We start from the raw sequence: 57671 nt of genomic DNA on the forward strand, positions 1-57671 counted from the left end.
CAGATGGCGGCCCGCGCCTCAGCGCTCTTTATCGACGAGGCGCATCATATCGGGGCACGGACGTGGAAGTCCTTCCGCGGGCTCTTCGTCGAGCACGAGCCACCGATCCCGGTGATCCAGTTCACCGCTACGCCGTTTCGCGAGGACGGAGGCCGCGTCGATGGCGAGTTCATCTACACCTACCCGCTGAAAAAAGCGCAGCAGGAGGGCTATTTCAAGCCGATCCGCTTCGAAGCCGTCTTCGGTCTGGACCAGCCTGACGCGGACCAGGCCATCATCGACAAGCTCGGCGAAGTGCTCGCCACCGACCTGGACGCCGGCCTCAATCATCTGGCGATGGCCCGTTGCAACACGATCGAACGCGCCAAGCACCTGCACAGCCTCTATGCAGCGATCTATCCGGACTTTCGGCCAGTCATCGTCCACAGCCAGCAATCGCTGAAGGAACGGCGCGAAAATCTGGCCGCGCTACGCCGTTTTGAGAGCCGGATCATCGTTTGCGTCGATATGCTCGGCGAGGGCTTCGACCTGCCCGAGCTGAAGATCGCTGCATTGCACGATCATCACAAGAGCGTCGCGGTGACGATCCAGTTCGTCGGCCGCTTCACCCGCCAGGACCCGACGCTGGGTGATGCCACGGTGATCGCCAATACCGGCATCGACGATGTCGATCGCGCGCTGGCCAAGCTCTACGCCGAAGACGCCGACTGGAATGCGTTGGTGGAGGCGCTCAGTTCCGCAAAAATCGAACGCCAAGTTCGCCGCGCGGAGATGTTCAAGGGCTTTTCGGGGGATCTGAGCGACATTCCGCTCCAGACCCTCGAACCGAAAATGAACGCGGTCCTGTACCGGACCTCTTGCGACGCTTGGGATCCCTTTCGCGCAGAGGAACTCTACGACCCCGGCGTCTATCTCGGCATGAAGCTCAACCCGCATCAGCGGGTCGCGATCTTCGTGACTCGGGCGGAGGAGCAGGCACGCTGGACCTCCGCGCAGCAGGCGGTGAACGTCACCTGGGACCTGCACATGCTTCACTGGGATCAGGCAAGCGGCGTGCTCTATATCAGCAGTTCTGCCAAGGGGCCGTTTGACCGGCTCGCAAAGGCGGTTTGTGGCGATACGACGCGCCGCGTGGAAGGCGAGGAAGTGTTCCGCAGCCTCCACGGGTTCAAGCGGCTCATCCTGCGCAATCTCGGCCTCACCCACCATCAGGGACGAGGCGTCCGCTATTCGATGTATATGGGCGTGGATGTCGCCGATGGGCTCGACAGCGCGAAGTCCCAGTCGAGGATCAAGAACAACATCTTCGCCACCGGCTTCCTCGACGGCCTTCCTGCCTCACGTGGATGCTCGGCCAAGGGCAAGTTCTGGTCCAGCGCCAAAGTCCATGACCTGACCGACTGGGTGGACTGGTGCCAGGATGTCGGCCGCACCGTGAACGATCCCAGCATCACGACCGACGGCGTCTTCAAGAGCGCGATGCGCCCCCACCAGATCAGCCAACGACCGGCTGTTCCGCCCGTCGCGATCCATTGGCCTGAATCTCTGATCACACAGTTCGAGGAGCGGATTGAGATCTCGTTTGGCGATGTGCCGGTAACCTTCGCCGAATGCGATATCGAGTTGCTCGATAACGCGCGCACCGGGCCGCTGCGCTTCGCCGTGCGAAGCGACGACCACGCGGCCGAGTTCGAGATCGTCTTCAGCGACGGCCACGCCCGTTACCCCCAACGCGCCGGCCCCAAGGCGACGATCAAGATCGGCGGCAAGGTCCAGACGCTCTCGGAATCCTTCGGCGAGGACTCGCCTCAGATCGACTTCGGTGATGGCTCGCTTCTCATCTACAGCCATCTCTACACCCTGCCCGAGGGCGAAACGATCGAGCCGTACCCGTCAGACAAGATCGAGGCATGGGATTGGTCGAAGGCCAATATTCGCGTCGAATCGCAGGGCACGGACAAGCGCGCCGACTCTGTCCAGCGTCTGGTCATCGACACCCTGCTGGCCGACCCAGATCCCTATGACGTGATCTTCGACGATGATGGCAAAGGCGAAATCGCCGATGTCGTGGCGCTGCGCATAACCGACAGCGTCGTTTCCGTGACCCTGTACCACTGCAAATATTCAGGGGCGGATACGCCAGGTGCGCGCCTCGGAGACCTTTATGAGGTTTGCGGACAGGCTCAGAAATCCGCTCGGTGGCGCGACCGGCCAAACCGCATGCTTCAACACATGCTGCGACGCGAAAAGATGCGCCGCGACCGTGGTCTCAGTTCGCGGATCGAGCAGGGCTCAGCCGCCGCGATCAAGAAGCTCAAGGTCGGGTGGCAAGATCACCGCTTCGAGTTCGACGTCCGCATTGTGCAGCCGGGGCTATCCCGACAAGCCATCGGCGAAGAAGGCCTGCATCTGCTCGCCGGTGTCGAAACCTACCTACTCGAAACCCGCGCTATGAGGCTGAAAGTTATTGGAAATGAATGATGCCTAGGGGCATCGAAAATCTTCTTATGCTGTGAATTTTCTCAAGCCTTGGGGGCAGGCTTCGTGTCAACTTTTGGGTTCACTTTTTTATCGCGCAAAGCGCTGGGCCAGGCCGAACAGATGATGTTCGGCGGCGCGGCGGGAGTGCGCGATGAGGTTGGTTTCCTCATCGTCCACCAGCGCTATGCCGATCACTTCTTCCCCGGCACATCGGTTCTGCACACACGGCTGCGCTACGCGCTTCTCATCCCCTGGCTTTACCAAAGCCTGCGGACGAAACGCCCTGTTCCCAAGGATTTTGGCCAAGCCTTTTCTGATCTCGAACATGAGCTGACCGGCCGGCTCAAATATGTCGAGGGCGTGGGCGGCGAGAAGGATGGCGTGATCGGAGGAGAGGTCTTCCCCCGCACGATCAGTCAGCCGCCAGCCTATGTCTATTGGACGGCGCTCACCAAATGGGGACTGATCGGCGCCCGCCCCGATGGCCGGCCGTGGAGCCGCCCGGACATGGCGAAGCTCCTGGCAGCGTCCAGCAAGCGCGCGCACCATGACGATGACGGAAAGCCCCTAGAAACAGTCGCCTGGCCCATCTCGGGGCTGATCGATGCACCCAAGGACTGGGATTCTTGGGGTGACTGGAATGACCGGTATTCCCAGGATGACCAAGGAAAACTAGCGCTCGACCTTTCACCCCCAGAGCAGATCTATCTCGCGACCAAACTTCGCGCCGTTCGCTCGCCGACCGATCCAAGTGAGCCGTCGCTCTTGTCGAAATTGGTTGGAAAACCACTAGGCGGGGCAGATCACTGCTGGGACAACGAAATCCTAACCCTCGCCGGCAGGGAAGCCGCCATGCTGAAGCGGGCCGGCCAGGCTGCCGCGCTTTCGGCCATCGGCAGGGCGATCTATGCGGCTCAGGTCGAGACGCTCAAGGAAACCCGCGACAAGCGACCACAGCCAAATTTGCACCGCGCCGAACTGAACGACGCGATCGAGCAATGGGGCAAGCAGGCCGCTCGGCTGGATATGGACCTGTTTCTCGCCGAAATCGGCCACCTCCCGCCTGCGGTGGAGGGTGTGTTGAAAGAAACTTCGGCCTGGGTCAGGGCGAATGGCAAGGACCCCATGCAGCTTCTCGAGGTGTACGCGCGGGCGGAAGTCAGCAGGAAAGACAATCGCGCGCGTCTCGCCAGCAATCAGTTCGGCGTCGACCGGCGTATGGAATGGCAAGGCGAGCACCATGGCCGCGCCGAGCCGCTCCATTATCGCTGGGGGAATGTGAAGCGGCTCCTGCGCGATCTGGAAGACGTCGCATGAGCGATCCTCAGGCATGGTCCGGTCAACCCTATCTCGACGAGATGCGGCCTGGGCGACTGGAGACGGTCAAGCTCGCATTGTTTGCGACCTACTCAGTCGATCTGTCGGCGGTCGCGGCGGCGTTGCTCGCCCTGATTGCTCGCAACAATGACAAGGGCAGCGGCACGGCGGTCGATTTTGCCGAGGCGATAGACAAGCTGCGCGATCGCGTCAGGATCATAATCCAGCGCGGTCGGATAGCGCGGCCGATAGCGCTTCCCCGTATCGCGGGCATCCTCGATCAGTTCATCGTCGAGCAGCCTTACGATGAACGAGAGCGCAGCTGGCATCCAAAGATTGCTTTGGTCGCCTACAACGGTCCCAAAGGGGAAACCCGCTGGAAGCTCTGGATTGGCAGCCGGAACCTCACCCGATCGCAGGATCTCGACGCGGGCGTTTTGCTGGACGGCAGCGAAAAGCGCGCGAAAGGACGAGTTCGGCTCCCAGGCATCGGAGCACTCGGGGCCACTCTCGCGCGCTCCGCGTCGCGCAAGGATGCCGATGGCATCGCGGAGCAACTGGAGGCGGTCTGGTGGGATGCCCCAGACGGGTTTCAGCTGCGCAGCCTGCTCAATGGACTGGATGGAGGCGTTGCCCTGCCATCGGAACCACCAGCCGGCGCGGTCGATGGCATAACGATCATCAGTCCGTTCTTGTCGCCCGATTTTCTGAAGAAGGCAGGCAACTGGGGGACGGCTGCTTCCAGAACGCTGATTTCGTCGATGCCGGCCCTCACAGACATGGCGAGGCGGCCCGGCAAGCCGCTGGCCGGATTCTCCAAAATCCTCGCCTATGCTGCGCCAGACGTGCTCGCTGACGAAGCTCCGCTCGCGCTGCCAGGCGTCGAGCCCGCGCCCGAGGATGATGCGGAGCCGGTCCCCCTTGCTCTGCATGCCAAGATTTTTTGCTTCCACTCGGGCGAGAAGACCATCTTGAGGGTCGGGAGCGCCAATGCGACCGAGAGGGCCTGGTCGGGGCGCAACGCGGAAATCATGGTCGAACTCGAGGCCGGCGAAGCGTTCGCCTCCGGCCTGGCATTCCTGATCGGTAAAGCGACGCCGGTCACCATCGAGGAGCTCGCCGTCGCCGATCCGCCCAGCACGAGCGCGGCCGATGCCCTGGAAGAGTCGCGCAAAGTGCTGATGGCATCCTGGAACCCGGTTCTGCGACGCGACGGGGAACGCTTCTCGATCGATGCGGGGGCAGTTCCCTCGCTTGCCTATCACGAGCACGTGCTGCACGCCGGACCTGCAAATGGCGACCTGCTGGCTTGGCCGACCGACGCCATCCGCCTCGATCTTGGCACGATCCCCTTGTCACTCCAGTCCGCCTTCATTCAGGCTCGGATCAGCGGCCCGGACGGCGCTTTGCGATGGATGCAGCGTGTCACCGTCGATCCGCCTCTCGAAGAGCAGCGTGATCTGGCCGCGCTGGCCAGCCACATGGGGCTTCGTGCATTTCATGACTGGATGCGCGCGATGCTCAGCGGCGACACACTGCCCATCGGCGGTGGCGCATGGGATGAAGACGCCGGGGTGCAGAGCAACCGCCCCCAGAGCCTGGGATACGACCGCCTCACGCTCGAGGATATCCTCACGGCTTGGGCACGCGACCGCAAAGCGTTCGGTCGGGCCGATCGTCATTTTGCGCCCTATGTCGACGCCCTTCTCGCCCACGGTGAGAATCTGAGCGAAAGGGAGAAAGCTGACTTGAACGAACTCGCGCAGATCTGGGCCATCGCGCGGACCCAGCTTGCCTCATGAGCGCCAGATCGAAACCCTTCCAGGCCGCAACGGTCAGGGCTGCAACGGCCGCGCTGTCAGGAGGCAACCCGCTACGCCGGTTCCTGGTCGCGGACGAGGTCGGCCTCGGCAAAACCGTCGTCGCCCGTGACACGCTGGCAGCCCTGGCGAGCAAAGCGCGCAAGTTCACGGTCTATTATATTACGAGCGGGCTCAAGGTCGCGGACCAGAACAAGGTCGAGCTGCTCCGGTTCCTCGACAAGAACGAAGCCAAGGACGCACTCTCCACCATCGACCGCGTCGGCCTCATTCCGTTTGAGGAACGGCGCAAGGGGAAGATACGGCTCTACGCCTTTACGCCCACCACATCATTCTCCAGTTCGCAGCGCCTCTACGGCGGAAAGGCTGTCGAGCGTGCGTTCATCAAGCTCCTGTTGGATGAGCTATACCCCGGCCTGACCGATGCCTTTCCTGAAGGCTATATCGAATATGGCGCGACCTCCGGCTGGCCATGGGCGTGCGAGGAAGCTCAGGGCAAATTCGACAACGTCTCCGCCCTCTTCAAGACGGCCTATGGCCGAGCGCTACGCACGGAATTTGGCAAGCCGGCCCGCGAGAACATTCTGCGTGCGATCGCGACGAGCAAATATGGTCAGAGCTTGGGCCGGATGCGAAAGGCGCTAGCTCAAGCCGCTTTGGATTCCGCCCCGCCCGACCTCGTGATTTTCGACGAGTTCCAATGCTATCGCGAGTTGCTCGACGCAGGCACGGATAACCCTTTAGCGCGCCAACTGCTGGCGGGTAACGATGGAGAGGCGCCGCCGCCGATCCTCCTCCTGTCCGCCACGCCCTACCGCTTCTATGCGGAGCGCTGGGAAAGCGGCGTTGGAGCCGCTCCCCATGTCGAATTTTTCAAGATTATCGAGTTTCTGGGCGGGTCGGCTGCACGCGCTGAGGCCGAAACCCAATTTCGTCGGTTTGGTGATCTCTTGCATTTGATCGGTCATCTGCCGCCCGACAGTCGGCAGGCGGCGATCGAAGAGGCCCAAGCCCTCAAGCATCATCTGGAGACGCTCCTCACACCGCTCATGTCGCGGACCGAGCGCCCGGTTTCCGACCATGCCGGAGAGCCTGCGCCGCCCTCCGTAAGGATCGAGCCGCACGATCTCGACGTCTATCGCCATTTTACCGACCACGTATCGCCGAAGCTCGCAGGCAGCGCGGTCAGCTATTGGCTTTCAGTGCCGCTCCCTGCGCAGGCGCTGGGGGACCGTTATCAGATTTCTCGCGATATAGACTTTCCCGCCACGCGCAGCGTTCCCCGCCTCGGGGTCACCAATTGCTTCAAGCCGCCAAAGGATGGCTGGGGAAGCGCCAAGCTCCGAGCCCTCAATAGCCTTGTACCGACAGAGGTGCTTGCGCTCCCTTGGGTGTTGCCATCGCTGACCTGGTGGACGCCTTCAGGCCCATGGGCGAAGATGACGCAATCGCCCAAGATGCTGATCTTCAGCAGGTTCAGAGCAACACCACAAAGTCTGGCAGCCCTCGTCAGCCTCGAGGTCGAGCGCAAATGCGTTGGAAAGAGCAATCTTCCCTACACCGCCGCGTGGAAGAAGCGGCACCTTAACCCGAAGCCTAACCAAGGCCCCACGCTCGCCCTGTTTCACCCAAGTCCTTTCCTAATCCGAGCTGTCGATCCCCTCAATGTGAAGGGGAAGACGACCGTGAAGCAGATCAGAGCCAGGACGCGGCAGCAGATTATTAGGGCGCTGCCCGCGTCAATCGCGCCCGAGGCGCCGAATGCGCGCAGCAACCGGCGGCGCAAACCGGCCTGGGCGATCCTCGCGGCCATAGAACGCGCGCAGAAGGCGCCGCTGGCGCGGGAGTTCGCAGCGGTCCAGAAGAGCTGGGGCCGGGTCGCGCCGAAGGACGCAACGCTTCAAACCTTGCTCAAACAGCGCCAAGAGGCCGACCCGATTACCTGGCTGAGCCGATGGGAACTCGACGCCCTGGTCGATATGGCTCTCGGCGCTCCCGGGGTCGTGACGGGCCGAGCACTCTATCGCCACCTTCCAGAGCTTTTCGATTTCCAGGAGCAGCATTTCGCGCGGCTTGTGAACTTCTGCTGGACGCGGCTGCGCACCTATCTGGACCGCCCTGTTTTCTGGTCTGTTTTGCCCGGCGAAGACGCGACGCAGAAATATCAGAATGCGTGCGTTGATGGCTGCTTGGAAGCCGTCCTGGATGAACATTTCTGGCTACGCAAATCCAAGGTCAACCCCGATGGGCTGATTGAGGACTTGTCGGCCGCGCTCGCAGCAAACGTCGGCACCTTCGGGTTCAAGGGCGCGAAGAAAAAGGACAAGATCCGTATCCGCTGTCACGCCGCGGTGCCGTTTGGCGGCACCGAGACGGAGACGCATCGACAGGACCATGATGTCGATGAACCGCCACCAGCGCGCTCTGAGGAAATCCGCAGCGCGTTCAATACACCGTTCTGGCCCCACGTCCTGGCGACGACCTCCGTCGGACAGGAAGGTCTCGACTTTCATAGCTGGTGCGACAGGCTCGGCCACTGGGATCTTTGTTCCAGCCCGGTTGACCTGGAGCAACGAGAAGGCCGCGTTCAGCGCTTCGGTGGGCTGACTGTGCGGCAACCACTCGCCCGAAAGCTAGGCGAACAAGCCTTGGCGCAGGCACGAGGCCAAGCATCGTCACCATGGGACATCATCGCACGCCACGCCGACAAGGCGTTCGCGGATGACAAAACCGGCCTCAGCCCGTGGTGGACGATGGAAGGCGCAGATCTAAAGCGGCATTTGTTCGCGCTTCCCCAAAGTCGCGACATTGATCGGTTCGCGAAGTTGCGGACGCAAAGGCTGCTCTATCGCCTTGCTTTGGGACAGCCGGACCAGGAGGACCTGGTCGAGCTGTTGACGCATCACGATGTGGAAACGACGCGGTCGCTGCAGGCGTTGACCCTCGATCTGTCCGCATTCTCAAGAGAGAAGCGCCTCGATGAATAGCGGGCGTGCCGGCCGGCGCTCCCGGCACGCCCGTCCTGTTCATGCGGGGCAAGCAGCCCCTCACGCGGCCGGATCATATGACGACCGGCCTAGTGGGCTTCATGCGGGTTCGCCGCCATTCCCACCACCATGCTTGATCCGCCCCACCGTGCGGCTTCTCCCATGGTCCCCGCGCTTATCGGGTCCGGGTCCCCATTCTGTTCAGGCGCCCGGCGCTTCCCCGATCGGGCCGAGCGTGTCGATCTCGGCGATCTTCTGAAACTCGCTGAGATAGTCCTGCTGGTAGGTGGCCAGCCAGCGAACCACTCGGTTGTTCGCGAGGAGCTTAGCGATGTATCCGCGCGCAACGGTCAGATGCAGGTTGTCGATGCCGTAGGTTTCCTCGACCGATTTCACCTGAGTTTGAAGCGTCGCCAGCTCGCGCTCCATTCGGGCAATCTGTTGACCCGAAGGCGTCGGCTTCCCGGCGCCCTTGCCTTTCTTGGTCGTAGCGAGCTGGTTCTCGGAGGTGGCTGCGCGCAGAGCGCGGGCAAACATGACCGTAAAATTGTTCTGACCGATCATCAGATCGGCGGCTTCGATCTGCCTGACCGCCGTCATTTGACGCAGAATGTCGAACACCTTCATCGAGCAAGGCGTGTCCTTCAGCATCTCTGCGGCCTCCGGGCTGATCCCCTCCAGAAGCCGGAAACGCCGCAGCACGGACTCGACCTGAAGGTTCAGGGCGGCGGCGATGTCGGCGGATGACACGCCCCGATCCATCGCGCGCGCGATCATCCGATGTTCCTGGATCGGGGGGATGCGGTTGACGCGCTTGTTATAGGTATAGGTGTCGTCGTCAGCGGCAAGCAGGCATTCGACCTCGGCGATGCCGAGTTCTTTCAGTGCCTCCAGCCGCAGATGGCCGTCCAGAAGGAACCAGGTTCCGGCGTTCTTTGCGTCCGCCATGACGACGGGCGCTTCGATCAGGCCGATCGCCTTGATCGAACTCAGCACCTGCGAATAGGACCGGCTTGCCCGGGCGCCATCCGGCAACGCCTTGAGCGGAATGATCGCCGCGACGGGAATCGTCAGAAAATCCCGGTCGAAGGCGAGGTGAATACGACCGTCCTCCCGGTCTTTCGGTTCATCAGCCATGATCGTCGCCCGATACGCGGGCTTTGAGCGCCCGCGGCATGGTCGCCAACCCCTCCGCCCTCAGCAGATTGATGAAGCCATCATTGGCGAGCAGATCCTTCAGCGCCTCGACAACGAACAGCAGCCGGATCTGGGTGAAATCCGACTTCTTGACGAGGAGACGCTGCTTTTCGGCTTCGCGTTGATAGACCTGCATGAGATCGGCGGCCGTCATTCGTCGACTGCTCGTCTTCCGGCCCAAACGTCCGACAGGCAATCCTCCCTTGCGCTGACTCCGCATACGCATGTCGAGCAGGCGGCGGACGGCGGCGAGCTTCTTGCCCCTGAGTTTCCCGGTCTCATAGGCGTCGAGAAGCAGATTCTGCGCCTCTTCCGTCTCGGCCTTGGAAATCTCCATCGCCAAGGTGATCGGAATGAGTCCGGTTTCGACCGCGGCCACCAGCCGCTCCTCGCCGCGCTCAAGGAGCGAAGCGATCATGTTTACCCAAGATGCCCCGACGCCGATCTTCTCGGCGATGGTCGCATCGCTATAGCCGCGGGCCCGTAGAGCACCGATTTCACGCATAAGGTCGATGGGGCGCGGCGTGCGTCGTGCGATATTCTCGACCAGGCTCATCACGAGGCATTCGCTCTCGCTGGCCTCGATCACCACGGCCGGAATCTCAGTCTGGCCCAGCATCTGGAAGGCTTCCAGCCGGCCTTCACCGCAGACCAGATCATATCTTGGGCCGCCAGCCCCATCACGGCGGCTCACCGTGATCGGCCGCTTGAGGCCGATGGCCTCGATGTTGTTCACGATCTCCCGATGCTGGCGCTTGTTTCGCGCGCGTGGGTTCAGAACCGTGATCCGGGAGATGGGGATCATTTCGATCCGGTTCGGTCGAACGGCAGGCATCAGGCAGCCTCCGCAAGAGGAATGGGCGTAGCGATGTCGTAGAGAAGGTCGAGGCCGTCGAAGCGGTAGGCATCGAGCCCGAGCGCATTGTCCTCTCCCAGCCGCAGCTTTTCGGAGAGCATGTCGATGCGCGGGAACAGGTAGTAATCGAGCGGCGCGCGATTGGCGCTGTCCATCCGAACGACGATCGTGATGTCGGGCGCGAGCGAGGTATCGAAGCGCAACTGCCAGCGCAAAAGCCCGGTCGGCGTCTCGATGCACCGGGCCACCACCACGGAAAGGCTGAACTCGCCGTTGACGATCACCCGGTCGGTCTCAAGATCCTGCCAGGCAGCGCTGCCCGTAGCCTGCAATCCGTCGAGCACGCCACGGAGAATGCCGGGATGGAGCTTACGCAGCTCGCGGTTGATTTCGACGTAGCGGTAATCGCGATCCGGCGTAAAACCGACGAGGCTGTAGGCGCGAAGTAGGCTGCCAAAGCGGGAGCTGTAGGCGCTGCTGGATGGCATCCCATCGAATTCGTCGATGACGATGCCGGATAGCAAACCCCTTTTTTGGTACAGCTTCCTCAGAGATTGCAGCATCTCCTCGTCGCTCAAACGAAAGGAGCGCGCGCCGATGATGGTCCTTGCCGCCTCGAACAGTTCGCGCTCGACGACGGCCGCGAAAGCATCCTGCGCCCTGATCCACATCTCCGGATCGTTCTGGACGCGCTTTTTCTTCAGCTTGAAGGACCGGCGATTCCATACGTTGTCGCCGACGTATTTCTCATTGATCAGAATCTGGTGGACGGTCCCCCTGGTCCAGGGGCGTCCGAGATCGGTCGGAATGCCCCGTTCATTGAGATCAGCCGCAATTTCCCGCTCGCTGTATCCCTGATGGACGAAGGCCCGGTAGATGCCGCGCACCAGATCGACTTCTTCCGCCGGGCCAAGCGTTAGGATCACCCGATCGGTCTGGATGCTCTTTTGCTCACCCCGTTCGAGGAGGCCCTTGGTGGCGCCATGCTCGTCGATCAGGGTCCGTCGCAGGCCGAATCCTGCCGGCCCACCCTGACGATAGCCCTTCTCGATCAGCCGGCCCTGACCCGCGAACACCTTGGTTGAGAGTTCACGGCTGTTGACCTGAGACCCTAATCTCCTCCGGTCTATGGTAGAGTCCTGGGTTTCGTTTGTGGCCTCATGCGGCCTGTTTTTCCAGCGTGGATTTCATTGCGAACTCGACCGGCGCCATGTTGCCGAGTGCCTGATCGCGATCACCAGCGCGCCCGGCTTCGCCCCCTTCAGCGCCGCCGCCGAAGGCCGCCGCACCGCCAGCACCACGTCCGCGTCCTTCACCGCCGCCGCGCCGTCCCCGACAACGCTCGCCCCCGCTCCCTCATACTCCCCGTCGCCAATCCCGGACGCCAGGCCAGCACCCGAAGCCACAACAACCTCAGCTCCAAGGCCAATATAACGCCGTACCGTGTCGGGCGTGCCCCCGACGCGCAGTTCGACCGACGGATCTTCCTTCACTATCGCCAAGCGCATCGCCTTCCTCCCACGAAGGTCATTAGCCGGTTATTCTTCGCCAGGTTGTTTTCTGGAGGCGTCTTCCCGGGTCATGGCGGCCGGCGGTTCGCCGGCAGGCCGGATGACCGCCGGAAGCGGGGAAAAATCCACCGGCTCCGCGACGAGGACGCGCCTTCCTGATCCTGTGCGTTTCCATATTGGTATACAGAATTCCGCATGCCAGCAAGCCGAATTCCACGACTCCGGCACGCCCGGCGCACCGAAAATCGACCCGCCAATCGATCCCGTATTATTTCCTCCGGAACGCGCTTGTGATCCCCCGCGTCGCGAAAGAGACACGCTGCGGTGCAAGATAACATCCGGAAGACACAGCCATTCTTTTCGTTCATATGAGGACGCGCCGGTGCCTGCATCGGCTGGGGCCACGACGGAGGAAATCATGGTAAGCAAGCGGGAACGCGCAACGAAGATCGTGGCGACGCTGGGACCGGCATCTTCGAGCCCGGAGATGATCAAGGCCCTCTACGAGGCCGGGGTCGACGTCTTCCGGCTCAACTTCAGCCACGGCACGCAGGAGAACCATGGCCGCGTGCTCGGCGCCGTCCGCGCGCTGGAGAAGGAGGTCGGCCGGCCGATCGGCGTGCTCGCCGACCTGCAGGGCCCGAAGCTGCGTCTTGGCCGCTTCGTCGACGGCTTCATCAATCTCACCGCCGGCACCACCATCCGCTTCGACACCGACACGGCGCCGGGCGACGAGAAGCGCGTGCCGATCCCGCACCCGGAAATCCTCGAGGCCCTGCACGAGGGCTCGACCGTGCTGCTGGACGACGGCAAGGTGCGTGTGCGCGTCGTCAAGAAAGGCAACGGCTATATCGAGGCCGAGGTCATCGCCGGCAACAAGCTTTCCAACAACAAGGGTTTCAACGTCCCCGACGTGCTGCTGCCGGTCTCGGCTCTCACCGACAAGGACCGCTCCGACCTGTTCTTCGCGCTCGACCTCGGCGTGGAATGGATCGCCCTCTCCTTCGTGCAGCGCCCCGAAGACGTGATCGAGGCCAAGGAGCTGATCCAGGGCCGCGCGCAGGTGAACCTCAAGCTGGAGAAGCCGCAGGCGGTCGAGCACCTCACCCGCCTCACCGAGCTCTCCGACAGCATCATGGTGGCGCGCGGCGACCTCGGCGTGGAGCTGTCGCTTCCCGAGATTCCGGCGCTGCAGAAGCGCGTGATCCGCGAATCCCGCCGCCTCGGCAAGCCGGTGATCGTGGCGACGCAGATGCTGGAATCGATGATCAGCGCCCCGGTGCCGACCCGCGCCGAGGTATCCGACGTCGCCACCGCCGTCTATGACGGTGCCGATGCGGTAATGCTCTCGGCCGAGAGCGCCGCCGGCCAGTATCCGGTCGAGGCGGTGGCGATGATGGACCAGATCATCAAGCAGGTGGAGCGCGATCCCGGCTACCGCGCCATCATCGAATCGCAGCGTCCGGACGCCGGCCATTCGGTCGCCGACGCGGTGACGCAGGCCGCCTATCAGGCCGCCCTGTCGATCGATGCCGCCGCCATCGTCACCTATACGCTTTCCGGCACGACGACGCTGCACGCGGCGCGCGAGCGCCCGCGCATCCCGATCGTCGGCATCGCCAGCCAGCTCTCCACCGCCCGCCGGCTGGTGATGTCCTACGGCGTGCATGTCGTGCACGCGCCGGAAGAGATTCACACCTTCGGCGAAATGGCGACCAAGGCGACGCAGGTCACGGTGGAGCATGGCTTCGCCAAGGAAGGCGACAAGATCGCCATCACCGCCGGCGTGCCCTTCGCCACTCCCGGCACGACCAACGTGCTGCGCCTCGTCACGGTCGACAAGTCGATGGCGACGCGCAAGCCGCGCCCCGAGGACAAGACCGACACGCTGCGCCCGCGCGCGGCGGCCAAGAGCGCCGGTGGGGCAGCGGTCCGCTCCATGCCGGTGGCCGACAAGGCCGACTAGCCTCGCCACGATTCGCCCCCACCATGCGCGGGGCGCCTCGCCGATGCAGAAAAGGCCCGCCGGAGAGCGGGCCTTTTTCATATCTCGGTCGCGGTGGATGGAGCCACGCAGGCGAAGCCTCAGGGCAGCATCACCACCGGTGTGCCGACGCCGACGCGGCCGTAGAGATCGATGATGTCGTCATTGTGCATGCGCACGCAGCCATAGGAGGCGAAGGTGCCGATCGAGCGCGGCCGGTTGGTGCCGTGGATCGCATACTGCCCGCCGCCGGTGAGCGTCATGGCGCGCGCGCCCATCGGGTTGTCCGGCGCTCCGCCGGCGATGACGGCCGGCAGCTTCGGGTTGTCGCGCTTGATCTCGTCGGGCGGCGACCAGGCCGGCTCGACATATTTGCGTTCGATTCGCGCCTGCCCCTGCCACTGCTTGCCGCGCTTGCCCACCGCGACAGGATAGCGAAGCGCCTGCCCCTGGCCGAGAACGAGGTAGAGCCGACGCTCCTTCGTGCTGACGACGATGGTGCCCGGCCGGTATTCCGGCTTGTCGAACGGCACCGTCTCACGCGCCTGAAGGCTCGCGGGCACAAGAAGCTGCGCAGCCATCACGGCCAGGCAGAAAGACTTCCAACGCAACATGGTCCAGCCCCTGCGAACGATGATGGTCGGGTGATACCAGAATTGCGGAGGCCTCGCCGCATCGGCGGGCATGACGTACCGCACCGACAGAGTTTTCGCGCCATTTTTGCAACAGTACCCGAAAAGTCGAGATACAACCGGCGCGGCGAACCGCGTTCAATTGCACGTGTGCTCAGGAACGGCTATTTTCAGTCTTGAAGACCTCGGTTCCGCCGACGGCCCGCTCTTCGTCTCGCAATAGAAGGTAATTGCGCATGCTCAAGTCTCTGCTCGTCGCTTCCGCGTCGCTCCTCATGGTGGGCGCTGCGCTGGCCGCCGACCTCCCCCGTCCGGAGCCGGTTCAGGAAACCGCTGCCCCCATCGGCAAGGCCCCGATCGGCAAGGCGCCGGTTGGCAAGGCTCCCGAGCCGATCTACACCAAGGGCTGATTGGGCATCGAGCCCGCACCTCGATGTCGCGTCGTGCTTGACATGACCGCGGCGGGCTCGTTCCTGCACGCGTTCGGATCGAGAAGCGACAAGGTGTTGGCATGAAAATGCTCCCGATAAATGCAAAGCGCCACTGCGCCGCAGTGGCGCTTTGTGCGTTCACGGCGTTTTTCGCCGGCCTCGGCCCGGCGGCTGCCATTATCGACAGCGCCAACGCCACGCCGGCGGAAAGCACGACCGGCCAGAAGCCGGCTGCCAAGCCGAAGCCCGCCGCCACGGCGAAGAACTCCGCCCAGGGCGCCACAACGGCCGCAACCGCCACGCCGGCGGCTCCGGGTCCCTATTATGTGGATTTCCGCGCGCGCACCGCGGCTTCCTACGGCCATGCCTTCATCTGGTTCGGCAAGTCGACCCAGCGTGAGGTGGAGGTCGCCGGCCTGCATCCCGCCACCGACAGCCCGGTTCCCTATGTGCTCGGGCACATGATGCCGGTGCCGTCCGAAACCGGGGCCAGCTATGGCGATCTCGACGAGCAGTATCTGACGGCGAATTACCGCGTCTATCTCTCCGAGGAGGACGCGCCGAAGGTCTTCGCCTATATCCAGAAGCTGCAGAAGAACACGCCGTTCTGGAACGCGACGACCACCAACTGCACCTGGTTCATCGGCCAGATCGCCAGCTTCATGGGCCTCAAGACGCCCTGGCACCTGCTGGTGCCGGAGGATTACGTCAACGAGCTCAAGAAGATGAATGGCGGGCGTGAAGTCGCGACCCTTTCCGCCGACAAGTGACCCGACTATCCGGCCACGCGCCGTCCTGAGGCGATTCGTGGCCGGATAATTCCGGGCCCGGCAATGCCGGCTGCCCCTTCCCCAATCTCCACCCTATTCCGCATCGAGAGCACCGATGCCGCAGCCCGCCGCCCTCCTTCCGCAGGCTCCGGCGGCGCCCGGCCGCGTGACGTGCCTCGACGGGCTGCGCGGCGTCGCCGCCTGCGCGGTGGTGGCGTTCCATTTCTTCTACGCTTTCACGCCCGGCCGCTTCGCCGACAAGGCACGGACCAGCTTCTCGCTTTTCGACACGCCGCTCGCCGTGTTCTGGAACGGCCATTTCGCGGTCGCGGTGTTCTTCGTTCTCTCCGGCTTCGTGCTGGCCGCCTCGGCGCCGACGGGCCCGCGCGCCGCGCCGCTGGCGATCGGTCTGCGCTATCTGCGCCTCGGCGTGCCCGCGCTGGCCTCCTCCATCCTCGCCTGGGCATGGCTCACCGGCTTCCCTGATGCCGCGCGCGACGCGCAGGCGATCAGCGCCAGCCCCTGGTTCCGCTGGACCTACCAGCCGCCGATTCCCCCGCTCGGACAGGCGATCTGGGAGGGCGCCGTCGGTGTCTTCCTGAACGGCACGACCCGCTTCAACAACCCACTCTGGACGATGCAGGCGGAGTTCCTGGGCTCCATCCTCATCTACGGTTCCTATGCCGTGCTGAAGGGCCGCGCCCGGCCGCTCGCCATGGCGGCCGGCCTCGTCGGCTTCGCAGCACTGGGGCTGTTCTACCTCTCCGCCTTCTGCGGCGGCGCGCTGGTGCATGAAGCGCGCGGTCGGCTGCGCGACCATGCGACGGGCGGCACGGCCGCCGGCATCGCGGGGCTCGTTCTCGGTGCCACGATGCCCGGCCATGCCGGCGGCGACGGCCTGTTGCCGACGCTGGCCTCCTGGCTTGGCGCCGATGGCGCGCGGCAGGCCGGCGCGATCCTCACGCTCATAGCGGTGCTGATCACCCCTCCGGTGCGCCGCTTCTTCGAGACGGCACCGCTGCAGCGGCTCGGGGAATTGTCCTTCCCGATCTATCTCGTGCACGTGCCGCTGATCGTGGCGCCGGCCTCCGCGATCTTCGCCGCCTTCGCGCCGCTGTCGCCGGTCGCCCTCGCCGGGCTGTTCATCGCCACTGGGCTCGCCACGCTGGCGCTCGGCCAGCTCTTTCTGGTGACGGTGGAAAGGCCGCTGCTGGCTGCCCTCAGGGCGGTCCGCAAGCGTGGACGCGCACGCCGCCTCGCCGCCTCCTGAGCCGCCGACCTGACGCTTCCTATTGCGCCGGCGAGGGATAGCTGCCCGCACCCGGCACCAGCCGGACGGGATCTCCGACCGAACCGGAACCGCTCGTCGACGGGGTCGACACCGGCGGTACGCCGGGCAGGATCGGCGGCGTGGAGAAGGGAGAATTCTGCGTCGCCGACTGGACCGGCCGCGCCGGCGCCTGATCGACCACGGCGCCGGGCGGCGGCGAACCCTGAATCACCGTCGCACGTGAGGAGGGGGCGAGTTGCGCAGAGCCGGCGGGACCGGGCACCTGCGGATACCCCTCATAGGGATCGACGAGATTGCCCTGCGGCTGCCCCGACTGATAAACCGGCTCGGGCTGCGGCACGGCGCTGCCATAGCGCGGGCGCGAGCGGCGGCGCGGCGCGGGAGCGGCCGAAACCGGCGCACTCGCCTCTTCGGGCCCCATCCAGCCGTCCAGCACCGTACCGTCGCCCTGCAGGCCGGACGGATAGGCGAGCGGCCCGCCAATGCGGCCGAGGCCTTCCGGCTCGCCCATCGGGCGGCCATAGGGCTGCCAGATATAGGGAAGGAAGTAGCCGTTGATCGAATAGCGGTACATCACGCGCAGGAGGTCCTGCTCGCTGGCGCCGATCTGGCACAGGCGCAGCCGGATGGAGAGCACGCCACGGTCGCGCAGGAAGAAATTCATCGGCACCTGCGACTGGATGCGCTGCCAGCCATAGATGCACAGCTCGCCACCGCCGGCATTGCCGATCGCGTAGTTGAACGGCCCATAACGGTTCTGGACGAAGTAATTCGAGACGTACATCGATACGCCGGGCATGCGATCAAGCATTTCCTGCTCGACGACTTCTTCGTTGAGAAAATCGTCCGCCCGCAGGTTCTCCCAGCCGGTGCGTTCCTTCACCGGCCCGAAGAAGACGGTGTAGATCGCGTTCTGCCCGCGCGAATGGGAGTTGGTCCCGAGGATGATCTCCTGCTCGATGGCGTTGAGGTAGGTGGTCTGCACCACCGCCACCACAGGCGGGGTCGAACCGGGCTCCGGCAGCACCAGAGCGTCGGCGACCTCCACCTCCTTGGCAAGGTTTGCCACCTTCGGATCCTGTCCGCGCCAAGGATAAACGCCGCAGCCCGCCGCCAGAAGGGCAACGGACGCGACCAGGCACACGGAGAGAGATTTGCGCGTGGTCCGTCCCGTCATGGCCCCTTCAAACACTCGCGCTGGCGGATAAGCGCGCCCAGACCACGACAGCCCTCAATCGCAGTCTGAACAACGCCGAATCACTTGTATAAAATGACTTTACCCTGCACAGCTGGCGCTTGGAATCGAACAAATCACCCCTTAATTCGATTTTAGATAGGTTTTTTCAACTTCTGCCCATTATCAGAATCCCGACGTCACCGGGATTGGACGAGACAGGAAAGTCGATGCGCAAAGCATGGATCGCCGTTCTGTGGGCTATCGCGTCCCTGGTCGTGGTGTTCTTGATCACACTACCGATCAGCCTGCAGGCTCATCTTATCGCCGGTTGCATCGTGGTCGTCGCGATGATCCTGCTCAAGATGTTCGGCCCGCCCGTCGGCCCGCTACGCACCGTCGCCCTGGCGCTCGGCACCGCCATCGTGCTGCGCTACGTCTACTGGCGCACCACCAGCACCATTCCGCCGATAACGCAGATCGAAGATTTCATCCCGGGTTTCCTGCTGTATCTCGCCGAGATGTACAGCGTCTTCATGCTGTTCCTCAGTCTGTTCGTCGTCTCCGCGCCGATGCCGGAGCGCAGCGCACCGCCGATTCCGGCCGATCAGGTTCCCTCCGTCGACGTCTTCATCCCGACCTATAACGAAGACCCGCACCTGCTCGCCTCGACCATCTCGGCGGCGCTGAGCATGGATTACCCCGCGGACAAGTTCACCGTCTGGCTGCTCGACGACGGCGGCACCGACCAGAAATGCGAGCAGGACGACCACGTCCAGGCCGCGGCGGCCGTAAAGCGCCGAGCCGAACTCCAGGAACTCTGCGCCGGCCTCGGCGCCCGCTACCTCACCCGTGCGAAGAATGAGCACGCCAAGGCCGGCAACCTGAACAACGGCCTCCAGCATTCGCAGGCGGAACTGGTCGCGGTGTTCGACGCCGACCACGCGCCGACGCGCGACTTCCTCACCAATACGGTCGGCTATTTCCTCCAGGACGAGAACCTGTTCCTGGTGCAGACGCCGCACTTCTTCATCAATCCCGATCCGCTGGAACGCAACCTCGGCACCTTCGACACGATGCCGTCCGAGAACGAGATGTTCTACGGCATCATCCAGCGCGGGCTCGACAAGTGGGATGCCGCCTTCTTCTGCGGCTCGGCCGCGGTGCTGAGCCGGCGCGCGCTCAACGAAACCAACGGCTTCAGCGGCGTCACCATCACCGAGGACTGCGAGACCGCGCTCGAGCTGCATTCGCGCGGCTGGCACTCGATCTATGTCGAGAAGCCGATGATCGCCGGCCTGCAGCCGGAGAGCTACGCCAGCTTCATCGGCCAGCGCTCGCGCTGGGCGCAGGGCATGATGCAGATCCTGCGCTTCCACTTCCCGCCCGGCAAGCGCGGCCTCACCCTCGCCCAGCGGCTCAGCTACTGTTCCAGCACGCTGTTCTGGCTGTTTCCCTATTCGCGGCTGATGTTCCTCATCTCGCCGCTGTTCTACCTGTTCTTCTCGCTGGAGATCTTCAACGCCTCCGGTGCCGAGTTCCTCGCCTACACCACCACCTACATGCTGGTGAACCTGCTGATGCAGAACTACCTCTACGGCCGCTACCGCTGGCCGTGGATCTCGGAACTCTACGAATACATACAGGCGATCTACCTGTTCCCGGCACTGATCGCCGTGCTCGCCAACCCGCGCAAGCCCACCTTCAAGGTGACGGCCAAGCACGAGACCATGGAGGAGGGCCATGTGTCGGAGATCGGCCGGCCCTTCTTCATCATCTTCGCCGTGCTGATCGTCGGCGCGTTGCTGACGATCTGGCGCCTGCTCACCGAGCCGTTCAACCAGGACGTCATCATCGTCGTCGGCGGCTGGAACCTGCTCAACCTGCTGCTGGCGGGCTGTGCGCTCGGCGTCGTCTCGGAGCGGCGCAACCGCCGCCGCTCGCATCGCGTGAACCTCGCGCGGCGCGGCGAACTGGTGCTCAACGGCACCGCCTATCCCGCGATCATCGAGGACGGCTCGCTGGGCGGTGCGCGGGTGCGCCCCGCCGCCAATGTAACGCTGCCCGATCTCGAGCGCGGAACCGTCGGCCTGCTGCGCTTCCGCCCGCTGGCGCCGAACATCTCGGTCGACAGCCTGCCGGTCGGCATCCGCAATGTGGAACGCAACGACGACGACGTGCTGATCGGCTGCCAGTTCCAGCCCGACCAGCCTCTCCATTACCGGCTGATCGCCGACCTGATCTTCGCCAACTCCGACGAGTGGAAGAAATTCCAGGATTCGCGCCGCAACAATCCGGGCGTCCTCATGGGAACGATCCGCTTCGTGCGCACCGCGATCTTCCAGACCGGCCGCGGCCTCTCCTACCTGATCCACCTGCAGAAACTCTGGCGCGAGCGGCGCCGTCGCCCGGTCCTCGCGCCGGCCAAACGTGGATGACGACGATGCGCACGCTCTCCCGCCTCGCCGCCGCCGGCCTCGCGCTGGCCCTCGCGCAGGGCCCGCTCGCCAGTTCCGCCCTGTCGCCGGCCTTCGCCCAGACCTCCGCCGGTCAAGGCACCGGCTTCTCGATGACGCCGCCGATCCCCTCCTATGGCGGGTCGGAGAACCCGCCCGCTCCGGCGAACCCGCCGGCCGCCTCCGTGCCGATGACGCCGCCGGCGGCGAGCGGTTTGGCCGGGGGCAGCGCCCCCGTCGTGACCGCGCCGGCGCTGCCGCCGCTGTCGCCCGCCCCGGCTCCCTCGTCGTCGTCTTCGTGGGACACCGCGCCGCCCGCCACGACCGCGCAGGCGCCCGCGGCTCCCGTCGAGGAGCCCGCCCTGACGACGCCGGTCGCCCCCGCCGCGCCGGCTCCCGCCCCCTCCAGCGCGCCTTCCGCCGCGCCCTTCCAGATGGTGCCCGGCCAGCCCGCGCCGGTCGTAAATCTCGTCCCGGCCGCAGAAGCCACCCCGGCCGCGCCACGCCGGCCGGACCGCTTCATCGTCCCGCAGCGGCGGATGATCTTCGCCGGCGAGATCGCCTCGCGCGCCTGGGTGTTCCAGGCGACGCAAGAGGAAGCGAACCGCCAGGCCAGCTTCCTGCTGAGCTATCTCAGTGCCGTCGTGGTGATGCCGGAAACCTCGCGCATCCGCGTCAGCATCAACGGCCAGTCGGTGATCGAGCGTCCCATCGCCTCCTCGCAGGAGCCTTCGCATTTCGAGGTGCCGATCCCGCGTGGAACGCTGCGCGCCGGCGCCAATCTCGTGCGCATCGACGTCGTGCAGCGCCACCGCACCGATTGCGCGGTCACCGCGACCTACGAGCTATGGACCGAGATCAACAACGAGGGCACCGGCATCTCCTTCACCGGCGGCCGTCCGCCGCTCTCCGGCGGCCTCGACAACCTCGCCTCCATCGGCTTCGATCAGAACGGCGTGACGCCGATCCGCGTCGTGACTCCCGGCCCCATCGAAGGCGGCGGCAGCGCCCGCGTGCTGCGCGTGGTGCAGGGGCTGGCGGTGCGCGGGCAGTTCCCCAACCCGTCGGTCTCGGTGGCGGAAGGCCAGATCGGCCCGACGCCCAATGGCGGGCTCACCGTCGTCGTCGGCACCGCTTCCGAACTGCCCCGGCTCATGGCCTCGATGCCGAACGAGGCGCGGCTGCGCCCGATCACCAGCCTGATCGAGGACGAGCGCCTCGGGGCGCCGACGCTGGTAATCTCCGGCCCCACGCCGACAGATGTCGACCGTGCCATCGACCGGCTGAACGCGATCTCCATCGCGCAGACCGACGCGGTCAACACCGCGCCCTATTTCGCCCCGAACGCGCCGCTGTTCAGCAGCGCGCGTAGCGTGCGGCTCGCCGATCTCGGCGTCGCCACGCAGGAATTCTCCGGCCGACGCTTCCGCGTGGAGTTCCAGATCGCCCTGCCGGCGGACTTCTACGCCCAGGCTTATGGCCATGCCCGCCTGTCGCTCGATGCCGCCTTCACCGCGGCGGTCCGCCCCGGCAGCCATGTCGACGTCTATGTGAACGAGCAGATCGCCTCCAACCTGCCGATCACCAAGAGCGGCGGCGGCCTGTTCCAGAACGAGCCGATGCAGATCCCGCTGCGCAACTTCCGCCCCGGTGTGAACCGCGTCTGGCTGGAGATCGTGCTCGATACCGAGTCCGACGCGCGCTGCTTGCCCGGCGCCACGCTGCCGGCCGAAAACCGCTTCGTGCTGTTCGATTCCACCGAGTTCTCGATCGGCAACTTCGCCCGCATCGGGCGGCTGCCGGATCTGGCGGCGTTCTCCGCCAATTCCTTCCCCTACAATCTCGACGACAACCCGCTCGCCGTCGTGCTGGCGCGCCAGGATTCCTCCACGCTCTCGGCGGCCGGCACGCTGATGTCGCGCCTCGCGCTCTCCAACGGCGCGCCGCTGCCGATCGACGCCGCGCCCGCCTCGGCGACGCTCGGCAACCGGAACGCGATCTTCGTGGGCGGCATCGACCACGTTTCGTCCAGCGTGCTCGATCAGGTGGGCGTGGCGGAATCGGCCCGCTCCAACTGGGTCGTCTCGGCCAGCGGCGACGACGTCCCCAATTCCGGTAGCGAGGAATACGACAACGTCCTCGAACGCTTCCGCAAGCGCCAGGCCGGCGAAGACCCGGCGCTCGCGCCCGTGCCGCCGTCGAGCGAGAACACGCCGGAAATCTACCAGCGCTGGCGCGACAACGTGCAGGGCCGCACGAATGTCTACGGCCTGCTGGAAGGCTTCGAAGGCTGGCTGGAACGCACCTTCTCGATCAACTTCGCCTCCTTCCGCATCCAGGAGGGGCGTACCTTCTACGAGCCGCCGCCGCGCACCTCGGTGCTGATGGCGCAGGGCACGAGCCCCTCCGGTTCCTCCGCCTGGACACTGGTGGCCGGCCGTACGCCGGAAGCCCTCGCCACCGCGATGACCCGCTTCACCTCCGAGAGCGTGTGGAACCGCGTCGGCGGCCAGGCGGTCGCCTATCAGGTGGCCTCGGGCGAGATCGACCGGCGCGACATCCGCAGCTTCCGGTTCATTCTCACCCAGCCGCTGTCCTTCGCCAATTTCCGCATGATCGCGGCCAACTGGCTGTCGATCAACATCGTGCCCTACGCGTTGATGCTGATCATCGCCGGCACCATCCTTGGCATCGCCACCGCCCTGCTGCTTCGCCGGCTGGGGCGGCCCACATGATCGGAAGGTGGCTCGCCGGCCTCGCCCTGCTTGCCTGCGGAGCGCTTTCCATGGCCTCCCCCACCACCGCCCAGACCGCCACGCCGATCCCGATGGAGGCGTGGAACAGCTATATGGCGCGCTTCGTCGACGAGAGCGGACGGGTCGTCGACAGCGCCAATGGCGGCATCAGCCATAGCGAGGGTCAGGGCTATGGCATGCTGCTGGCGTATTTAGCAGGTGACAGAAGCAACTTTGAACGCATATGGAGTTTTACGCGTACCGAGTTGCTGATTCGCGATGACGGACTTGCAGCATGGCGCTGGGATCCCAATTCTACACCTCGTGTCACCGACGTAAATGCGGCGAGCGACGGGGATTTGTTGATCGCCTATGCCCTCGCAAGGGCAGGGTTGGCGTGGAACCAGCAAGCCTATATCGATTCCGCGAAGAAGATCGCGCGCGCCGTCGGACAGAAACTCATCGTAAAGGACGGCTCTCGGCTCCTGCTGCTTCCGGGGATTTCCGGCTTCTCTGCCAGCGAGCGCAAGGACGGGCCGATACTGAATCTGTCCTACTGGATATTCGAGACGTTCCCGGTCATGACGCGCCTTGCGCCGGAGTACGACTGGGCGGGCGTGGCCAATACGGGGCTGGAACTCCTGAGCATCGCGCAGCTCGGCCCGGCTCGACTGCCGCCCGACTGGATTTCAGCCCCCGCGGGCAAGCCGGTTACCGTGGCGGAGGGCTTTCCGCCGGTCTTTGGTTACAATTCATTAAGGATATCTCTTTACCTTTTGAGAGCAGGGATCGAGAACACGGCATTACAGGAACCCTTCCGGCGGAACTGGCTGATCGACAATGGGGGCACCCCGGCGATCGTCGACATCCCGACCGGACGCGCGCTTACGCAGCTTACCGACCCGGGCTATCGCATGCTCGGCGCGGTCCTCGCGTGCGCCCTGAACGCCACCCCGATCCCCGCCGATCTACGACGGTTTGAGCCGACGCTCTACTATCCGTCGACGTTGTATTTGTTGGGCTGGGCGCTGATCGCGGAGCGATATCCGAAATGTCTTTGAAGAGAGCCATTCTGTTGCTCATGCTCGGGGGAGCCGTCGTTCCCGCGATTGGTCAACAGATAGAGCTCCCCGGCAGCGGCCGCAAAACCGATGCCGGCAATACCGCCCGCGCCAAGGTCGACGAGACCGCTCTCCGCTATTTCGCCTCGCAGGGCGACACCCGCCGCCTGGAAGCCGAGATCGCGCGCCTGCGCGCGCTGTACCCGGACTGGTCGCCGCCCGACGACCTGTTCGGCCCGCAGACCGACGTCGAACTCCAGCGCATGTGGAAGCTGTATGCCGAAGGCAAGTACAGCGACGTGCGCAGCGCCATCGCCACCCGCCAGTCCGCCGACCCGTCCTGGCAGCCGCCGGCCGACCTGCTCGCCCGGCTCAATGAATCGGAAAGCCGCCGGCGGCTGATCAACGCCTCCGACGCCGAGCAGTGGAACACCGTGCTGCGCCTCGCCACCGAGACGCCGGGCCTGTTGACCTGCCCGAACATCGACATTCTCTGGCGCGTCGCCGAGGCCTTCACCAAGACTGACCAGCCGCCGCGGGCGATCGACGCCTACACTTACATCCTGAACAACTGTAACGACGCGGCCGAGCGGCTGGCGACGGTGCAGAAGGCGATGCCGCTGCTGTCCGACGAGCAGATCCAGAGCCTGCTCAAGCTCGAGCGCAAGGACGCCGCCGGCAATCCCGAATTCGCCGCGCTGCGCGACGATCTCATTCGCCGCCGCATGGGGCATGCCGCCGAGAACCCCGAGTACACGGTGCCCGCCGACGACATCAAGCGGATGGAGGAGCTGGCGCGCAAGGGCACGACGCCCGGCGACCCGCTGCTGCTCGGCTGGTACCTGTTCCGTCACGACGAGGCGACCCGCGCGCTCGAATGGTTCAAGCTGGCGCTCGACCGCAAGGGCGGCGCCAAGTCGGCCGAAGGCTATGTGCTGGCGCTGAACTTCCTCGGCCGCTCGCTCGAGGCCGAGCCGATCGCCTTCGAGTGGCGCGACGCCGCGCCGGAGAACAACAAGGCCTATCTCGACGTCGTCATCGCGCTGCTCACCGCCGATCCGCCGCCGGTGCTCGACGAGATCGTGCTCACGCGCTTCAGCCCCGTGGTGATGCGCGACAAATACGTGCCGGGTGCCCAGGGCCTCGGCTGGTACGCCTACAACACCGGGCAGATCGTCACCGCCCAGTCCTGGTTCGAGACCGCCCTCAACTGGGATCCGAACGACGAGCCCTCCGCCTACGGCCTCTCGCTCACCTTCTGGCGTCTCGGCGACGTCGCGCGCCTCAACGCCATGGTGCAGAGCTGGGGTCAGCGCTCCGAGCGCATCGTCGCGCTGGTCGATCCGGTCGTCCGCGCCCGTCTGGAAGCGCGCAACGCGCAGACGCAGACGCTCGGCGGGCTGCGCCTCGATCCGCTCGTCGCCGCCGCCAACCGCCTGACCCCGCCACCCACGCGGCAGCCCCCGCCGGTCGGCGTGCCGACCCTCGGCCCGCAGAGCGCGCGTGGCTATGTGCGCGGCGCGCAGTATGCGCCGGTGCCGACCGCCGGCCAGGTGGCCCAGTTCCAGCCGATCCCGCAGCCGGGCAATGCGGCCGCGCCGCTGGCCTATCAGGGCGCCCCCTATCAGAGCGGCATCCCGTTCCCCGCCCTGCCGGCAGCGCCGGCGCAACCGGTGGCGCAGGCTTCCTACGCGGCCCAGCCCTCCTATCCCGCCGCCGACTACGTGCCGCCGACGCCGCGCCGCCGTCCGGTCTCGCGCTCGGTCGCCCGCACCGGCAGCACCGAGGTGGGCGCGACCGCCTCCTCCGGCGGTGCCGGCGCCGTTGCCCGTGGCTGGAGGCTGCTCGACCTCGACCGGCCGATGGAAGCGGTCCGGGCATTCGACGAGGGTCTCGCCCGCGGCACCGGCCGCGTCGCCGAGGACGCCGCCTACGGCAAGTCGCTCGCCTATCTGCGCCTCGGCATGACCAACCGCGCCCAGGCCGCCGCGCTCGAGGCGCCGCAGAATCCGCGCCGTTCGGTCCAGCTCAGCGGCGACCTCCTCGCCCAGCGCGCGCTCGCCGCCTACAAGGACGAGCGCTACGTGGAAGCTATCATCGCACTCGACGAACGCTCCCGCATCGCCCCCGAACAGCAGGATCTGATGGTGCTGCGCGCCTGGTCCTACTACAAGATTCGCGACCTGCGCTCGGCCGAGCGCATCTTCCGGGCGCTGGCAGCGCAGGGCAATGCCGAGGGCCATAACGGCATCTCCGCCATCGACGCGCTGACCAAGAAGTACCGGACCTGACGATCACCGGCGGCGGGACTCGCGCCGAATCCCGCCGCTGGACAGCTACCGGCCGATCCGCTCTACGAGGAAATCGACGAAGGCACGGATGCGGGCGGCGAGATAATCGTGCCCGACGAAGACCGCGTGCACCTGCTCGATATCCCGCCCGTTGAACGCATCCAGCACCGGCACCAGCGTCCCCGCCTCGATATCCGGCTGGGCATGGAAGCGCCCGATGCGGGCAAGGCCCAGCCCGTCGAGCGCGAGGCGACGCAGCATGGCGCCGCTGTTCCCCTCGAGATTGCCGGTGACCGGCAGCGCGTAGCTTTCCCCCGACACCGGATCGCGGAACGGCCATTCGTCCAGGCTGCGGCGGAAATTGAAGCGCAGGCAGTTGTGCTGCGCGAGGTCCGCCGGCGTCGCCGGCATGCCGTGACGTTCGAGGTAGGCGGGAGAGGCGATGATCACCCGGTCGCTCTCCATCACCTTGCGTGCCTTGAGGCTGGAATCGCGCATCGGCCCAGAGCGCAGGCCGATATCTGCCCGCTCTGCCACGAGGTCGATCACCTCGTCGCTCAGCGAAAGGTCGAGCTGCACCTCCGGATAGCGGGCGAGGAATTCCGGGATCAGCGGCACGAGGCAGCGCTCGCCGAAGCCGACGGAGGCGCTCACCCGCAACCGGCCACGCGGCACGGCGGCGGCGCCGGCGGCGATGAAGCGCTCCGCCTCGTCGATCTCGCCGAGGATGCGGCGCGCCCGCGCCACATAGGCCTCGCCCTCGCTGGTCAGGACGATGGCGCGGGTCGAGCGGTTGAGCAGGCGCACGCCGAGCCGCTCCTCCAGCCGCGACACCAGCTTGCTCACCGCCGAGGGCGACAGGCCGAGCCGGCGCCCTGCGGCGGAGAAGCTGCCGCGCTCCACCGCCTCGACCAGCACCTGCATCTCGCCCGCGCGATTGTCCAAGGTCGACCTTATCTGTGATTTCAGTTCACAGGTATTGATCCATCATAGCGGCTTATCGCGCAAGCCGGCGCCGCGCATATTCGCCGCAACACCCGTCATCGCTTGCTGCGTCGCGCCCAAGGCGCGGGCGCGCGGAGATTTGTTATGTCGCTCACCAGAATGCCCCTCGCGCTGTTCGCGCTCACCATCGCGGCCTATGCGATCGGCACCACCGAATTCGTCATCGTCGGCCTGCTGCCCACCGTCGCCGCCGACCTGTCCATCAACCTGCCGCTCGCCGGCCTGATCGTCAGCGTCTACGCGCTCGGCGTCACCTTCGGCGCGCCGGTCCTCACCGCGCTGACCGGCCGGATGGAGCGCAAGCCGCTCCTGCTCGGCCTGATGGCGCTGTTCGTCATCGGCAACACCGCCGCCGCGCTGAGCCCGAGCTACGAATTGCTGCTGGTCGCGCGCGTGCTGTCCGCCTTCGCCCATGGCGTGTTCTTCTCGGTCGGGTCGACCATCGCCGCCGACCTCGTGCCGGCCGACCGGCGCGCCTCGGCCATCGCCATGATGTTCATGGGCCTGACGGTCGCCATCGTCACCGGCGTGCCGATGGGCACCTTTATCGGCCAGACCTTCGGCTGGCGCGCCACCTTCTGGGCGGTCGCCGCGCTGGGCGTCGTCGCTTTCATCGGCATCGCCGCGCTGTTGCCCGCCAATCTCAGCCGCGCCGAGCCCGCCCGCCTCGTCGACCAACTGCGCGTCCTGGGCTCCGGCCGGCTGCTCATCGTCTACGGCATGACCGCGCTCGGCTATGGCGGCACCTTCGTCGCCTTCACCTATCTCGCCTCGATCCTGGAGCACATCACCGGCTTCGCCGCCTCCAGCGTCAGCCTGATCCTGGTGCTGTACGGCGCCGCCATCGCGGTGGGCAACATCGTCGGCGGACGGATCGCCGACCGCGACCCGGTGAAGGCGCTCACCTTCCTCTTCGTCGCGCAGGCGGCGGTACTGGCGCTGTTCAGCTTCACCGCGCTCTCGCCCTGGCTCGCCCTGCCGACGCTCGCCGCGCTGGGCTTCCTGTCCTTCGCCAACGTGCCGGGCCTGCAGATCTATGTCGTCGAGCTGGCGAAGAAGGTGCGTCCCGGCGCGGTGGACGTCGCCTCGGCGCTCAATATCGCCGCCTTCAATCTCGGCATCGCCATCGGCGCCTGGGTCGGCGGCCTTGTCGTCGCCTCCCCGCTCGGGCTCGGCGCGACGCCCTGGGTCGGCGCCATCCTGGTTGTCGCCGCGCTGGGACTGACTATGTGGAGCGGCATGCTGGATCGGCGCACGACGCCCGAGCTGAGCCCCGCCTGAGCCCAAATCGGCCCGCCACCCATGGAGACTCCGATGAAATTCGTCACCGCCAATGGCGCCACCATTCCCGCGCTCGGCTACGGTACCTTCCGCCTGCCCGGCCCCGACACGCTGCGCATGGTTCCGCATGCGCTCAAGCTCGGCTTCCGCCACATCGACACCGCGCAGATCTACGGCAACGAGGCCGAGGTCGGCGAGGGCATCGAGCGCTCGGGCGTCCGCCGCGCCGACATCTTCCTCACCACCAAGGTGTGGGTCGACAAATACGGCCACGACGCGCTGGTCGCCTCGGTCGACGAGAGCCTGCGGAAGCTCAGGACCGACTATGTGGACCTGCTGCTTCTGCACTGGCCCGCAGGGCATCCCCTTCCCGAGCCGGTCGCGGCACTCAACGAGGTGGTCCGCTCCGGCAAGGTGCGGCACATCGGCGTCTCGAACTTCAACACCGCGCAGATGGCCGAGGCGATCGCACTCAGCGACGCACCGCTCGTCACCAACCAGATCGAATACCACCCCTATATCGACCAGAGCGTGGTGATACGGGCGGCCCGCGCCGCCGGCCTTTCCATCACCGCCTATTACGCCATGGCTGACGGCAAGGTGTTCGACGAGCCGGTGCTGAAGGAGATCGCGGCGGCCAGGGGCAAGAGCGTCGCTCAGGTGGTGCTGCGCTGGGTGATCCAGCAGGACGGGCTCGTCGCCCTCTCCAAGACCGCGACCGAGACCCGCGCAGCCGAGAACTTCGCCATCTTCGACTTCGAGCTGTCGGCCGGCGAGATGGCGGCGATCCACGCCCTCGCCCGCCCGGACGGGCGGATCGTCAGCCCGGAGGGCCTCGCGCCGGTCTGGGACGCCGCCTGAGCCTTCCGCCGCGACCAGACCCGGAGCGCCGCGACCAACCGGCGCTCCGGGTTATTTCTTATTCCCATCAGCTATATTTTCGTGTTCATAGACAAGGGGATCGGGGCGGAGAGCGACAGGAGAAGCTGCGTTGCGGGTTACGAAGGCGAAGGTCGCCGAGCATCGCCGTTCCATTCTTTCCTCGGCCTCCCGGCTGTTCCGCGAACGCGGCTTCAAGGATGTCGGCGTTGCCGAGATCATGCAGGCCAGCGGCCTCACCCACGGCGCCTTCTACGGCCATTTTCGCTCCAAGGCGGACCTCGCCGACGAGGCCTGCCGCGAGGCCTGCGCAGAGGGGCTGGAGCGCTGGCTGAAATCGGCCAGTCTCGGCGACATCCTCGACCGCTACCTGACCCCCGCCCATCGCGACAACCCGGCCAATGGCTGCGCCCTCTCCGCCTTCGGCGCCGAGGTCGCCCGCCAGTCGCCCGATCTCCAGAAGAGCTATGCCGAAGGGCTGAACGACTTCGTCGAGGCGATCGAGCGCCACATGGATGCCGAGACGCCCGAGGCCCGGCGCCGGCAGGCGATGGCGGTGCTCACCAGCATGATCGGCGCGCTCACCATGGCCCGCGGCGTCGCGGCGGGCGATCCCGAACTCTCCGCGGAGATCCTCGAAAGCGCGCGCCGCGAACTGCGCGAGTGCTTCGGCATCTGAGGCAAACGCCGTATTGCGCCTTTCGTCCGGGACTGGACACATGCACCCTGTGACGTTGCAGGACGGAGGTGCATGCGGCTCATGGCGAGTGGTTCTTCGGCGGTCCGGCCCTGGCGCATCGGCGTCCTGTTTTCCGCCACCGGCGTGACGGCGGCGGTCGAAACCTCCCAGCTCGGCGGCACGCTGCTCGCCATCGACGAGATCAACGAAGCCGGCGGCGTGCTCGGCCGTCCGGTGGAGGCGGTTGTCTACGATCCCGCCTCCGAGCCGCGGGCCTATCGCCGACTTGCCGAAAGGCTGCTCACCGAGGACGGCGTGCGCCTCATCTTCGGCGGCTACATGTCCTCCACCCGCAAGGCGATGCTGCCGGTGGTAGAGGCCCACCGTGGGCTGCTGTTCTACCCCACCCTCTATGAGGGCTTCGAATATTCCCGCCACTGCGTCTACACCGGCGCCGCGCCGAACCAGAATTCGATCCAGCTCGCCAATTACCTGCTGAGCACCTGCGGCAACCGCTTCTTCATGATCGGTTCCGACTACGTCTACCCCTACGAGTCGAACCGCATCATGACCGACTTCGTCGTCCAGTCGCGCGGTACCGTGCTGGACGAGATCTACGTGCCGCTCGGCGCGGGGCCGGCGGAATTCGACCGCGTCATGGCGAAGGTGCAGCGGGCGGCGCCGGACGTCATCTTCTCCACCGTGGTCGGGGCGGATACCGCGACACTGTACGAGGCCCACCACGCCGCCGGGCTCGATGCCGCCACGCTGCCGATCGCCAGCCTCACCACCGGCGAGGCCGAGGTGGCGGCAATGCCGGCCGAGGTGGCCGCCGGCCACATCACCGCTGCCCCTTTCTTCGAGACCCTCGACACGCCCGCCGCGCGCCGCTTCGTCGCCGCCTTCAAGCGGCGCAACGGGGTGCACATGCCCGTCACCGCCGCCGCCGAGGCGGCCTATTTCCAGGTGCACCTCGCCATGCGCGCCCTCGCCGCCGCCGGTACCGATGCCCCGGAGCCGCTGCTCGCCCAGCTTGGCGAGAGTGCCTTCGACGCCCCACAGGGCCGGGTGCGCATCGACGGGACGAACAACCACACCTATCTGCGCCCGCGCATCGCCCGTCTGGATGCGAGAGGACGCTTCCGGGTGGTGTGGGACGCCGGCGCGCCGGTGAAGCCGGACCCCTATTGCGTGGCCCAGAGCCTGAGCGACTGGCCGGCCGACGGCCGCCAGATCGCGCTCTCCTGACGGTGGAGGGCATCATGGCGATCCAGATCCTCAAGGACCTGCGCGGCCTCCGGGTGCACGTCATCCATCCGCCGGACGAGGAGCGGCCGAGCCTCGTCGAGCATCTGCGGCGCATCGGCTGCACGGTGGAGATCGTCTGGCCGGTGCCGGACGAATGGCCCGCCGCCGACGTGGTGCTGCTCGCCATCGAGCAGGACGCGCGCGCCGAGACAGTGAGGCTGCTGAAGACCGACCCGCATTCCCGCCCGACGCTCATCGCGGTGGTCGGCTATGAGAACCCCTCGACGCTCCAGCTCGTGCTGGAATCGGGCGCGGTCGCCGTGGTGGAGCGGCCGATCCGGCCCTTCGGCCTGCTCACCAACCTCACCATCGCCCGCAGCCTGTGGCTGGAGCGCGAAGAGACGAAGAAGCGCATCTCCCGGCTGGAGCACAAGCTTTCCGGCATCCAGAAGATCCAGCGGGCCAAGTCGATCCTGATGGAAAATCTCGGCCTCACCGAGGAGGACGCCTATCAGAGCCTGCGCCGGCAGGCGATGTCGAAGCGCGTGCCGATGGAGGACATGGCGCTCTCCATCATCCACGCCACGGAGATCCTGCAGGTTTCCCCCAAGACCCGAGACGCCCGCGCGGGTGAAACGCCCCCCGGCTCTTGAACTGCGGGAGTGATGATGGTTAGATATTTTCTATGGACGTTTTTCGGGCAATCGAGCTCGAAATGGCGTCTCCCGCCCGGCCACCAACGTTGTTGGCCGTGCAAGGCAATGTAGCCCGGAAGGCTCGCGAGAGCCTGTCGGGCTTTTTTTGTGCCTGAATTCCGGCGGGACAACGCGGTTCCGCCCGTCCCGGAATGCCCGCGGCCGGCTCTCCTTTCCGCGGCTCCTTCCCCCGATCCCACAAGAACGCAATGGCCCGGCCGCTTGCGATGAGCGCCCGCGCGCCTTTCCGAGGAGAACCCACCCATGTTGCACGGCGACGTTTCCAGCAGCAAAGACACCGTCGGCGTAGCGGTCGTGAACTACAAGATGCCGCGGCTCCACACCAAGGCCGAAGTGCTCGAGAACGCGAAGAAGATTGCCGACATGATCGTCGGCATGAAGACCGGCTTGCCGGGCATGGATCTCGTCATCTTCCCGGAATACTCGACCCACGGAATCATGTACGACTCCAAGGAGATGTACGAGACCGCCTCCACCGTGCCCGGCGACGAGACGGAGATCTTCGCCGAGGCCTGCCGCAAGGCGAAGGTGTGGGGCGTGTTCTCGCTCACCGGCGAGCGCCACGAGGAGCACCCGCACAAGGCGCCCTACAACACGCTCATCCTGATGAACGATAAGGGCGAGATCGTCCAGAAGTACCGCAAGATTATGCCCTGGGTGCCGATCGAGGGCTGGTATCCCGGCAACTGCACCTATGTCTCGGAAGGCCCCAAGGGACTGAAGGTCTCGCTCATCATCTGCGATGACGGCAACTATCCCGAGATCTGGCGGGACTGCGCGATGCGCGGCGCGGAGTTGATCGTGCGCTGCCAGGGCTACATGTATCCGGCCAAGGACCAGCAGGTGGTCATGGCCAAGGCCATGGCATGGGCGAACAACTGCTATGTCGCGGTGGCGAACGCCGCCGGCTTCGACGGCGTCTATTCCTATTTCGGCCATTCGGCCATCGTCGGCTTCGACGGCCGCACGCTCGGCGAATGCGGCGAGGAGGAATACGGCATCCAGTACGCCCAGCTCTCCGTGTCGCTGATCCGCGACGCGCGCAAGAACATGCAGTCGCAGAACCATCTCTTCAAGCTGGTGCATCGCGGCTACACCGGCATGATCAATTCCGGCGACGGCGACAAGGGCGAGGCCGCCTGCCCCTACGACTTCTACAAGCGCTGGATCGCCGATCCGGAAGGCACGCGCGAGATGGTGGAATCCTTCACCCGCACCACCGTCGGCACCGAGGAATGTCCCATCGAGGGCATCCCCAATCCCGAGAACACGCATCGATAGGCGTCGGATCCCGCCTCCTGCAATCTCATGGCCGGGCGTGTCCCGGCCATTCCTGTCTTCGCGCTCACCGCCGCGCCAGGCGGAAATAAAGCTCCGACAGCCGCATCGGCAGGTCCTCGAGCCGGCGCACCGGCATGGCGTTGGCCTTCCCGAAGATGGCCGGCCCGGAGCCGACCTCGCCCGGATCGAGCGTGACCCCGAACGTGTCGATGCCCTGCGAGCGCAGCTGCAGCACCACCCGCCGCGCGTCCTGAACCAGATCCTGTGCGGCCACATCGATGTCGGAGGGCTCGCCGTCGGTCAGCACGAGGATCAGCTTGCGAAAGCTGCGCACGCGCGACATCTCCGCGCCGGCATGGCGCAGCGCCGCCCCGAGCCGGGTCGACAGACCCGAGGTCAGTCCCGCGAGGCGCGACATGGCCGGGGCACCGTAAGGCTCGTCGAAGCCTTTCACGCACGTCACCCGCACATCGTCGCGTCCCGCCGAGGCGAAGGCGAGCAGCGCGAAGTCGTCGCCGAGCCCTTCGAGCGCCTCTCCCAGCATCGCCACGGCGAGCTTTTCGACGTCGAGCACGTTGGAACCGTCCGTCAGCTTCTCGCGCGTCGATTGCGACACGTCGACCAGCACCAGCACGGCGAGATCTCGCTGCAGCAGCGCGGTGGAGCGGAACACCCGCATATCCGGCATTTCGCCGGCGTGCCGCGCGATGGCCGCCTCGATGGCGGCGTCGATGTCGAGGTCGTAGCCTTCCGCCTGCCGCTTCAGCCGGGCCGCACGGCCGACCTTCGCCGCCCTGACCAGCCGGGCGATGCGCGCGCGCACCGGCGCGGAGCGGTCCAGCGCGCGTTGCAGCGGGCGGGTATCCCCCTCGACCGGCAGGGCCGCCCGCACGCTCGTCCAGTCCGGTCGCTCGACGCCCGCGCCCGCGTCCCATTCCGGGTAGGTGGCGATCACGACGCCCTTCTCGCCCGCGGCCTTCGGCCGGGCGCGGCCGGCGGGCTCGGGCGTCGGCTCCTCGTCCGCCGCGCCGTCCTCGGTCTCGCGCCGCTCGATGCGGGCGGCATCGACCATCATCTCGATCTCGGCCACCACATCCGGATCGATGTCGCCGAAGTCCCACAGCCCCAGCCCGTCGTCGCGATAGGCGGGCTCCACCACATGGCCCCGCCCGTCGAAACGGATGCGCCGCTGGCCGACATCATTGGCGAGCCTCGTGCCGATATCGAGGCTGATCAAGGGATCCTCGATCCGTTCCAGCGATGCGGCGAACAGCGCCTGCGCCTTGCCGACCAACGCATCCGGATCGCTGTAGGAGGGATCGAACAGCCCGCGCGCCACCCGCGCCAGCAGCGCGCCCGTCGTCGGCCCGTCCTCCGGCGAGGCGACGTGATAGGGCGCCCAGAGCCGGCACAGACCGGGATAGAGCCGCATCGCCAGAAGCTCGATCCGCGCATCCTCGACAAGGTTGGCCAGCGCCATCTGCACCGGCTTGAACTTGCGGATCGGAAAGCGTGGATTGCCGAAGAAGAGATGCGCGCCGGCATGGGCGGCGGCGGCGAGATAGAGCCGGCGCGAGGCCTCCCCCGCAACGCCGGGAAAGACATCCGGCAGGCGGATCGCCGGCCCGGCGATATTGGCGCGGCCCGGCGTGCCCGGGCCGGCGGGCGGCAGCGGCTGAAGGTTCGGCGTCGCGCCCCACAAGGCGGTCAGCACCATTTTCAGACCGGCCTCCAGTTCGTCGAAGCCCGGCCCGGCGCCGATGCGGGCAAGGAGGCCGAGCGCCAGCCGGTCCTCCAGCGCGAAGAAGGCGTGCTGGCGCGCGCGGTCGCGGCCGGCGGCCTTCAGCCCGGCCTCGATGAAGCCCTCGAAATCGGCCGCATGGCCGGGCAGCACCAGCCGGTGCGCCTGCCCGGCGACCCGTTCCACGCAGTCCGGCGCGGCACGGCCGAGGCCGGTCAGCGCGCGCCACCAGACAGCCCGCTCGCCCGCACCGGCGAGACGCGGCTCTATCTGCGTGAAAGCGACCAGTGCGGCGACGGTGGCGCTCGATCCGGCCTCCCGGCACAGAGCCGCGGCCCCAAGGGCGGTCTCGCCGAGTTCCGCCGGCGTCAGGCGCGGCGACAGCTCGACGCTGGCACGCCAGAAGGCGAGCAGGCCCCCGGCACCCGCATTGACGTCGACCAACGCCAGCACCCCCGTCGCCCACGGCTCCAGCGCCGCTTCGCCATGGCGCGCGGCAACGCGGCGGCGGGTATCGGCGAAGACGGAGGCCAGCGCCTCGCGCGCGGCCATCAGCCGGGCGAGGCGCGTGATCGCGGGCGTGGCGGTGCCGGGCGTGTCGAGGTCGAGGAGGTCGCTCATGCGAAGCAGGCGGAAATGGCGGAACCGAGCGCCTGCCGCACGTCGGCGTCGTCGGTGATCGGCAGCACGATGCCGGCATGCACCGCCGCCTCCAGCGGCACCCCGCCCGCCGCGAGCCGGCCGGCATGGATCAGCATGCGGGTGGAGGCGCCCTCGTCGAGCCCCTGCCCCTTCAGGTTGCGCGAGCAGGCGGCGATGGCGACCAGCGTGCGCGCGAGGGCGGGATCGGTGCCGGCCTCGCGCATCACGATCTCGGCCTCGAGTGCCGGCGCGGGATAGTCGAAATCGATGGCGACGAAGCGCTGCTTGGTGGACTCCTTGAGGTCCTTCACCGCGCTTTGGTAGCCGGGGTTGTAGGAGATGACGAGCTGGAAGTCGGGATGCGCCGGTATCAGCTCGTTGCGCTTCTCCAGCGGCAGCATGCGTCGGGCATCGGTGAGCGGATGGATGACGACGGTGGTGTCCTGCCGCGCCTCGACGATCTCGTCGAGATAGCAGATGGCGCCGTGGCGCACCGCCAGCGTCAAAGGGCCGTCGTGCCAGACGGTACCTTCCGGCGTCAGCAGGAAGCGGCCGGCAAGGTCGGCCGCGGTCATGTCCTCATGCGCGGCGACGGTGATGAGCGGCCGGCCGAGCCGCCAGGCCATGTATTCGACGAAGCGCGTCTTGCCGCAGCCGGTCGGGCCCTTGAGCATGACCGGCAGGCGATGCTTCCACGCCGCCTCGAAGACGGTGATCTCGTCGCCGACCGGCCGGTAATAGGGCTCGGCGTCGATGCGGTAGGCGGCAAGATCGGGGGCGATGAGCATCGGGGTCTCCGCGATGGTATAGGACCATCCCTCCCCGTCGGGCAGGAAAGGACGGCCCGAGAAAGGGCTGTCGGCAATCCCTGCCGCATCGCCGGCAACGGCTTTGTTGCCCGGCGCCGTCATTAGAAGTCCATTCGCCGCGCCGCACAAGAGGATGTTTGCGAAGCGCGCCGGCGGGCACGATGCGCTAGCATGCGCCAACCTCACGGATGGAGCGCCCACCATGAAGAAGCTCTCCCTCGACAAGGTCTACCAGCTCATCGAGCCCGGCCCGGTCGTCCTGCTCACCACCGCCGAGAACGACCGGCCCAACGTGATGACGATGTCATGGCACATGATGGTGGAGTTCACCCCTCCGCTGATCGCCTGCATCGTCAGCCAGGGCGATTTCAGCTTCCGCGCGCTGGAGAAGACCCGCGAATGCGTCATCGCCCTTCCCGCCGTCGAGATCGCGGAAAAGGTCGTCGCGATCGGCAATTGCTCGGGCCGCGACGAGGACAAGTTCGGCCGGATCGGCCTCACCCCGCTGCCGGCCGGCACCGTCTCGGCCCCGCTGGTGAAGGAATGCTTCGCCAATCTCGAATGCCGGGTGGTCGACACCGCACTGGTCGAGAAGTTCAATCTCTTCGTGCTGGAGGTGGTGGCGGCGTGGTTCGATCCGGCGCAGAAGAATCCGCGCACCATCCATCATCACGGCTACGGCCACTTCGTCGTCGACGGCGAGGAATTGCGGATCGCATCGAGGATGCCGTGATCCGGTCCTACTGCGCGGCCTGCAGCGCCTTGCGGAAGCGTAGCGCCGCCAGCCCGAAGAAGGCGGCGCCGATGCCGAGCAGTGCCAGCAGCTTCGGCCAGATCACCGAGAGCCCGGCGCCGCGATAGAGCACAGCCTGCGACAACGCTACGAAATGCGTCGAGGGCGAGAGCTGCATCACGTTCTGCAGCCAGACCGGCATGCTCTCCATCGGCGTGGTCGCCCCCGAGAGCAGGTTCATGACGATCAGCGCCGGCATGACGATGAGGCCGAACTGCGCCATGGAGGTCGACACCGTCGCGACGAGAATGCCCAGTGCCGTGACCGAGAACTGGTAGACCACCATCGACGCGACGAAGAGCGGCACCGAGCCCTGCACCGGCACGCCGAGCAGCCGCTCCACCACCACCAGCAGCGAGAGCGTCGCCGCCACCACGATGACAAGGCCGTTGGCCCATATCTTCGCCAGCATGATCTCGGTCGGCGTCACCGGCATCACCAGCAGGTGCTCGATGGTGCCATGCTCGCGCTCGCGGATCAGCGCCGCGCCGGCGAGGATCACCGCCAGCATGGTGACGTTGTTGATGAGCTGCATCACCGAGGTGAACCATGCCGAGTTCAGGTTCGGATTGAACATCGCGTGGATCACCACGTTGACCGGCTGCGTGGTCGCCGCGCCGGGCACCGCGGCCAGCACCTCCTGGATCAGGATGTTCTGGATGTAGGAGGCGCCGTTGCCCGCCTGCGACATGGCGGTAGCGTCGATGTCGAGCTGGATGGTGGGCTGGCGGCCGGCGATGACGTCGTGCTCGAATTTCGGCGGAAAGCTCACCACGAAGACGAAGCGACCCGAATCCATCGCCGCGTCGACCTCCTCGGCGCCGATGAGCACCGGTTCCTTGAAGAAGGGCTTCAGCAGGGCGTCGCGCAGCCGCTTCGACAGCGCCGTCTGGTCCTCGTCCACCACCGCGACGGCGGCGTTCTCCACCTCGAACTTGGCTCCCGAGGCGACCGTGTAGATCGCCACGGTAAAGGTATAGAGGATCAGCCCCGCCAGCACCGGATCGGCCCTGAGGCTGTACAGCTCCTTGATGCCGAGCCGGAAGATGCGGGCGAGCCGGGCGAACATCGTCAGGCGCTCCGCTTGCGCAGCGCCACCATCGCCGCGCCGATGAAGCCGAGCGCGAAGAGGAAGATCACCACGATGTTGAACCAGAGCGAAGCGAAGCCGAGCCCCTTGGTGAAGACCCCCACGCTCACCGGCTGATACCATGCCGCCGGGAACGAAAGCCCGATCAGGCGCGCCCCGCCCGAGAGCGAGGACACCGGCACCAGCAGGCCGGAGAAATTCACCGCCGGAATGATGGAGATGATGGCGGTGGCGAAGATCGCCGCCACCTGGCTGCGCACGAAGCTCGACACGAACAGGCCGAACCCGGTCGTCGACAGCACATAGGCGAGCGAGCCGAGCGCCAGCGTCGGCAGCGAGCCCTTCACCGGCACGTCGAAGACGAACCGCGCCACCAGCACCAGCGTGATGAAGCTGGTGAAGGCGATGGCGACATAGGGCAGCTGCTTGCCCAGCAGGAACTCGACGCGCGTCACCGGCGTGGACTGGAAATTGGTGATGGAGCCGGTCTCCTTCTCCTTCACCACGCCGAGCGCCGTCATGATCGCCGGAATCAGCACGAGCATCAGCACGATGACGCTCGGCACCATGGCGTTCACGCTCTTGAACGCCTGGTTGTAGCGGTAGCGCGGCTCGATCGTGATGGGATAGGGCTCGGTCTCCTTGCCGGTGGTGCGCAGCTGCGCATCGGCGAGATGGCCCAGCGCGATGCCCTGGACATAGCCGCGCGTCGTCTCGGCGCGGAACGGCATCGCGCCGTCGACGAACACGCCCACTTCCGGCTGGCGCTCGCGCAGCAGGTCGCGGCCGAAATCGGTGGGAACCTCAATGGCGAGTTTGAGCTCGCCATCCTTCAGCCGCTGGTCGAGCTCGTCGGGCGAGGCGATCGAGGGGCGCGTCTGGAAGTAGCGCGACCCCTCGAAGCTCTCCAGCAACTGGCGGCTCTGCGCGCTCTGGTCCTGGTCGAAGACCGCGTAGGGCAGGTCCTCGACATCAAAGGATATGCCGAAGCCGAAAGCGAACATCAGCAGGATCGGGCCGATCAGCGCGAAGGCGAGCCGCGCGCGGTCGCGCAGGATCTCCAGCGCCTCGCGCCACGCATAGGCCCAGAGCCGGCCGGCATCGAAGCGGCGCACATGTGCCGGCGCCGCCGGCCGTTCCCGGAGGTCGGCCTCGCCGTCTTCCCGGCCCATGCCCGCCTCTTCCAGCACGGCGATGAACACCTCCTCGAGCGTGTCCATGCCGCGTTCGCGCTTGAGCTCCTCCGGCGTGCCGATGGCGAGCACCTCGCCGGCATGCATGAGCGAGATGCGATCGCAACGCTCCGCCTCGTTCATGAAGTGGGTGGAGAGGAAGATCGTCACCCCGTCCTGGCGCGACAATTCGATCAGCGTGCGCCAGAAGCCGTCGCGCGCCACCGGGTCGACGCCGGAGGTCGGCTCGTCAAGGATGAGGATTTCCGGACGGTGGATCACCGCAACCGCGAGTTGGAGGCGCTGGCGGATCCCCAGCGGCAGGCTCTCGGGCCGGACGTCGACGACATCGGCGAGATCGAAGCGTTCCAGCATCTCGGCCACGCGGCCCTCGACGTCGGCGATCTCGAACAGCCGCGCATGCAGCACGAGGTTCTGCCGCACGGTCAGCTCGGCGTAGAGCGAGAATGCCTGCGACATGTAGCCGACGCGCTTGCGGGTCGCCATGTCGCCGCCGGCGAGCTTCGCGCCGAACAGCCTGGCCTCGCCCTCGCTCGCCGGCAGCAGGCCGGTGAGCATTTTCATGGTCGTCGACTTGCCTGAGCCGTTGGAGCCCAGGAAGCCGAAGATCTCGCCCTTCTCGATGCGGAAGTTCACTTGGTCCACGGCGACGAAATCGCCGAAGCGGCGGGTGAGCCCGGTGGCCTCGATAGCAGGCGCACCGTCATGAACGACACGCGGAAGGTCGGGCATCGGCGCGGCATCCCCGCGCTCGGCCTCGGGCAGAAGCGCCACAAAGGCCCGCTCCAGCGTCGTCTCGCCCGCCTGGCGGCGTATGTCGTCCGGGCTGCCGGTGGCGAGAACCTTGCCCGCGTTCATCGCTGCCAGCCAGTCGAAGCGCTCGGCCTCCTCCATGTAGGCGGTGGCGACGATAACGCTCATGCCGGGACGCCGGGCGCGCAGGCGCTCCATCAGCTCCCAGAACTGGCGCCGTGACAGCGGATCGACGCCGGTGGTCGGCTCGTCGAGGATGATGAGATCGGGATCGTGGATCAGCGCCGCGCAGATGCCGAGCTTCTGCTTCATGCCGCCCGACAACTTGCCCGCGGCGCGGTCGGCGAACGGTGCGAGGCCCGTGGCAGCGAGAAGCTCGGCGATCCGCTCGCGCCGCTCGACGGCGCCCTGCCCGAACAGGCGACCGAAGAAATCGAGATTCTCCGCGATGCTCAGCGTCGGATAGAGATTGCGCCCAAGCCCCTGCGGCATGTAGGCGATACGTCCGCCGACCTGCCGCCGCCAAGCCACCTGCGCCATGTCTCCGCCCAGCACCCGCACGTTGCCCTGCTGCAGGCGGGTGACGCCCGCCGCGAGCGAGAGCAGCGTCGACTTGCCCACCCCGTCCGGCCCGATCAGCCCGGCCATGCAACCCGCCGGAACGGCAAGGTCCACGCCATCGAGCGCGCGCGTCTTCCCGTAGCGATGCACGACGCCGGAAAGGGCGATGGCGGGCTCGCTCATTGCGGCAGCTTCACCGCGAGCGTATCCGGCCAGGAAGTAGCGGAATCGGTACGCACATAGGCGACGCCGCGCACGCCGGTCTTCACCCGGTTCTCATACTGGCGAAGCAACTGCGGGGCGATGCGCAGCTTCGCGCGGAACATCAGCTTCTCGCGCTCATCGGCGGTCTCCACCGACTTCGGCGTGAACTGCGCGCCCGCCGCGACGAAACTCACCGTCGCCGGGACCACATAATCGGGCGCCGGGTCGAGCACGATGCGCGCCTCGTCGCCGAGCGCGAGGCGGCCGGCGACGCGCGCCGGCACGAAGACGGTCATGTAGACATCGGAAAGGTCGAGCAGCGTCACGATCGGCGCACCGGCCGCCACCACCTCGCCGGACTGTACCAGCTTGTACTCGACCCGCCCGCGGCGAGGCGCCTTGAGAGTGGAATCGTCGATCTGCGACCGGATGCGCGCCACCTCGGCCCGCGCCGCGTCGGCGGCGGCATCCGCCTCATCCAGCGAGGCCTGCGCCGCCTTGAGCGCGGCCAGCGCGACGTTGAGCTCGCTCTGGCGGATGTCGAGCGACTGGATCGTACCAAAGCCGCGCTCCTTGAGGGTGGAGGCGCGCTCATATTCCTGCTCGGCGAGGGTACGCTGGCTCTCGCGCTGGGCAATGGAAGCCTCGGCCTCGGCGATGGACTTCTCGGCCCGACGCACCTGCGCCTCGCCTCCGGCGAGCTGGGCCTCCAGCTCGGCGGTGTCCATCCGCGCCACCACCTCGCCGGCATCCACGGTCTGGCCTTCCTCGACCAGGACCTGCGCGACGCGGCCGGCGAGCTTGGCGGAAACCAGCACCTGCTCGGCCTCGATCCGCCCATTGGTGGAGAACAGCCCCGCCGGCAGGCCCCGGCCGGTCAGCTTGCCGATCAGTTCCTGCAGCCGCGCACCGAGGCCTGCGATCGACTTCCCGCTGTCCTGCGCCGCGGCGGGTGCGACGACGCATGCGCACAGCATCGCTGCCGAAAGAAGACGGACCGCCCCCCGTCGCTGCCCAACCATCATAACTCCGTAGGATTGGATTGATACGACCGACAACATGGCGCGCGCGGCCGTCTTCGCCAAGGTGGTCGCGAACATAGCCATCGCCCCTATCGTCGTCTTGACCGCGATCAAGGATGGAGACGCAATGGCTATGTTGGATGACGCCTCCGGAACGGCGCGAGGGATTGCGATGAAGGCCATGGTTCTCCACGCCTATGGCGAGGCGCTGCGCCTCGAGGAACGGCCCCTGCCCGTTCCCGGCCCCGGCGAGATTCGGGTGCGCGTCGAGGCTTGTGCCGTCTGCCGCACCGACCTCCATGTCGTCGATGGCGAACTACCGCCAGGCAAGCTGCCCATCGTACCGGGACACGAGATCGTCGGCATCGTCGACGGACGCGGCCCCGGCGTCGTCGCCCCCGCCATCGGCACCCGCGTCGGTATTCCCTGGCTCGGCCATACCTGCGGCGTCTGCCCCTATTGCGAGATGCACCGCGAGAACCTGTGCGACGCGCCGCTCTTCACCGGCTACACGCGCGACGGCGGCTTCGCCACCCATGTCGTGGCCGACGCCGCCTATTGCTTCCCGCTCGACGGCTTCAACGACCCGGTGGCCGCCGCCCCGCTGATGTGCGCCGGGCTGATCGGCTGGCGCACGCTGAAATTCGCCGGCGATGCCGAGCGGGTGGGCATCTACGGCTTCGGCGCCGCCGCCCATCTCATCGCGCAGGTGTGCCGCTGGCAGGGACGCGAGTTCTACGCCTTCACCCGCGAGGGCGACGAGGCGGCACAGCGGCTCGCCCTCTCGCTCGGCGCGCGCTGGGCGGGAGGCTCGGACGAGATGCCGCCCGAGGAGCTCGACGCCGCCCTGATCTTCGCGCCGGTCGGCGCGCTGGTGCCCGCGGCGCTGCGGACCCTGCGCAAGGGCGGGCGCGTCGTCTGCGGCGGCATCCATATGAGCGACATCCCGCAGTTTCCCTATTCCATCCTGTGGGAGGAGCGGCAGGTGGTCTCCGTTGCCAACCTCACCCGCGCCGACGCACTCGAATTTCTCGACATCGCGCCCCGCGCCGGCATCACCGCCACCACCACGACCTATCCGTTGGAACAGGCCAACGAGGCGCTTGCGGACCTGCGCGCCGGGCGCTTCCAGGGGGCGGCCGTACTGGTCCCGTGACGCCGGTCCCCGCGCCCTGACCGACCCCATCGACACAGCAGAGGAGAACGAGCCCATGGCAGCCGAGCAGGCCACCGCCGGAACGCTGAGCCCCGACCTGGTCACCCGCATGAACGCCTGGTGGCGGGCGGCGAACTACCTGTCGGTCGGTCAGATCTACCTGCTCGACAACCCGCTGCTGCGCGAGAAGCTCACGCTGCAACACGTCAAGCCGCGCCTGCTCGGCCACTGGGGCACGACGCCGGGGCTGAACTTCATCTATGTCCATCTCAACCGCGTCATCCGCGAGACGGACGCGAACGTGCTGTTCGTCGCCGGCCCCGGCCACGGCGCGCCGGGCGTGGTGGCCTCGACCTATCTGGAAGGCACCTACAGCGAACTCTATCCCGACGTGTCGCAGGACACGGAAGGGTTGCGCAAGCTGTTCCGCCAGTTCTCCTTCCCGGGTGGCATCCCCAGCCACGCGGCGCCCGAGACGCCCGGCTCGATCCATGAGGGCGGCGAGCTCGGCTATTCGCTTTCCCACGCCTATGGAGCCGTGCTCGACAATCCCGACCTGATCGTCGCCTGCGTGGTCGGCGACGGCGAGGCGGAGACCGGCCCGCTGGCCACCTCCTGGCACGGCAACAAGTTCCTGAACCCCGTCAATGACGGCGCGGTGCTGCCGATCCTGCACCTCAACGGCTACAAGATCGCCAATCCGACGGTGCTCGCCCGCATCTCGCCCGAGGAGCTGAGGAGCCTGATGGAAGGCTTCGGCTACGCCCCGATCTTCGTCGAGGGTGACGAGCCGGAGGTGATGCACCAGCTCATGGCAACCGCCCTCGACACGGCTTTCGCCGATATCCGCGCCATTCAGAAGGCCGCCCGCACCGCCGGCGACACGGAGCGCCCGCGCTGGCCGATGATCGTACTGAGGAGCCCGAAGGGCTGGACCGGCCCGAAGACGGTCGACGGCAAGAAGGCCGAGGGTTTCTGGCGCTCGCATCAGGTGCCGTTCTCCGACATGTCGAAGCCTGAGCATCTGGCTCTCCTCGAAGACTGGATGCGCAGCTATCGGCCCGAGGAGCTGTTCGACGACGCCGGCCGTCTCCGGCCGGAAATCGCCTCGGTCGCGCCGGTCGGCGAGAAGCGCATGAGCTCCAATCCGCACGCCAATGGCGGGGCGCTGCGCCGTCCCCTGCGCCTGCCCGACTTCACCGACTATGCGGTGAAGGTGCCCCATCCCGGCGGCGTCGAGCTGGAGTCCACCTATGTGATGGGCACCTTCCTGCGCGACGTGATGAAGGCCAATGCCGCGAGCCGCAACTTCCGCGTCTTCGGCCCGGACGAGACCGCCTCCAACCGGCTTCAGGCGCTGTTCGAGGTGACCAACCGCGCCTGGGAGGCCGAGACCTTCTCCTATGACGACCACCTCGCCCGCGACGGCCGGGTGATGGAGATGCTCTCCGAGCACATGTGCCAGGGCTGGCTGGAGGGCTACCTCCTCACCGGCCGCCACGGGCTGTTCTCTTGCTACGAGGCGTTCATCCACATCGTCGATTCGATGTTCAACCAGCACGCCAAATGGCTGAAGACGGCAAGCGAGGTGGAATGGCGCCGGCCCATCGCCTCGCTCAACTACCTTCTCACCTCCCATGTCTGGCGGCAGGACCATAACGGCTTCAGCCACCAGGACCCCGGCTTCATCGACCACGTGGTGAACAAGAAGGCGGACATCGTACGCGTCTACCTGCCGCCCGATGCCAACACGCTGCTCTATGTCACCGACCACTGCCTGAAGAGCTGGAACCGGGTGAACGTCATCGTCGCGGGCAAGCAGCCGGCGGCGCAGTGGCTCGACATGGACGCCGCCATCCGACACTGCGCGCAGGGCATCGGCACCTGGGAATGGGCCAGCACCGATCAGGGTGGCGAGCCCGACGTGGTCCTCGCCTGCGCCGGCGACGTGCCGACATTGGAGACGCTGGCCGCCGCCGACCTGCTGCGCTCCCACGTCCCCGACCTCAAGGTGCGTGTCGTCAACGTCGTCGACCTGATGACGCTGCAGCCGAAATCCGAGCACCCGCACGGGCTGTCCGACGCCGATTTCGATGCGCTGTTCACCAAGGACAAGCCGGTGATCTTCGCCTATCACGGCTATCCCTGGCTCATTCATCGCCTCGCCTACCGGCGCACCAACCACGACAACATGCACGTGCGCGGCTATGTCGAGGAAGGCTCCACCACCACTCCCTTCGACATGGTGGTCCGCAACCGGCTCGACCGCTTCCACCTCGCCGCCGACGTGCTCGACCGCGTGCCGAAGCTCCAGGGGGACGTCCATACGCGGCAGGCGATTCGCGACAAGCTGACCGAGCATGCGCGTTACATCCGTGCCCACGGCATCGACCTGCCGGAAGTCCGCGACTGGCGCTGGCCGCAGAAAGCGTGACCAAACGGCAGCCGCGCATGGGTAACTGCCTTCGCTGACAGGTCTCCGACAGCCACCGGGACTAGCGTTCGGTGGCTCCGATCGCGAGCCTGATGGTCAGAAAAGGAAATCCCATGCGCACGCTCGTCGCCGGCTCCCTCGCCGGCCTCATTGCCCTTGGCACGCTCGCCCCGCTCGCGGCCGTCGCCGGCCCGACCTGCACTACCGAGACCAAGGACAAGTGGATGACCGAGGACGCCATGAAGGCCAAGGTCGCCGAAATGGGCTACCAGAAGATCAAGACCTTCAAGGTTTCCGGCAGCTGCTACGAGATCTACGGCTACACCAAGGACAACAAGAAGGCCGAGGTCTATTTCAACCCCGTCACCGGCGCCGTCGTGAAGTCCGAGATCGACTGATGGCGCCTGACACGGCTGAGGCCGGGGGCCGCGCGTCCCCGGCCGCGGGCAAGGACGTCCGGGTGTGGGACCCGGTCGTGCGCCTGTTCCACTGGACCGTCGTCACCGGCTGCGTCCTGAACCTGTTCGTGCTGGAGGACGGCGAGCTGGCGCACAAGATCGTCGGCTATGTCGTCGCCGGTGCTCTCGCCATCCGCCTCGTCTGGGGCTTCATCGGCACGAAATACGCGCGCTTCGCCCAGTTCGTCCCCTCCCCCGGGCGGCTGACGACCTATGTCACGGCGCTGCTGCGCGGGCGAGAACCACGCATGCTCGGCCACAATCCGGCGGGCGCGGTGATGATGGTGGCGCTGATGGTGCTGCTCGCAGGCGTCTGCCTCACCGGCTGGATGTCCACCCTCGACGCGTTCTGGGGGGAAAAGTGGCTGGAGGAGGTGCATGAAAGCCTCGCCAATGCCATACTTCTCCTCGCCCTCCTGCACGCGGGCGCCGCGCTGTTCGAAAGCTGGCGCCACCGCGAGAATCTGGTCTGGGCGATGGTGACGGGTCGGAAGAGGCCGTGAGGTCGCGGTGAGGCTGCTGCTGGTCGAGGACAGCGCCCGTCTGCGCGAACTGGTGGGCGAGACCATTCGCGCCGCCGGCTGGCGGCTTGATGCCGTCGGCACGGTGGCGGAAGGTGAGGATGCGCTCGCCGCCACGAGCTACGATCTCGTGCTGCTCGATCTCGGCCTTCCCGACGGCGACGGCCTCGACCTGTTGCGGGCCCTGCGCCGGCGCAAGGACAGCACGCCCGTCCTCGCGCTGACCGCGCGCGGCGCGGTGGACGAACGCATCGCCGGGCTCGACGCCGGCGCGGACGATTATCTCCCCAAGCCCTTCAACAATGGCGAGCTGCTGGCCCGCGCACGGGCATTGCTGCGCCGCGCGCCGTTGTCCGCCGATCCGGTGCTGGAGGCGGGCGCCCTACGCTACGATCCTGCCACGCACGATGTGCGGTGCGGGGAGGAAATCCTCGCCCTCGCCCCGCGCGAACGGGCGGCTCTCGAGATCCTGATGCGCAATGTCGGGCGCGTCACCGCCAAGCGCGGTCTGGAGGAGAAGCTTTCCGAGTTCGACGAGGAAATGAGCCCGAACGCGATTGAGGTCGTGCTCTCGCGCCTGCGCCGACGACTCGCTCCCTACGAGACCGGGACCGCCATCGAGACCGTGCGCGGCGTCGGCTATCTGTTGCGCGAGCTCGACGCATGAAACATGCAGCGGCGGCGCCGCTCGGGCGCATCGTCGCCCTGCGCATCATGTTGTTCGCCGCGCTCGCCATGCTGACCCAGCTCGTCGCGGTGCTGGTCGAATATGGCAGCGACCCGGAATATCTCTCCCTGCTCGCGCTCGAGCAGGAGACCGATGTCCTGGCACTCGGGCTGTCGGTCCAGGGCAATCACCTGTCCTATCAGCTTCCCGACGCGCATGCGGCGCGCTACGGCACCGAGGATTCGGGATATGTGGCACGGGTGCGCACCGCGAACGGCGTCGTGCTGTTCTCTCATTGCGATGCGGCCTGCACCGAGCACTTCCTGCCTCTCGACCTCAACCCGCCCTCGGTCTGGCTGCGCGTGCTGACGCCCGGATACCCGCTGTCCTTCGCCGGCGGCCGCATTATCGAGAAGGAAGGCCAGCGGATCTTCTTCGAGATCGCCGTCGAGCGCGACACCCAGCACGTGGTCTGGGAGGTGCTGGCCGACGAAGTGCTCGACCACATGATCCTGCCGATGAGCCTCACGCTCATCTTCGTCCTTGGTGCAACGCTCCTCTCGGTGCGCTCGGCGCTCAGGCCGGTCACGGCGGCGGCGGAACAGGCGGAGGAACTCGACCCGCTCAGCCCCGACGCGCGCATCGAGGAAGCCGGCATGCCGCGGGAGATCGCCCAGCTGGCCGGAGCGGTGAACCGTTCCTATGCCCGCACCCGCGAGCTGATGGCCGCGCAGAAGCTTTTCACCTCCGCCATCGCCCACGAGATCCGCACACCGCTCGCCATCATCCGGCTGGAGCTGGAGCGGATCGACCATCCCGCCGCCCGCCGCGCCACCGCCGAGCTCGACGAGCTCAGCCATTTCGCCGAGCAACTGGTGACGCTGGCGCGGCTGGAGGCGCTGGACCGCAGCGGCTTCCAGCCGGTGGCGCTCGACGATCTCGGCCGCGACATTGTCGGCACGATGGCCCCCTTCGTCTATTCCCACGGCGCCAGCATCGCCTTCGAAGGGTCGGACAATCCCACGCTGCCCGGCAATGCCGCCCTGCTCAAGGATGCCGTGCGCAATCTCATCGAGAACGCGGTTCGCCACAGCGGCCCCGGCATCGCCATCGTGGTGCGGACCGATGACGGCCCCGGCCTCTCGGTGAGCGACGACGGAACCGGCTTCGTGCCCTCACGGCCCGGTGACGCGCCGGGGCACTACAAGCGCGCCGGCGGCCTCGGCATCGGTCTGGAGATCGTCCGCCGCATCGCCGCCCTCCATGGCGGCCGCCTTGAGCTCGAACGGGTCGAGCCGCACGGCACGCGGGCCCGGCTGATCTTCGCCCCGGCGCCGAGCGTCACACCCGATCGATGAGCGCCATGGCGGCGGCCGGATTGCGTGCCTTGAAGCCGCTGATGACGAACAGGAAGACCTCGCGCGGCTCCGCCTTGGCCGGCGGGGCGAGCAGCGTATCCTTCAGGGCGACGGGCGTCCGGCCCTCGGCCCATGCCTTCGCCGCCTCGGCCCAGCCGTCGAGCGCCTTCCCGGAATAGCCGATCGGCTCGTCCTCCGTCGTCCCCATGATGCGCGCATAGACGAAGGGTGCGGTGACGTCGGCGATCGAGGGGAACTCGCTGTCGCCGGCGAAGATGACGGCGACGCCGTATTCCCGCGCCAGTGCGATGAACTCGGGCGTCTTGAAGCTGTCATGGCGCACTTCGACCGCGTGGCGGACAGCGATGCCGTCGACGCTTTTCGGCAGCAGCTTGAGGAAGCCTTCGAAATCGGCCGGATCGAACTTCTTGGTGGCCATGAACTGCCAGTTCACCGGGCCGAGCTTCTCCTTCAGTTCGCTCACGCCGCTGGCGAAGAAGCGCTCGATGGACTCGCCCGCCTCGGCGAGCACCCGCCGGTTGGTGGTGAAGCGCGGCCCCTTCAGCGTGAAGACGAAGCCGTCAGGCGTCTCCGCGCGCCATTTGGCGAAACTCTCCGGCTTCTGCGAGCCGTAATAGGTGCCGTTGATCTCGATGGCTGTCAGCTTCGAGCTGGCATATTCCAGCTCCCGCTTCTGCGCGAGGCCGTGGGGATAGAAGGCGCCGCGCCAGGGTTCGAAGGTCCAGCCGCCGACGCCGATACGAATAGGGCCATGCTTCGCCATCGCGACCTCGCTCGCCTGCCCGGAAGGGGGGGGGCAGGATAGGAGCCGGCATCCGACCCGGCAATCCACCCGATCTCCGCCCCGGCCTATTCGACCGGCAACGCCTGCGAGTGCTTCACCTGGCTCAGCGCGAAGCTCGATTCGATGGAGGCGACGCCCTCCAGCCGCGTCAGAGTGCGCTTGAGGAAGGCCTCGTAGGCCGGCAGGTCCTTGACCACGATGCGCAGCAGATAGTCCCGCTGACCGGTCATCAGATAGCACTCGACGATCTCCGGCCAGCGCGAGATCGCCTTGGCGAAACGGTCCAGCTCGTCCTCGCGCTGGCGCTCCAGCCTGATCGAGGCGAAGACGCTGATCGGCAGCCCCACCTTGTCCTGATCGACCACCGCGACATAGCGCTTGATGACGCCCGCCGCTTCCAGCTGACGCACCCTCCGCGCGCAGGGTGAGGGCGACAGGCCGACGATCTCGGCCAGCCGCTCCATCGTGGTGTGCGCGTCCTCCTGCAGTGCCGCGAGGATGCGCCGGTCGATCGCGTCGAGCTTGGTACCTGCCATATTCAGCCACCTGTAAGCCATTTCATGGCTGGTTCAGCCAATATCATCCCACACCATAGCCTATAATGGCCGCACAAGCTCCCGCCGCGCGTGTAGCGTTCCCTATCGACAAGCGGGAGAAGGCAGATGTCCGCGGCACGGGTGGAAGACGTCGAATATCTGGCGGAGCTGGAGCGCAAGATCCTCTGGCTGGCGACGTGGACGATCCACAACGCCAATCATCTGCGCCCCAGCACGGACGGGCTGAAGGTCGGCGGCCATCAGGCCTCCTCGGCTTCGCTCGCCACCATTATGACGGCGCTCTACCTCAAGGCGCTGCGGCCCGAGGACCGGGTGGCGGTGAAGCCACATGCGAGCCCGGTCTTCCATGCCATCCAGTACCTGTTCGGCCGCCAGACGCGTGAGAAACTGGAGAATTTCCGCGGTTACAAGGGCGCACAGTCCTATCCCTCGCGCACCAAGGACACGGACGACGTGGACTTCTCCACCGGCTCGGTGGGTCTCGGCGTCGCGCAGACGCTGTTCGCCTCGCTGGTGCAGGACTATCTCACCGCCAAGGGCCTGGGCCACGGGCCGGAGGGGAAGATGATCGCCCTCGTCGGCGACGCCGAGATGGACGAGGGCAACATCTTCGAGGCGCTGCTGGAAGGCTGGAAGCACGGGCTGCGCAACACCTGGTGGATCGTCGATTACAACCGCCAGAGCCTCGACGCGGTGGTGCGCGAGGGGCTGTGGGAGCGCTTCGAGTCGATCTTCCGCAATTTCGGCTGGGACGTCGTGATCCTGAAATACGGCCGGCTGCAGCAAGCCGCCTTCCGCGAGCCGGGCGGCGAGGCGCTGCGCCGCTGGATCGACGCCTGCCCGAACCAGCTCTATTCCGCGCTCACCTTCCAGGGCGGTAAGGCCTGGCGCAAGCGCCTGATGGACGAGATCGGCGACCAGGGCGACGTCACCGCGCTGATCGAGCGCCGCTCCGACGAGGAGCTGGCGCAGCTCATGGCCAATCTCGGCGGCCACGACCTGCCCTCGCTGATCGATGCCTTCGAGAAGGCGCGCGCCCACGACCGGCCGGTCTGCTTCATCGCCTACACCATCAAGGGCTTCGGCCTGCCGCTCGCCGGCCACAAGGACAACCACGCCGGCCTCATGACGCCGGCGCAGGTCGAGGATCTGCGCGCCCGCCACCATGTCCGCCCCGGCCATGAGTGGGAGCGGTTCGAGGGCCTGTCGATCCCACCCACGCAGCTCGATGCCTTCCTGAAGGCGGTGCCGTTCAACACCGATGGTACACGGCGACATCAGGCGCCGCAGGTCGCCGTGCCGCCAGTGCTGGATGTTCCGCTCCAGCCGACCATGTCGACCCAGCAGGGCTTCGGCCTGCTGCTCAACGAGATCGGCAAGCGCGAGGACGACTTCGCCGCACACATCGTCACCACCTCGCCGGACGTCACCGTCTCGACCAATCTTGGCGCCTGGGTGAACCGGCGCCAGCTCTTCGCCCGCGAGGAGCTGGCCGACACCTTCAAGCGCGAGCGCATCCCCTCGACCTTCAACTGGGAGTTCTCGCCCAAGGGCCAGCACATGGAGCTCGGCATCGCCGAGATGAACCTGTTCATCATGCTCTCCGCGCTCGGCTTGTCGCATTCGCTGTTCGGCGAGCGGCTGCTGCCGGTGGGCACGCTCTACGATCCCTTCATCGAGCGCGGCCTCGATGCGCTGAACTACGCCTGCTACCAGGACGCCCGCTTCATCCTCGCCGCCACGCCCTCCGGGGTCACGCTGGCGCCGGAGGGCGGCGCGCACCAGTCCATCGCCACGCCGCTGATCGGCATGGCGCAGGACGGGCTCGCCAGCTTCGAGCCCGCCTTCGTCGACGAACTCGCGGTCATCCTGCGCTTCGCCTTCGACCATGCGCAGCGCGAGGATGGCGGCTCGACCTATCTGCGGCTCTCCACCCGCACCATCGAGCAGCCGCGCCGCACCATGGATGCCGCCCTTGCCGAGGACATCGTGAAGGGCGGCTACTGGCTGCGCCGGCCGGGACCGAACGCGCAGGTCGTCGTTGCCTATGCCGGCGCGCTGGCGCCCGAGGCCATCGAGGCGGTGGGGCTGATCGCCGAGGACCGCCGTGATGTCGGCCTGCTCGCCGTCACCTCGGCGGACCGGCTGCATGCCGGCTGGACAGCCGCCCAGCGGGTACGCGAGGACGGCGAATACGGGGCCCGCGCCCATGTCGAGACCCTGCTCGACGCCGTGCCGCCCGGCTGCGCCGTCATCAGCGTGGTGGACGGCCATCCGGCCACGCTCGGCTGGCTCGGCTCGGTCCACGGCCACCGCTCGCGCGCGCTCGGCGTTGAACGCTTCGGCCAGACCGGCACGCTGCAGGATCTCTACCGCCATTACGGCATCGACGCGCAGGGCATCGCCCGCGCGGCGCAGGCGATGACGCCGGGGCGGCCGATCCGTCACCTGCGCGCGGTGGGCTGATCCACCGCTCCAGCCGCGCGCCAACACCGCTTGCCCGCGCCCGGCCCGGCGGCGTAACAGAGCCGGCCGGGTTCTCACCGCCACCGGGCGGTGATCCCGTGACGGGCGAGGTTCGGCATCGTGGCAGAGCGGCGTGTCTTCATCACCGGCACGGCCGGTTTCATCGGCTTCCACCTGGCCCGGCTGCTACTGGCCGAGGGTTTCCGGGTCCATGGCTATGACGGCATGACGGACTATTACGACGTCAGGCTCAAGCAGCGCCGCCACGCCATGCTCGCCCAGAGCGAGAGCTTCACCGCCACCGAGGCCCGGCTGGAGGACATGGACACGCTGCAGCGGACGGTCGAGGCGTTCCGACCCGACATCATCGTCCACCTCGCTGCGCAGGCGGGCGTGCGCTACAGCCTGGAGCAGCCGCGCACCTATATCGAGGCCAACATCGTCGGCACCTTCAACGTGATGGAGTGCGCCCGCGCCGTGCCGGTGCAGCACCTGCTCATGGCCTCGACCTCCTCGGTCTATGGCGCCAACGAGGAGATGCCCTTCCGCGAGACCGACAAGGCCGACACGCCGCTCACCATCTATGCCGCGAGCAAGAAGGCCACCGAGGCGATGGGCCATTCCTACGCCCACATCTACGGCCTGCCGACGACGCTGTTCCGCTTCTTCACCGTCTACGGCCCCTGGGGCCGCCCGGACATGGCGCTGTTCAAGTTCACCCGCGGCATTCTCGAGGGCACGCCGATCGACATCTACAACCACGGCGACATGTGGCGGGACTTCACCTATGTCGACGATCTCGTGCGCGGCATCCGCCTGCTGATCGACGCGGTACCGCCCCTGCCAGAGGCACGCGGGGGGAGCGTGCCCGGCGCGAATGTGCCCGGCGACAGCCTCAGCCCCGCCGCGCCGTTTCGCATCGTGAACATCGGTAATTCCGACAGGGTGCGCCTGCTCGATTTCGTCGACGCCATCGAGGCGGAGATCGGCCGCAAGGCGATCCGCAACTATCTGCCGATGCAGGCCGGCGACGTGCCGGCGACCTGGGCGGATGCCAGTCTCATCCACGCGCTCACCGGCTTTCGGCCGGCTACCCCGTTCCGCGAGGGCGTGGCGCGGTTCGTCGCCTGGTACCGCGATTATTACGGCCGCTAGGTAGGCTAGCCTTCCGACGCGGTCTGGAAGGCCGCCTCCGCCAGATCGACCTCGCGCAGCAGCTTGTGGGCGAGATCGGTCGAGATGCGGTGGCCGCGCGCCATGTGGGCGATGGCGGCGCGCTCGGCCTTCAGCGCCACGACGTGAAGCAGCTCCTCGTCATGCAGGCGCTCCTCGCCGGTGGCCGTGCTCGGCTCGGGCTGCAGTTGCGACAGGCGGTGCTGGTAATAATCCGCCACCGCCGCGACCGCTGCCAGATGGTCGCCCTGCTTGGCGTCCCCCTGCTTGCCCTCTCCCTTCTGTCCGGCCTTGGCGAGGGCGGCGATCGCCGCCTTGGCGGCCTCGATCCGTGCCATGCGTTCCTGCTGGTCGTGGTGGGGTTCGGGCGGCACCTCGGTCGTCCGCAGCAGGCCCGGCAAGCTCGCATTGGCGACGACCAGCGAGACCAGGATCACGCCCGCGGCGATGAGGATCACGAGGTCTCGCGAGGGAAAAGGCGCGCCGTCGGGCAACGCCAGCGGCAGGCTGAGAGCACCGGCGAGCGTGATGGCACCGCGCACGCCCGCCGTCGACATGACGGTGACCAGCCTCCAGTTGGGCAGCCGCTGGCCATTGGCGAGGTCCGGATGCCGGTGCAGCCAGATCACCACCGACACCCACACCCACGCGAAGCGCAGCACTGCGAGCACCGCCGTCACCACCAGCATGTAGACGAGCAGCCATGCGAGATCGGCCCGCCCGCTCTCGGCGGCACCGGCGCTCACGCGGGAGAGAATGTCCGGCAGTTGCTCGCCGAGCAGCAGGAAGATCGAGCCGTTCAGGGTGAATTGCAGCGTCTCCCATACGGCGTTGCGGCGGATGCGGGTCAGGGCGAGCGCCTCGCCGCCGACCTCGACCCAGCTCATCACCAGCCCCGCAGCGACGGCAGCCAGCACGGGCGAGGCGCCGGCCATGTCGGCGAGTAGATAGGCGCCGTAAGGAGTCAGCAGGCTGATGACGATCTGGGTCGACGTATCCTCGCCAAGCCGGGCCACGACCCACAACTTGATCAGCGACACCAGCCGGGCGAAGACGAGGCCTAGCGCGATGCCGCCCGTAGCCGCCCAGGCGAGTTCGCCGGCCGAGCTCCAGAAGGCGAAGCTCCCTGTCATGGTCGCCGTCACCGCGACGCGCAGGCAGACGAGGCCGGCGGCGTCGTTGAACAGCGCCTCGCCTTCCAGGATACGCAGCAGCCGGCGCGGGATCGTCACGTTCGCCGCCATCGCCGTCGCCGCGACGACATCGGTCGGCGACAGCACCGCCGCCAGGGCGAAGCAGACCGGCAGCGGCATGGCGGGGATGATGGCGTGCAGCAGGAAGCCGACGCCGACCACGGTAAGAATGACGAGGCCAAAAGCGAGCGACAGGATCGTGACGGCGTTGTCCTTCAGGTCCTGCTTGGGCACACGCCATCCGTCGAGGAACAGCAGCGGCGGCAGGAACAGCACGAAGAACAGTTCCGGCTCCAGCCGCACGCCGAAATCCGTCGTCAGGCCGATGATCGCGCCGGCCGCGATCTGCACGAGCGGCAGCGCGATCCGTCCACCGAGCGCCTTCGCGATCCAGTGGGTCGCGACGACACCGACGAGCAGAACGAGGATGATACCGATCACGCTCATGGAAACCTCGACAGGAAATCGTGAAGGCTTGGCCGGGTGCGGATCGGCGCACGCGTCGATCCCGCGGCAGACGCTGCCACGCGCTGAGCCGGCCTGTTGCTTATGCGCACGATGGTCGCACGGCGGGAAGCCGGGCTCGCGCTTTTTGCTGACGTGCCGGGGCAGCTGCAGGGCGGAGCGGGAAAATAGGAAAAAATCCCACTTTGTAACAGGAACAAAGTGCAAGGCCGGCGAATTTGTTAGGAATTCGTAGCGATTTCCTGACAGGCGAATGCAAGCCTCTCCCGCCTAAACGTTAATTGCCCAAACGTAATATTGAGACCGGCGTGCGGGCCCCGCCTTCCGCGGCAGCTCGTGGACGCACCAGGGAGACACGTCGGTAACGACATAGAAAATAATAAGAGAAATATTCTTGCTCTTATTATTCTGAATGCATTTTCTAGTCTTATTAATCGCAATATTTATACTAACAAATAAATGGAATTCCACATACATAACGTAAGTTAGGCCTGATAATATCGAAAAAAGTCCTATTTGATGTATTGACACTAAAAAACAAATACAGATTTACTTATCATTAAGGGGCGGAATTGGGCGGAGGCTCAAAGGCCGTGCGGAGCCAGACACACAGTCAGCTATTGATCTAATCGTCTCCAATGCCCGGATCGGGCTGCGAGCGCTGCTGTCGCAATCTCCAGATTAAACGGATCTGCTCGTCGGCAATGCCGGAACGTCGTTCCCGGCAGCGAGGCGCCGCGTCCGCGACAACACTCCAAACTCATTCATGACGAAAGTTCTGCATCATGCAACGAGCGATGACGCATGTCTTTACGCCACATATTTCGGGCACATCGCGACAGTATCGTCGCGTTCTTGTTACCGGCGGCGCTGGATTTCTCGGCTCTCACCTGTGCGATCGACTGATCGATCAGGGAGATCATGTCGTATGCCTGGATAATTTCTCCACCGGGCGACGGTGTAACATCGAACATCTCATCGGGCACCCCCGTTTTTCGCTGGTCTGCCATGATGTGGTCGACCCGCTCGCTGTCGATGTAGACCAGATCTACAACTTGGCCTGCCCGGCCTCGCCGACCGCCTATTCGGCCGATCCGGTGCACACGACCAAGACCAGCGTGCTCGGCGCGCTCAACCTTCTCAAGCTCGCGACGGACCGCAACGCCCGTATCCTCCAGGCTTCCACCTCGGAGATCTATGGCGACCCGCAGGTCAGCCCGCAGCACGAGGCCTATTGGGGCCACGTCGACCCGACCGGTCCCCGCGCCTGCTACGACGAGGGCAAGCGCTGCGCCGAGAGTCTGTTCTTCGATCATGCCCGTCGCTTCGGCACGCGCATCAAGATCGCCCGCATCTTCAACACCTACGGGCCGCGCATGCGCGGCGACGACGGTCGTGTGACCTCCAACCTCATCATCGAGGCCCTGCGCGGCACCGAGCTGACAGTCTATGGCGACGGTTCGCAGACGCGCTCCTTCTGCTACGTCGACGAAACGGTCGACGCGCTGATGCGCCTGATGGCGACGC

The 57671-nt window shown here is 66.4% G+C and carries 44 protein-coding genes (2 of these 44 cut by a window edge); 28 read left to right on the top strand and 16 right to left on the bottom strand.

The features are described from left to right. The 4 genes from STARVERO_RS12570 to STARVERO_RS12585 all read left to right on the top strand — a co-directional run. Positions 1 to 2481, top strand: the 3' portion of a protein-coding gene (locus STARVERO_RS12570) for a DEAD/DEAH box helicase (RefSeq protein ID WP_159599134.1). 861 nt of this gene lie to the left of the window's left edge; the window shows 2481 of its 3342 coding nt (coding positions 862-3342); its start codon lies beyond the left edge, outside the window; its stop codon occupies positions 2479 to 2481. 120 nt (positions 2482 to 2601) lie between these two features. Continuing rightward, positions 2602 to 3798, top strand: a complete 1197-nt coding sequence (locus tag STARVERO_RS12575; RefSeq protein ID WP_244616756.1) for a DUF6361 family protein — start codon at positions 2602 to 2604, stop codon at positions 3796 to 3798. Continuing rightward, positions 3795 to 5600, top strand: a complete 1806-nt coding sequence (locus STARVERO_RS12580; RefSeq protein WP_159599138.1) for a phospholipase D family protein — start codon at positions 3795 to 3797, stop codon at positions 5598 to 5600. Before STARVERO_RS12575 ends, STARVERO_RS12580 begins: the two co-directional genes overlap by 4 nt. After that, on the top strand, positions 5597 to 8605 hold the full coding sequence (locus STARVERO_RS12585) for a DEAD/DEAH box helicase family protein (protein ID WP_159599140.1): 3009 nt from the start codon (positions 5597 to 5599) through the stop codon (positions 8603 to 8605). The genes STARVERO_RS12580 and STARVERO_RS12585 overlap by 4 nt, the downstream gene beginning before the upstream one ends. A 201-nt stretch (positions 8606 to 8806) precedes the next feature. On the opposite strand, the gene STARVERO_RS12590 is transcribed toward STARVERO_RS12585, so the two are convergent. The 4 genes from STARVERO_RS12590 to STARVERO_RS12605 all read right to left on the bottom strand — a co-directional run bounded on the left by STARVERO_RS12590 (position 8807) and on the right by STARVERO_RS12605 (position 12151). Continuing rightward, on the bottom strand, positions 8807 to 9742 hold the full coding sequence (locus tag STARVERO_RS12590; RefSeq protein WP_159599142.1) for a plasmid partitioning protein RepB C-terminal domain-containing protein: 936 nt from the start codon (positions 9740 to 9742) through the stop codon (positions 8807 to 8809). Then, complete coding sequence (locus tag STARVERO_RS12595; RefSeq protein WP_159599144.1) at positions 9735 to 10637, bottom strand: plasmid partitioning protein RepB C-terminal domain-containing protein; 903 nt, start codon at positions 10635 to 10637, stop codon at positions 9735 to 9737. The genes STARVERO_RS12590 and STARVERO_RS12595 overlap by 8 nt, the downstream gene beginning before the upstream one ends. Next, positions 10637 to 11734 (bottom strand): recombinase family protein, encoded by a 1098-nt coding sequence (locus STARVERO_RS12600; RefSeq protein WP_244616757.1) that lies wholly within the window; start codon positions 11732 to 11734, stop codon positions 10637 to 10639. Before STARVERO_RS12600 ends, STARVERO_RS12595 begins: the two co-directional genes overlap by 1 nt. A 111-nt stretch (positions 11735 to 11845) precedes the next feature. Further along, positions 11846 to 12151, bottom strand: a complete 306-nt coding sequence (locus STARVERO_RS12605) for a hypothetical protein (RefSeq protein WP_244616907.1) — start codon at positions 12149 to 12151, stop codon at positions 11846 to 11848. 436 nt (positions 12152 to 12587) lie between these two features. On the opposite strand from STARVERO_RS12605, the gene pyk reads away from it, so the two are divergent. Further along, positions 12588 to 14135, top strand: coding sequence for a pyruvate kinase (pyk, locus tag STARVERO_RS12610; RefSeq protein ID WP_159599148.1), 1548 nt, complete (start codon positions 12588 to 12590; stop codon positions 14133 to 14135). Positions 14136 to 14254: 119 nt separating this feature from the next. Here pyk and STARVERO_RS12615 read toward each other — a convergent pair whose 3' ends face one another. Further along, positions 14255 to 14767, bottom strand: coding sequence for a L,D-transpeptidase (locus STARVERO_RS12615; RefSeq protein WP_144344612.1), 513 nt, complete (start codon positions 14765 to 14767; stop codon positions 14255 to 14257). A gap of 254 nt (positions 14768 to 15021) precedes the next feature. Here STARVERO_RS12615 and STARVERO_RS23375 point away from each other — a divergent pair, with 254 nt between their 5' ends. The 3 genes from STARVERO_RS23375 to STARVERO_RS12625 all read left to right on the top strand — a co-directional run bounded on the left by STARVERO_RS23375 (position 15022) and on the right by STARVERO_RS12625 (position 17256). Beyond that, on the top strand, positions 15022 to 15195 hold the full coding sequence (locus STARVERO_RS23375; RefSeq protein ID WP_186292032.1) for a hypothetical protein: 174 nt from the start codon (positions 15022 to 15024) through the stop codon (positions 15193 to 15195). A gap of 101 nt (positions 15196 to 15296) precedes the next feature. Further along, on the top strand, positions 15297 to 15986 hold the full coding sequence (locus STARVERO_RS12620; RefSeq protein WP_159599150.1) for a hypothetical protein: 690 nt from the start codon (positions 15297 to 15299) through the stop codon (positions 15984 to 15986). 115 nt (positions 15987 to 16101) lie between these two features. Further along, positions 16102 to 17256, top strand: a complete 1155-nt coding sequence (locus STARVERO_RS12625; RefSeq protein ID WP_159599152.1) for an acyltransferase family protein — start codon at positions 16102 to 16104, stop codon at positions 17254 to 17256. Between the two features lie 19 nt (positions 17257 to 17275). On the opposite strand, the gene bcsN is transcribed toward STARVERO_RS12625, so the two are convergent. Then, the gene (bcsN, locus tag STARVERO_RS12630) at positions 17276 to 18346 is read right to left on the bottom strand and encodes a cellulose biosynthesis protein BcsN (protein WP_159599154.1); all 1071 of its coding nucleotides are present in this window, start codon (positions 18344 to 18346) and stop codon (positions 17276 to 17278) included. A gap of 335 nt (positions 18347 to 18681) precedes the next feature. On the opposite strand from bcsN, the gene bcsA reads away from it, so the two are divergent. From bcsA to STARVERO_RS12650, 4 genes are read left to right on the top strand one after another with little or no spacing between them, the layout of a single operon-like run. Beyond that, positions 18682 to 20889: a UDP-forming cellulose synthase catalytic subunit gene (gene bcsA / locus STARVERO_RS12635; protein WP_144344608.1), complete on the top strand. Its 2208-nt coding sequence runs from the start codon at positions 18682 to 18684 to the stop codon at positions 20887 to 20889. Between the two features lie 5 nt (positions 20890 to 20894). Next, positions 20895 to 23642, top strand: coding sequence for a cellulose biosynthesis cyclic di-GMP-binding regulatory protein BcsB (locus STARVERO_RS12640; RefSeq protein WP_159599156.1), 2748 nt, complete (start codon positions 20895 to 20897; stop codon positions 23640 to 23642). A 50-nt stretch (positions 23643 to 23692) separates the two neighbouring features. After that, the gene (locus tag STARVERO_RS12645) at positions 23693 to 24703 is read left to right on the top strand and encodes a family 8 glycosyl hydrolase (RefSeq protein ID WP_244616758.1); all 1011 of its coding nucleotides are present in this window, start codon (positions 23693 to 23695) and stop codon (positions 24701 to 24703) included. Then, positions 24694 to 26994, top strand: coding sequence for a hypothetical protein (locus tag STARVERO_RS12650; RefSeq protein WP_159599160.1), 2301 nt, complete (start codon positions 24694 to 24696; stop codon positions 26992 to 26994). Before STARVERO_RS12645 ends, STARVERO_RS12650 begins: the two co-directional genes overlap by 10 nt. Before the next feature lie 45 nt (positions 26995 to 27039). On the opposite strand, the gene STARVERO_RS12655 is transcribed toward STARVERO_RS12650, so the two are convergent. Then, positions 27040 to 27939, bottom strand: a complete 900-nt coding sequence (locus tag STARVERO_RS12655; RefSeq protein WP_159599162.1) for a LysR family transcriptional regulator — start codon at positions 27937 to 27939, stop codon at positions 27040 to 27042. 159 nt (positions 27940 to 28098) lie between these two features. On the opposite strand from STARVERO_RS12655, the gene STARVERO_RS12660 reads away from it, so the two are divergent. The 6 genes from STARVERO_RS12660 (at position 28099) to STARVERO_RS12685 (ending at position 34083) form a co-directional block, all read left to right on the top strand. Further along, on the top strand, positions 28099 to 29280 hold the full coding sequence (locus STARVERO_RS12660; protein ID WP_159601754.1) for an MFS transporter: 1182 nt from the start codon (positions 28099 to 28101) through the stop codon (positions 29278 to 29280). A 33-nt stretch (positions 29281 to 29313) separates the two neighbouring features. After that, the gene (locus STARVERO_RS12665; RefSeq protein ID WP_159599164.1) at positions 29314 to 30141 is read left to right on the top strand and encodes an aldo/keto reductase; all 828 of its coding nucleotides are present in this window, start codon (positions 29314 to 29316) and stop codon (positions 30139 to 30141) included. A gap of 130 nt (positions 30142 to 30271) precedes the next feature. Beyond that, entirely contained in the window at positions 30272 to 30838 is a 567-nt protein-coding gene (locus STARVERO_RS12670; RefSeq protein WP_159599166.1) for a TetR/AcrR family transcriptional regulator, read from the top strand. An 81-nt stretch (positions 30839 to 30919) separates the two neighbouring features. After that, positions 30920 to 32086 (top strand): transporter substrate-binding domain-containing protein, encoded by a 1167-nt coding sequence (locus STARVERO_RS12675; protein ID WP_159599168.1) that lies wholly within the window; start codon positions 30920 to 30922, stop codon positions 32084 to 32086. Positions 32087 to 32100: 14 nt separating this feature from the next. Then, positions 32101 to 32739, top strand: coding sequence for an ANTAR domain-containing response regulator (locus STARVERO_RS12680; RefSeq protein WP_159599170.1), 639 nt, complete (start codon positions 32101 to 32103; stop codon positions 32737 to 32739). Positions 32740 to 33045: 306 nt separating this feature from the next. Further along, on the top strand, positions 33046 to 34083 hold the full coding sequence (locus STARVERO_RS12685) for an aliphatic amidase (RefSeq protein ID WP_144344599.1): 1038 nt from the start codon (positions 33046 to 33048) through the stop codon (positions 34081 to 34083). Positions 34084 to 34147: 64 nt separating this feature from the next. Here the strand turns inward: STARVERO_RS12685 and STARVERO_RS12690 are convergent, their stop codons facing one another. Then, positions 34148 to 36445, bottom strand: a complete 2298-nt coding sequence (locus STARVERO_RS12690; protein WP_159599172.1) for a nitric oxide reductase activation protein NorD — start codon at positions 36443 to 36445, stop codon at positions 34148 to 34150. Then, positions 36442 to 37254: a CbbQ/NirQ/NorQ/GpvN family protein gene (locus STARVERO_RS12695; protein ID WP_159599174.1), complete on the bottom strand. Its 813-nt coding sequence runs from the start codon at positions 37252 to 37254 to the stop codon at positions 36442 to 36444. The genes STARVERO_RS12690 and STARVERO_RS12695 overlap by 4 nt, the downstream gene beginning before the upstream one ends. A 223-nt stretch (positions 37255 to 37477) precedes the next feature. Here STARVERO_RS12695 and STARVERO_RS12700 point away from each other — a divergent pair, with 223 nt between their 5' ends. Beyond that, positions 37478 to 38008, top strand: a complete 531-nt coding sequence (locus STARVERO_RS12700) for a flavin reductase family protein (RefSeq protein ID WP_159599176.1) — start codon at positions 37478 to 37480, stop codon at positions 38006 to 38008. A gap of 7 nt (positions 38009 to 38015) precedes the next feature. On the opposite strand, the gene STARVERO_RS12705 is transcribed toward STARVERO_RS12700, so the two are convergent. From STARVERO_RS12705 to STARVERO_RS12715, 3 genes are read right to left on the bottom strand one after another with little or no spacing between them, the layout of a single operon-like run. Beyond that, complete coding sequence (locus tag STARVERO_RS12705; protein WP_159599178.1) at positions 38016 to 39137, bottom strand: ABC transporter permease; 1122 nt, start codon at positions 39135 to 39137, stop codon at positions 38016 to 38018. Positions 39138 to 39139: 2 nt separating this feature from the next. Beyond that, positions 39140 to 41848: a ribosome-associated ATPase/putative transporter RbbA gene (rbbA, locus tag STARVERO_RS12710; protein WP_159599180.1), complete on the bottom strand. Its 2709-nt coding sequence runs from the start codon at positions 41846 to 41848 to the stop codon at positions 39140 to 39142. After that, on the bottom strand, positions 41845 to 42846 hold the full coding sequence (locus STARVERO_RS12715; protein ID WP_159599182.1) for an HlyD family secretion protein: 1002 nt from the start codon (positions 42844 to 42846) through the stop codon (positions 41845 to 41847). The genes rbbA and STARVERO_RS12715 overlap by 4 nt, the downstream gene beginning before the upstream one ends. Before the next feature lie 217 nt (positions 42847 to 43063). Between STARVERO_RS12715 and STARVERO_RS12720 the strand changes: the two genes are divergently transcribed. From STARVERO_RS12720 to STARVERO_RS12745, 6 genes are all read left to right on the top strand, one after another. Next, positions 43064 to 44047 (top strand): zinc-dependent alcohol dehydrogenase family protein, encoded by a 984-nt coding sequence (locus tag STARVERO_RS12720; RefSeq protein ID WP_159599184.1) that lies wholly within the window; start codon positions 43064 to 43066, stop codon positions 44045 to 44047. 55 nt (positions 44048 to 44102) lie between these two features. Next, on the top strand, positions 44103 to 46481 hold the full coding sequence (locus STARVERO_RS12725; protein ID WP_159599186.1) for a phosphoketolase family protein: 2379 nt from the start codon (positions 44103 to 44105) through the stop codon (positions 46479 to 46481). A gap of 113 nt (positions 46482 to 46594) precedes the next feature. After that, positions 46595 to 46879, top strand: a complete 285-nt coding sequence (locus STARVERO_RS12730; RefSeq protein WP_144344590.1) for a PepSY domain-containing protein — start codon at positions 46595 to 46597, stop codon at positions 46877 to 46879. Continuing rightward, the gene (locus STARVERO_RS12735; RefSeq protein ID WP_159599188.1) at positions 46879 to 47442 is read left to right on the top strand and encodes a cytochrome b/b6 domain-containing protein; all 564 of its coding nucleotides are present in this window, start codon (positions 46879 to 46881) and stop codon (positions 47440 to 47442) included. Before STARVERO_RS12730 ends, STARVERO_RS12735 begins: the two co-directional genes overlap by 1 nt. Positions 47443 to 47449: 7 nt before the next feature. Continuing rightward, complete coding sequence (locus tag STARVERO_RS12740) at positions 47450 to 48127, top strand: response regulator (protein ID WP_144344588.1); 678 nt, start codon at positions 47450 to 47452, stop codon at positions 48125 to 48127. Next, a complete protein-coding gene (locus STARVERO_RS12745) occupies positions 48124 to 49485 on the top strand; it encodes an ATP-binding protein (RefSeq protein ID WP_144344587.1) in 1362 nt (453 codons plus the stop codon). Before STARVERO_RS12740 ends, STARVERO_RS12745 begins: the two co-directional genes overlap by 4 nt. Here the strand turns inward: STARVERO_RS12745 and STARVERO_RS12750 are convergent. Together STARVERO_RS12750 and STARVERO_RS12755 are read right to left on the bottom strand one after the other, a co-directional pair. Next, positions 49469 to 50269 (bottom strand): DUF72 domain-containing protein, encoded by an 801-nt coding sequence (locus tag STARVERO_RS12750; protein ID WP_159599190.1) that lies wholly within the window; start codon positions 50267 to 50269, stop codon positions 49469 to 49471. The two genes, STARVERO_RS12745 and STARVERO_RS12750, sit on opposite strands and share 17 nt — an antisense overlap. A gap of 86 nt (positions 50270 to 50355) precedes the next feature. Then, on the bottom strand, positions 50356 to 50826 hold the full coding sequence (locus STARVERO_RS12755; protein WP_159599192.1) for an Lrp/AsnC family transcriptional regulator: 471 nt from the start codon (positions 50824 to 50826) through the stop codon (positions 50356 to 50358). A gap of 126 nt (positions 50827 to 50952) precedes the next feature. On the opposite strand from STARVERO_RS12755, the gene STARVERO_RS12760 reads away from it, so the two are divergent. Together STARVERO_RS12760 and STARVERO_RS12765 are read left to right on the top strand one after the other, a co-directional pair. Further along, positions 50953 to 53313, top strand: a complete 2361-nt coding sequence (locus tag STARVERO_RS12760) for a transketolase (RefSeq protein WP_159599194.1) — start codon at positions 50953 to 50955, stop codon at positions 53311 to 53313. Positions 53314 to 53433: 120 nt separating this feature from the next. Beyond that, the gene (locus tag STARVERO_RS12765; protein ID WP_159599196.1) at positions 53434 to 54468 is read left to right on the top strand and encodes an NAD-dependent epimerase/dehydratase family protein; all 1035 of its coding nucleotides are present in this window, start codon (positions 53434 to 53436) and stop codon (positions 54466 to 54468) included. A gap of 5 nt (positions 54469 to 54473) precedes the next feature. On the opposite strand, the gene STARVERO_RS12770 is transcribed toward STARVERO_RS12765, so the two are convergent. Together STARVERO_RS12770 and STARVERO_RS23540 are read right to left on the bottom strand one after the other, a co-directional pair. Continuing rightward, positions 54474 to 56126: a Na+/H+ antiporter gene (locus tag STARVERO_RS12770; protein WP_159599198.1), complete on the bottom strand. Its 1653-nt coding sequence runs from the start codon at positions 56124 to 56126 to the stop codon at positions 54474 to 54476. Between the two features lie 782 nt (positions 56127 to 56908). Further along, positions 56909 to 57154, bottom strand: coding sequence for a hypothetical protein (locus STARVERO_RS23540; protein WP_244616962.1), 246 nt, complete (start codon positions 57152 to 57154; stop codon positions 56909 to 56911). Here STARVERO_RS23540 and STARVERO_RS12775 point away from each other — a divergent pair. Next, a protein-coding gene (locus tag STARVERO_RS12775) for a UDP-glucuronic acid decarboxylase family protein (protein WP_244616908.1) crosses the window boundary here: on the top strand, positions 57035 to 57671 show its 5' portion. It continues 281 nt past the right edge of the window; 637 of the gene's 918 nt are visible here — the first part of the coding sequence; its start codon is at positions 57035 to 57037; the stop codon falls past the right edge of the window. The genes STARVERO_RS23540 and STARVERO_RS12775 overlap by 120 nt on opposite strands.

It is taken from the genome of Starkeya nomas (assembly GCF_902703545.1).
Classification (GTDB): Bacteria; Pseudomonadota; Alphaproteobacteria; order Rhizobiales; family Xanthobacteraceae; genus Ancylobacter; species Ancylobacter moscoviensis.

Excerpts from the sequence above, each read along its gene's own strand:
- rbbA (WP_159599180.1), bottom strand. The coding sequence starts at position 41,848 with ATGAGCGAGCCCGCCATCGCCCTTTCCGGCGTCGTGCATCGCTACGGG.
- STARVERO_RS12705 (WP_159599178.1), bottom strand. The coding sequence starts at position 39,137 with ATGTTCGCCCGGCTCGCCCGCATCTTCCGGCTCGGCATCAAGGAGCTG.
- STARVERO_RS12575 (WP_244616756.1), top strand. The coding sequence starts at position 2,602 with ATGATGTTCGGCGGCGCGGCGGGAGTGCGCGATGAGGTTGGTTTCCTC.
- STARVERO_RS12720 (WP_159599184.1), top strand. The coding sequence starts at position 43,064 with ATGAAGGCCATGGTTCTCCACGCCTATGGCGAGGCGCTGCGCCTCGAG.
- STARVERO_RS12760 (WP_159599194.1), top strand. The coding sequence starts at position 50,953 with ATGTCCGCGGCACGGGTGGAAGACGTCGAATATCTGGCGGAGCTGGAG.
- STARVERO_RS12620 (WP_159599150.1), top strand. The coding sequence starts at position 15,297 with ATGAAAATGCTCCCGATAAATGCAAAGCGCCACTGCGCCGCAGTGGCG.
- STARVERO_RS12650 (WP_159599160.1), top strand. The coding sequence starts at position 24,694 with ATGTCTTTGAAGAGAGCCATTCTGTTGCTCATGCTCGGGGGAGCCGTC.
- STARVERO_RS12595 (WP_159599144.1), bottom strand. The coding sequence starts at position 10,637 with ATGCCTGCCGTTCGACCGAACCGGATCGAAATGATCCCCATCTCCCGG.
- STARVERO_RS12645 (WP_244616758.1), top strand. The coding sequence starts at position 23,693 with ATGGCCTCCCCCACCACCGCCCAGACCGCCACGCCGATCCCGATGGAG.
- STARVERO_RS12750 (WP_159599190.1), bottom strand. The coding sequence starts at position 50,269 with ATGGCGAAGCATGGCCCTATTCGTATCGGCGTCGGCGGCTGGACCTTC.
- STARVERO_RS12585 (WP_159599140.1), top strand. The coding sequence starts at position 5,597 with ATGAGCGCCAGATCGAAACCCTTCCAGGCCGCAACGGTCAGGGCTGCA.
- STARVERO_RS12660 (WP_159601754.1), top strand. The coding sequence starts at position 28,099 with ATGCCCCTCGCGCTGTTCGCGCTCACCATCGCGGCCTATGCGATCGGC.
- STARVERO_RS12745 (WP_144344587.1), top strand. The coding sequence starts at position 48,124 with ATGAAACATGCAGCGGCGGCGCCGCTCGGGCGCATCGTCGCCCTGCGC.
- STARVERO_RS12725 (WP_159599186.1), top strand. The coding sequence starts at position 44,103 with ATGGCAGCCGAGCAGGCCACCGCCGGAACGCTGAGCCCCGACCTGGTC.
- STARVERO_RS12590 (WP_159599142.1), bottom strand. The coding sequence starts at position 9,742 with ATGGCTGATGAACCGAAAGACCGGGAGGACGGTCGTATTCACCTCGCC.
- STARVERO_RS12615 (WP_144344612.1), bottom strand. The coding sequence starts at position 14,767 with ATGTTGCGTTGGAAGTCTTTCTGCCTGGCCGTGATGGCTGCGCAGCTT.
- STARVERO_RS12730 (WP_144344590.1), top strand. The coding sequence starts at position 46,595 with ATGCGCACGCTCGTCGCCGGCTCCCTCGCCGGCCTCATTGCCCTTGGC.
- pyk (WP_159599148.1), top strand. The coding sequence starts at position 12,588 with ATGGTAAGCAAGCGGGAACGCGCAACGAAGATCGTGGCGACGCTGGGA.
- STARVERO_RS12680 (WP_159599170.1), top strand. The coding sequence starts at position 32,101 with ATGGCGATCCAGATCCTCAAGGACCTGCGCGGCCTCCGGGTGCACGTC.
- STARVERO_RS12675 (WP_159599168.1), top strand. The coding sequence starts at position 30,920 with ATGGCGAGTGGTTCTTCGGCGGTCCGGCCCTGGCGCATCGGCGTCCTG.
- STARVERO_RS12640 (WP_159599156.1), top strand. The coding sequence starts at position 20,895 with ATGCGCACGCTCTCCCGCCTCGCCGCCGCCGGCCTCGCGCTGGCCCTC.
- STARVERO_RS12770 (WP_159599198.1), bottom strand. The coding sequence starts at position 56,126 with ATGAGCGTGATCGGTATCATCCTCGTTCTGCTCGTCGGTGTCGTCGCG.
- STARVERO_RS12685 (WP_144344599.1), top strand. The coding sequence starts at position 33,046 with ATGTTGCACGGCGACGTTTCCAGCAGCAAAGACACCGTCGGCGTAGCG.
- STARVERO_RS12580 (WP_159599138.1), top strand. The coding sequence starts at position 3,795 with ATGAGCGATCCTCAGGCATGGTCCGGTCAACCCTATCTCGACGAGATG.
- STARVERO_RS12700 (WP_159599176.1), top strand. The coding sequence starts at position 37,478 with ATGAAGAAGCTCTCCCTCGACAAGGTCTACCAGCTCATCGAGCCCGGC.
- STARVERO_RS23375 (WP_186292032.1), top strand. The coding sequence starts at position 15,022 with ATGCTCAAGTCTCTGCTCGTCGCTTCCGCGTCGCTCCTCATGGTGGGC.
- STARVERO_RS12690 (WP_159599172.1), bottom strand. The coding sequence starts at position 36,445 with ATGAGCGACCTCCTCGACCTCGACACGCCCGGCACCGCCACGCCCGCG.
- STARVERO_RS12665 (WP_159599164.1), top strand. The coding sequence starts at position 29,314 with ATGAAATTCGTCACCGCCAATGGCGCCACCATTCCCGCGCTCGGCTAC.
- STARVERO_RS12755 (WP_159599192.1), bottom strand. The coding sequence starts at position 50,826 with ATGGCAGGTACCAAGCTCGACGCGATCGACCGGCGCATCCTCGCGGCA.
- STARVERO_RS12715 (WP_159599182.1), bottom strand. The coding sequence starts at position 42,846 with ATGCTGTGCGCATGCGTCGTCGCACCCGCCGCGGCGCAGGACAGCGGG.
- STARVERO_RS23540 (WP_244616962.1), bottom strand. The coding sequence starts at position 57,154 with ATGGCAGACCAGCGAAAAACGGGGGTGCCCGATGAGATGTTCGATGTT.
- STARVERO_RS12735 (WP_159599188.1), top strand. The coding sequence starts at position 46,879 with ATGGCGCCTGACACGGCTGAGGCCGGGGGCCGCGCGTCCCCGGCCGCG.
- STARVERO_RS12695 (WP_159599174.1), bottom strand. The coding sequence starts at position 37,254 with ATGCTCATCGCCCCCGATCTTGCCGCCTACCGCATCGACGCCGAGCCC.
- bcsA (WP_144344608.1), top strand. The coding sequence starts at position 18,682 with ATGCGCAAAGCATGGATCGCCGTTCTGTGGGCTATCGCGTCCCTGGTC.
- STARVERO_RS12625 (WP_159599152.1), top strand. The coding sequence starts at position 16,102 with ATGCCGCAGCCCGCCGCCCTCCTTCCGCAGGCTCCGGCGGCGCCCGGC.